Origin of the sequence: Arthrobacter sp. UYP6 (assembly GCF_040547315.1) — a bacterium.
Classification (GTDB): Bacteria; Actinomycetota; Actinomycetes; order Actinomycetales; family Micrococcaceae; genus Arthrobacter_B.
Genome location: NZ_JBEPPM010000001.1, coordinates 169210 through 226880 on the forward strand (window position 1 = coordinate 169210; position 57671 = coordinate 226880).

51 protein-coding genes and 3 tRNA genes (2 of these 54 only partly in view) are annotated in these 57671 nt (G+C 65.7%); 19 read left to right on the top strand and 35 right to left on the bottom strand.

Translation table 11 applies throughout. The features are described 5' to 3' along the window. The 9 genes from ABIB35_RS00870 to ABIB35_RS00910 form a co-directional block, all read left to right on the top strand. Positions 1-1317 carry the 3' portion of an RNA degradosome polyphosphate kinase gene (locus tag ABIB35_RS00870; RefSeq protein WP_354178103.1) on the top strand. Its footprint begins 909 nt before the window's first position, so only the last 1317 of its 2226 coding nucleotides appear in the window; the start codon falls outside the window, past its left edge; the stop codon is at positions 1315-1317. A 5-nt stretch (positions 1318-1322) separates the two neighbouring features. Next, complete coding sequence (locus ABIB35_RS00875) at positions 1323-2384, top strand: NUDIX hydrolase (protein ID WP_354178104.1); 1062 nt, start codon at positions 1323-1325, stop codon at positions 2382-2384. 256 nt (positions 2385-2640) lie between these two features. After that, positions 2641-3168, top strand: coding sequence for a ferritin (locus tag ABIB35_RS00880; RefSeq protein WP_354178106.1), 528 nt, complete (start codon positions 2641-2643; stop codon positions 3166-3168). Between the two features lie 86 nt (positions 3169-3254). Continuing rightward, on the top strand, positions 3255-4997 hold the full coding sequence (locus ABIB35_RS00885) for a hypothetical protein (protein WP_354178107.1): 1743 nt from the start codon (positions 3255-3257) through the stop codon (positions 4995-4997). Continuing rightward, on the top strand, positions 4994-5425 hold the full coding sequence (locus tag ABIB35_RS00890) for a GntR family transcriptional regulator (protein WP_354178108.1): 432 nt from the start codon (positions 4994-4996) through the stop codon (positions 5423-5425). Before ABIB35_RS00885 ends, ABIB35_RS00890 begins: the two co-directional genes overlap by 4 nt. A 9-nt stretch (positions 5426-5434) precedes the next feature. Then, positions 5435-6238, top strand: coding sequence for a thymidylate synthase (locus ABIB35_RS00895; RefSeq protein ID WP_354178109.1), 804 nt, complete (start codon positions 5435-5437; stop codon positions 6236-6238). Between the two features lie 11 nt (positions 6239-6249). Beyond that, on the top strand, positions 6250-6948 hold the full coding sequence (locus ABIB35_RS00900) for a dihydrofolate reductase (RefSeq protein WP_354178110.1): 699 nt from the start codon (positions 6250-6252) through the stop codon (positions 6946-6948). Between the two features lie 9 nt (positions 6949-6957). Beyond that, positions 6958-8097: an aspartate-semialdehyde dehydrogenase gene (gene asd, locus ABIB35_RS00905; RefSeq protein ID WP_354178111.1), complete on the top strand. Its 1140-nt coding sequence runs from the start codon at positions 6958-6960 to the stop codon at positions 8095-8097. A 101-nt stretch (positions 8098-8198) separates the two neighbouring features. Next, on the top strand, positions 8199-8633 hold the full coding sequence (locus ABIB35_RS00910; protein WP_354178112.1) for a hypothetical protein: 435 nt from the start codon (positions 8199-8201) through the stop codon (positions 8631-8633). Here the strand turns inward: ABIB35_RS00910 and ABIB35_RS00915 are convergent, their stop codons facing one another. The 12 genes from ABIB35_RS00915 to ABIB35_RS00970 form a co-directional block, all read right to left on the bottom strand. Then, positions 8634-9707: a UDP-N-acetylmuramate dehydrogenase gene (locus ABIB35_RS00915; RefSeq protein WP_354178370.1), complete on the bottom strand. Its 1074-nt coding sequence runs from the start codon at positions 9705-9707 to the stop codon at positions 8634-8636. A 5-nt stretch (positions 9708-9712) separates the two neighbouring features. Then, positions 9713-10144, bottom strand: coding sequence for a MaoC family dehydratase (locus ABIB35_RS00920; protein ID WP_354178113.1), 432 nt, complete (start codon positions 10142-10144; stop codon positions 9713-9715). Positions 10145-10148: 4 nt separating this feature from the next. Further along, positions 10149-10598 (bottom strand): FAS1-like dehydratase domain-containing protein, encoded by a 450-nt coding sequence (locus ABIB35_RS00925; RefSeq protein WP_354178114.1) that lies wholly within the window; start codon positions 10596-10598, stop codon positions 10149-10151. After that, positions 10595-10825 (bottom strand): hypothetical protein, encoded by a 231-nt coding sequence (locus ABIB35_RS00930; RefSeq protein ID WP_354178115.1) that lies wholly within the window; start codon positions 10823-10825, stop codon positions 10595-10597. Before ABIB35_RS00930 ends, ABIB35_RS00925 begins: the two co-directional genes overlap by 4 nt. Positions 10826-10896: 71 nt before the next feature. After that, positions 10897-11826 carry a DUF2797 domain-containing protein gene (locus tag ABIB35_RS00935; RefSeq protein ID WP_354178116.1) on the bottom strand — a complete coding sequence of 310 codons (930 nt, stop codon included), beginning with the start codon at positions 11824-11826 and terminating at the stop codon, positions 10897-10899. Positions 11827-11988: 162 nt separating this feature from the next. Further along, positions 11989-12555 (bottom strand): type 1 glutamine amidotransferase domain-containing protein, encoded by a 567-nt coding sequence (locus ABIB35_RS00940; protein ID WP_354178117.1) that lies wholly within the window; start codon positions 12553-12555, stop codon positions 11989-11991. A gap of 124 nt (positions 12556-12679) precedes the next feature. Then, entirely contained in the window at positions 12680-13516 is an 837-nt protein-coding gene (locus ABIB35_RS00945; RefSeq protein WP_354178119.1) for a MinD/ParA family ATP-binding protein, read from the bottom strand. A gap of 132 nt (positions 13517-13648) precedes the next feature. Continuing rightward, on the bottom strand, positions 13649-14029 hold the full coding sequence (locus tag ABIB35_RS00950) for a hypothetical protein (protein ID WP_354178121.1): 381 nt from the start codon (positions 14027-14029) through the stop codon (positions 13649-13651). Between the two features lie 192 nt (positions 14030-14221). After that, positions 14222-15505 carry a M20 family metallo-hydrolase gene (locus ABIB35_RS00955; RefSeq protein WP_354178122.1) on the bottom strand — a complete coding sequence of 428 codons (1284 nt, stop codon included), beginning with the start codon at positions 15503-15505 and terminating at the stop codon, positions 14222-14224. Further along, positions 15502-17202 carry an amidohydrolase gene (locus ABIB35_RS00960; RefSeq protein WP_354178123.1) on the bottom strand — a complete coding sequence of 567 codons (1701 nt, stop codon included), beginning with the start codon at positions 17200-17202 and terminating at the stop codon, positions 15502-15504. Before ABIB35_RS00960 ends, ABIB35_RS00955 begins: the two co-directional genes overlap by 4 nt. Next, positions 17199-18902, bottom strand: a complete 1704-nt coding sequence (locus ABIB35_RS00965) for a thiamine pyrophosphate-dependent enzyme (RefSeq protein WP_354178125.1) — start codon at positions 18900-18902, stop codon at positions 17199-17201. Before ABIB35_RS00965 ends, ABIB35_RS00960 begins: the two co-directional genes overlap by 4 nt. A 21-nt stretch (positions 18903-18923) precedes the next feature. Beyond that, positions 18924-20246 carry an MFS transporter gene (locus tag ABIB35_RS00970; RefSeq protein ID WP_354178127.1) on the bottom strand — a complete coding sequence of 441 codons (1323 nt, stop codon included), beginning with the start codon at positions 20244-20246 and terminating at the stop codon, positions 18924-18926. A 159-nt stretch (positions 20247-20405) separates the two neighbouring features. On the opposite strand from ABIB35_RS00970, the gene ABIB35_RS00975 reads away from it, so the two are divergent. Further along, positions 20406-21584, top strand: coding sequence for a helix-turn-helix domain-containing protein (locus tag ABIB35_RS00975; RefSeq protein ID WP_354178129.1), 1179 nt, complete (start codon positions 20406-20408; stop codon positions 21582-21584). Between the two features lie 36 nt (positions 21585-21620). Here the strand turns inward: ABIB35_RS00975 and ABIB35_RS00980 are convergent, their stop codons facing one another. The 4 genes from ABIB35_RS00980 to ABIB35_RS00995 form a co-directional block, all read right to left on the bottom strand. Beyond that, positions 21621-23072: an APC family permease gene (locus tag ABIB35_RS00980; RefSeq protein WP_354178131.1), complete on the bottom strand. Its 1452-nt coding sequence runs from the start codon at positions 23070-23072 to the stop codon at positions 21621-21623. Positions 23073-23138: 66 nt separating this feature from the next. After that, positions 23139-24626 carry an aldehyde dehydrogenase family protein gene (locus ABIB35_RS00985; RefSeq protein ID WP_354178132.1) on the bottom strand — a complete coding sequence of 496 codons (1488 nt, stop codon included), beginning with the start codon at positions 24624-24626 and terminating at the stop codon, positions 23139-23141. Positions 24627-24671: 45 nt separating this feature from the next. Beyond that, on the bottom strand, positions 24672-25868 hold the full coding sequence (locus tag ABIB35_RS00990) for an acyl-CoA dehydrogenase family protein (RefSeq protein WP_354178134.1): 1197 nt from the start codon (positions 25866-25868) through the stop codon (positions 24672-24674). A gap of 81 nt (positions 25869-25949) precedes the next feature. Next, positions 25950-27347 (bottom strand): aminotransferase class III-fold pyridoxal phosphate-dependent enzyme, encoded by a 1398-nt coding sequence (locus ABIB35_RS00995; RefSeq protein WP_354178136.1) that lies wholly within the window; start codon positions 27345-27347, stop codon positions 25950-25952. An 81-nt stretch (positions 27348-27428) separates the two neighbouring features. On the opposite strand from ABIB35_RS00995, the gene ABIB35_RS01000 reads away from it, so the two are divergent. Continuing rightward, positions 27429-28934 (top strand): PucR family transcriptional regulator ligand-binding domain-containing protein, encoded by a 1506-nt coding sequence (locus ABIB35_RS01000; RefSeq protein ID WP_354178137.1) that lies wholly within the window; start codon positions 27429-27431, stop codon positions 28932-28934. On the opposite strand, the gene ABIB35_RS01005 is transcribed toward ABIB35_RS01000, so the two are convergent. The 3 genes from ABIB35_RS01005 to ABIB35_RS01015 all read right to left on the bottom strand — a co-directional run bounded on the left by ABIB35_RS01005 (position 28922) and on the right by ABIB35_RS01015 (position 30618). Then, entirely contained in the window at positions 28922-30142 is a 1221-nt protein-coding gene (locus ABIB35_RS01005; RefSeq protein WP_354178138.1) for a CaiB/BaiF CoA transferase family protein, read from the bottom strand. The genes ABIB35_RS01000 and ABIB35_RS01005 overlap by 13 nt on opposite strands. Positions 30143-30389: 247 nt before the next feature. After that, a tRNA-Met gene (locus ABIB35_RS01010) sits at positions 30390-30466 on the bottom strand. Between the two features lie 80 nt (positions 30467-30546). Further along, a tRNA-Thr gene (locus ABIB35_RS01015) sits at positions 30547-30618 on the bottom strand. A 199-nt stretch (positions 30619-30817) separates the two neighbouring features. Between ABIB35_RS01015 and ABIB35_RS01020 the strand changes: the two genes are divergently transcribed. After that, on the top strand, positions 30818-32191 hold the full coding sequence (locus ABIB35_RS01020) for a protein kinase domain-containing protein (protein ID WP_354178139.1): 1374 nt from the start codon (positions 30818-30820) through the stop codon (positions 32189-32191). A gap of 118 nt (positions 32192-32309) precedes the next feature. On the opposite strand, the gene ABIB35_RS01025 is transcribed toward ABIB35_RS01020, so the two are convergent. Together ABIB35_RS01025 and ABIB35_RS01030 are read right to left on the bottom strand one after the other, a co-directional pair. After that, positions 32310-34214 carry a DEAD/DEAH box helicase gene (locus ABIB35_RS01025; protein ID WP_354178140.1) on the bottom strand — a complete coding sequence of 635 codons (1905 nt, stop codon included), beginning with the start codon at positions 34212-34214 and terminating at the stop codon, positions 32310-32312. A gap of 340 nt (positions 34215-34554) precedes the next feature. Then, positions 34555-35235 (bottom strand): MOSC domain-containing protein, encoded by a 681-nt coding sequence (locus ABIB35_RS01030; RefSeq protein ID WP_354178141.1) that lies wholly within the window; start codon positions 35233-35235, stop codon positions 34555-34557. Positions 35236-35838: 603 nt separating this feature from the next. Here ABIB35_RS01030 and ABIB35_RS01035 point away from each other — a divergent pair. After that, positions 35839-36516, top strand: coding sequence for an endonuclease domain-containing protein (locus ABIB35_RS01035; protein WP_354178142.1), 678 nt, complete (start codon positions 35839-35841; stop codon positions 36514-36516). 592 nt (positions 36517-37108) lie between these two features. On the opposite strand, the gene ABIB35_RS01040 is transcribed toward ABIB35_RS01035, so the two are convergent. After that, complete coding sequence (locus ABIB35_RS01040; protein WP_354178143.1) at positions 37109-38407, bottom strand: glycosyltransferase 87 family protein; 1299 nt, start codon at positions 38405-38407, stop codon at positions 37109-37111. Between the two features lie 128 nt (positions 38408-38535). On the opposite strand from ABIB35_RS01040, the gene ABIB35_RS01045 reads away from it, so the two are divergent. Both ABIB35_RS01045 and ABIB35_RS01050 read left to right on the top strand, forming a co-directional pair. Beyond that, the gene (locus ABIB35_RS01045) at positions 38536-39717 is read left to right on the top strand and encodes an amidohydrolase (protein WP_354178144.1); all 1182 of its coding nucleotides are present in this window, start codon (positions 38536-38538) and stop codon (positions 39715-39717) included. Next, positions 39714-40151, top strand: coding sequence for a hypothetical protein (locus tag ABIB35_RS01050; protein WP_354178145.1), 438 nt, complete (start codon positions 39714-39716; stop codon positions 40149-40151). Before ABIB35_RS01045 ends, ABIB35_RS01050 begins: the two co-directional genes overlap by 4 nt. 12 nt (positions 40152-40163) lie before the next feature. On the opposite strand, the gene ABIB35_RS01055 is transcribed toward ABIB35_RS01050, so the two are convergent. Together ABIB35_RS01055 and ABIB35_RS01060 are read right to left on the bottom strand one after the other, a co-directional pair. Continuing rightward, positions 40164-41339, bottom strand: a complete 1176-nt coding sequence (locus ABIB35_RS01055) for a cystathionine gamma-synthase (RefSeq protein ID WP_354178372.1) — start codon at positions 41337-41339, stop codon at positions 40164-40166. Between the two features lie 5 nt (positions 41340-41344). Then, positions 41345-42724, bottom strand: coding sequence for a cystathionine beta-synthase (locus ABIB35_RS01060; RefSeq protein ID WP_354178146.1), 1380 nt, complete (start codon positions 42722-42724; stop codon positions 41345-41347). A 115-nt stretch (positions 42725-42839) separates the two neighbouring features. Between ABIB35_RS01060 and ABIB35_RS01065 the strand changes: the two genes are divergently transcribed. After that, a complete protein-coding gene (locus ABIB35_RS01065; RefSeq protein ID WP_354178148.1) occupies positions 42840-43853 on the top strand; it encodes a DNA-3-methyladenine glycosylase family protein in 1014 nt (337 codons plus the stop codon). 275 nt (positions 43854-44128) lie between these two features. Here the strand turns inward: ABIB35_RS01065 and ABIB35_RS01070 are convergent, their stop codons facing one another. The 5 genes from ABIB35_RS01070 to ABIB35_RS01090 all read right to left on the bottom strand — a co-directional run bounded on the left by ABIB35_RS01070 (position 44129) and on the right by ABIB35_RS01090 (position 48614). Further along, positions 44129-45730, bottom strand: coding sequence for an ammonium transporter (locus tag ABIB35_RS01070; protein WP_354178149.1), 1602 nt, complete (start codon positions 45728-45730; stop codon positions 44129-44131). Positions 45731-46019: 289 nt separating this feature from the next. Beyond that, a complete protein-coding gene (gene fdhA / locus ABIB35_RS01075) occupies positions 46020-47237 on the bottom strand; it encodes a formaldehyde dehydrogenase, glutathione-independent (protein ID WP_354178150.1) in 1218 nt (405 codons plus the stop codon). A gap of 274 nt (positions 47238-47511) precedes the next feature. Beyond that, positions 47512-47910: a thioredoxin gene (gene trxA / locus ABIB35_RS01080; protein WP_354178151.1), complete on the bottom strand. Its 399-nt coding sequence runs from the start codon at positions 47908-47910 to the stop codon at positions 47512-47514. Between the two features lie 128 nt (positions 47911-48038). Further along, positions 48039-48120: transfer RNA gene (locus tag ABIB35_RS01085), tRNA-Tyr, on the bottom strand. Between the two features lie 137 nt (positions 48121-48257). Beyond that, positions 48258-48614 carry a hypothetical protein gene (locus tag ABIB35_RS01090; protein WP_354178152.1) on the bottom strand — a complete coding sequence of 119 codons (357 nt, stop codon included), beginning with the start codon at positions 48612-48614 and terminating at the stop codon, positions 48258-48260. 128 nt (positions 48615-48742) lie between these two features. On the opposite strand from ABIB35_RS01090, the gene ABIB35_RS01095 reads away from it, so the two are divergent. After that, positions 48743-49234, top strand: a complete 492-nt coding sequence (locus tag ABIB35_RS01095) for a YajQ family cyclic di-GMP-binding protein (protein WP_229964823.1) — start codon at positions 48743-48745, stop codon at positions 49232-49234. Between the two features lie 166 nt (positions 49235-49400). On the opposite strand, the gene ABIB35_RS01100 is transcribed toward ABIB35_RS01095, so the two are convergent. From ABIB35_RS01100 to ABIB35_RS01125, 6 genes are all read right to left on the bottom strand, one after another. Further along, positions 49401-50990 (bottom strand): MFS transporter, encoded by a 1590-nt coding sequence (locus tag ABIB35_RS01100; RefSeq protein WP_354178373.1) that lies wholly within the window; start codon positions 50988-50990, stop codon positions 49401-49403. Positions 50991-51295: 305 nt separating this feature from the next. Further along, positions 51296-51970 carry a histidine phosphatase family protein gene (locus ABIB35_RS01105; protein ID WP_354178154.1) on the bottom strand — a complete coding sequence of 225 codons (675 nt, stop codon included), beginning with the start codon at positions 51968-51970 and terminating at the stop codon, positions 51296-51298. A gap of 95 nt (positions 51971-52065) precedes the next feature. Then, on the bottom strand, positions 52066-52938 hold the full coding sequence (htpX, locus tag ABIB35_RS01110; RefSeq protein ID WP_354178156.1) for a zinc metalloprotease HtpX: 873 nt from the start codon (positions 52936-52938) through the stop codon (positions 52066-52068). A 147-nt stretch (positions 52939-53085) separates the two neighbouring features. After that, positions 53086-54357, bottom strand: a complete 1272-nt coding sequence (locus ABIB35_RS01115) for an MFS transporter (RefSeq protein ID WP_354178158.1) — start codon at positions 54355-54357, stop codon at positions 53086-53088. A gap of 9 nt (positions 54358-54366) precedes the next feature. Beyond that, a complete protein-coding gene (locus ABIB35_RS01120) occupies positions 54367-55098 on the bottom strand; it encodes an esterase/lipase family protein (protein ID WP_354178160.1) in 732 nt (243 codons plus the stop codon). Further along, positions 55095-55850, bottom strand: a complete 756-nt coding sequence (locus ABIB35_RS01125) for an alpha/beta fold hydrolase (protein ID WP_354178162.1) — start codon at positions 55848-55850, stop codon at positions 55095-55097. Before ABIB35_RS01125 ends, ABIB35_RS01120 begins: the two co-directional genes overlap by 4 nt. Positions 55851-55951: 101 nt before the next feature. On the opposite strand from ABIB35_RS01125, the gene ABIB35_RS01130 reads away from it, so the two are divergent. Further along, positions 55952-56401 carry a Fur family transcriptional regulator gene (locus tag ABIB35_RS01130; protein ID WP_354178164.1) on the top strand — a complete coding sequence of 150 codons (450 nt, stop codon included), beginning with the start codon at positions 55952-55954 and terminating at the stop codon, positions 56399-56401. Between the two features lie 33 nt (positions 56402-56434). Then, a protein-coding gene (locus ABIB35_RS01135; RefSeq protein ID WP_354178166.1) for a catalase crosses the window boundary here: on the top strand, positions 56435-57671 show its 5' portion. 254 nt of this gene lie beyond the right edge of the window; the window shows 1237 of its 1491 coding nt (coding positions 1-1237); the start codon lies at positions 56435-56437; its stop codon lies beyond the right edge, outside the window.

Here is a 57671-nt window from a genome sequence, read left to right on the forward strand (position 1 = left end):
CCGCCCGTCCGGCTGGAAGTCACCACCGACATCAACCCCAGCATCCGCGAACTGCTGGTGCGTGAACTGGGAGTGGAAGAGGACGAGGTGTACGCGCTGCCCGCGCCGCTGGACCTCCGCGGGCTGGCCGGCATCAGCCGGATTGACCGTGCCGACCTGCACTATCCCAAGCAGGTGCCGCACACCAGCCTGCATCTGAAGGAATCCGAAACCTCCAAGCCCGCCGATGTGTTCGCTGCCATGCGCCGCCGCGACATCCTGCTGCACCACCCGTATGACTCCTTCTCCACCTCGGTGCAGGCCTTCCTGGAGCAGGCCGCCGCGGATCCTCGGGTCCAGGCCATTAAGCAGACCCTGTACCGGACCTCCGGCGACTCCCCCATTGTTGATGCGCTCATTGACGCCGCTGAGTCCGGCAAGCAGGTGCTGGCCCTGGTGGAAATCAAGGCCCGCTTCGACGAGCAGGCCAACATTTCCTGGGCCAGGAAGCTGGAGCAGGCCGGCGTGCACGTGGTCTACGGGATCGTGGGCCTGAAAACCCACTGCAAGCTCTCACTGGTGGTCCGTCAGGAAGTGGACGGGCTGCGGCGTTACTGCCACATCGGCACCGGCAACTATCACCCGCGCACCGCACGCTACTACGAAGACCTGGGCCTGCTGACCTCCAATGAACAGGTTGGTGAAGACCTCACCAAGCTCTTCAACCAGCTCTCCGGCTACGCACCAAAATCCACGTTCAAGCGCCTGCTCGTGGCTCCCAGGTCCGTTCGATCCGGCCTTATTGACCGTATTGAGCGGGAGATCGCCAATAAAAAAGCCGGCTTGGCTGCCCGGGTGATCATCAAGGTCAACTCGATGGTGGACGAGGCGATTATCGATTCCCTTTACCGCGCCTCGCAGGCCGGGGTCCAGGTGGACGTGATTGTGCGCGGCATCTGTTCCGTGCGCCCGGGCGTCCCCGGACTGAGCGAGAACATTACGGTCCGTTCCATCCTGGGCAGGTTCCTGGAACACTCCCGCGTGTTTGCCTTCGCCAACGCCGGTGACCCGGTAGTGTTCATCGGCTCCGCGGACATGATGCACCGCAACCTGGACCGCCGGGTGGAGGCCCTGGTTCAGCTGGCCTCCCGTGAGGATATCGCCGACCTCGTCTCCCTCATGGACCGCTACATGGATCCGGCCACGGCGAGCTGGCACCTGGAGAAGGACGGCATCTGGACCCGGCACCACAAGAATGAGGAGGGCGACCCGCTGCTGGATGTTCAGTCCTGGCTCCTCGCCTCCCGGTCCCGCCAGCGTGCCGCTGTTCGCCGCTGATCCTCATGTCCACCGAACCGAAAACGTCCATGGGTGAACGCATCACATCCCCCCAAGCCCGAGGCCGGGAAAACGGCAGCGGGGCCCAGGACCGCGGCCACACTGCAGCCGAGGTCACGCAGACGGACGAGGACGCTGTCGGCGAAGACATCAAGGTGGTGGCCGCAGGTGCGCTGTGCTGGCGCATCCGAAACGGCGTCCTCGAAGTCCTGATGATCCATCGTCCACGCTATCGGGACTGGTCTTGGCCCAAGGGCAAGCTCGACGCCGGCGAGACCACTCCCGAATGTGCCGTCCGTGAGGTCCAGGAAGAAGCCGGGATACAGATCAGGCTGGGCATTCCGCTCCCGGCCACGGTGTATCCGGTGGCCTCCGGCATGAAGATTGTCCACTATTGGGCCGCCCGCATTCAGGACGGCAAACCCCACCCGGATGGCAAGGAAGTGGACGGAGTCCGCTGGTGCACCCCTCAGGAGGCCCACGCCGAACTGTCGAATCCCTCGGACCGGCTGCCCCTGCATGCCCTTGAAGAAGCGCATGCCGAGGGCAGGCTGCGGACCTGGCCGCTGATTATCGTGCGGCATGCCAAGGCGAAGCCGCGCTCGTCCTGGACACGCGCCGAGGGAGACCGTCCTCTGGCAGCAACCGGCCTGCGTCAGGCACAGGCCGTGTCGCGGCTGCTGACCGCTTGGCTTCCGGACCGGGTGGTATCCAGTCCGTGGGTCCGCTGTGTGCAGACGGTGCGCCCCTATCTGAAGATGCGGACCGTGAAGTTCAAAACAGTGGATGCCATCACCGAGCACAGCGCCAAGCGGAAGCCCGGCAAGGCCCGCAACGCCGTGGAAGCACTGTTCGACAAGTCCAAGCCCGTGGCACTGTGCACCCACCGACCCGTTTTGCCGCTGACGTTCGAGGTGCTGACACGCCATATGCCGGCCGGTCTGTCTGCAGGCCTGCCGGCCAAAGATCCCTTCCTGGCCCCGGGCGAAGCAATAATCTGCCAGGTCAGCTCAGCCGAGGAAGGACGCATTGTGTCCCTGGAACGGTTTCGGGCCTTCGACGACTAAGCGAGTGTCGCGATCGTGCGTTATTGCCGCACCGAGTGCCGTGCTAATGCGGGAAACCCGCGCTCAGAGCGGCACGTTGTCGACACTCGACCGGTCAAAACGGCACCTTCGCGACACTCGACCAGGGAAAGACCGGGGAAAGGGGCACGTTCCTGACACCCGGAGCGCCACGAGCAGTCCCTCCCCGTCCCCAGGCGCAGGACAGCTAAGCCTAACCGTGCTTTTTTCGCCCGGGGACCCGGCCTAGGGTGGGGCCATGACCACTTTCACAGAACTCCTCGAAGCCCAGATCGGCCATGAATTCAACGCCTCACAGCAGTACGTTGCAATGGCTGTGTTTTTTGACGGTGAAGACCTCCCCCAGCTGGCGCGCCACTTCTATGCCCAGTCGGTTGAGGAACGCAACCACGCCATGATGCTGGTGCAGTACATGCTGGACCGGGACATGCCGGTCCGGATCCCGGGTGTGGGCGCCGTGCGCAATGATTTCTCCACTGTGGTGGAGCCCATCGCGCTGGCTTTGGAGCAGGAAAAGCAGGTCACCCGGCAGATTGAGGCACTCTTCGCCGCTGCACGCACTGAGGGCGATGCCCTGGGCGAGCAGTTCATGCTGTGGTTCCTCAAGGAACAGGTGGAGGAAGTGGCTTCCATGTCCACGCTGCTCACCGTGGCCAAGCGCGCCGACAACCTCTTTGACCTGGAGAATTTCATGGCGCGGGAACAGGTTGGCGACGGCGGCGAGCACGACGCCGGTGCTCCCGAAGCTGCCGGCGGCGCGCTCTAGCCGCAGGTAGTTCCCACAAAACCCTTGACCCCCGAAGTTATGTACCAAATACTCAGTACATTGATACATAGCTTCAGGGGGCTCTCTTGATATCAGCAGTGATCACCGCGCTGAGCAACCTCGTTTTTTGGGCAGTGATCCTGACGATCATGGTCCTTTCGGTGCGACCGACGCCTGGCGCAGACCCCCTCACGGTCACCCAAGCTGCTGAAAAGTACGGCCGCAGGATCGGGATTGTTGCCCTCGGAACAGCGCTCTGGCTCGCCAGCGCCCTTCGGCCGGCCTTGATGGAGGCGGGCGGGGACCTCTGGTGGAACGGCAGTTTCAGTGCCTCCGGAGTGCTCCTGCAGCTTGGTGCGCCGACGGTATTCGCACTGTCGATCCTCGCCGTCGGCGAGCTGACGTGGCCCCGCCCGCGTGGTTCCGTCCGCACAGCCGTCCTGACCCACCGCGGCCTTCATTCCCTTGTTCAGCGGTACATGTTCAGCGTTGCCCTGGCTTTCCTTCTTCTGGATTTGGCCATTCTTGGCACCGTTCTGGGACTCCCGCCCGCCGGTTCACGGATCCGGGATTTCACGGTGGGCTGGCTGCCCTGGCTTCTACTGACAGTCGGCGCCACGGTTGGCATTCTCAAGCTCGTCGCAGTCCGACCGATGGTCCCCGGCACCACCCAGGAAGCGGATGCCGCACTGAGGCAGGCTTCTGCCCACCGGGTGCTGCGTGTGGCCGCCGGAATATTCATCACCCTCAGCGCCTCCGGGGGCGCTTTCCTTGCCGCCTATCCGCCCCAGCCCAACGCCGGCACCGCAGCGTCCGTAATGAAAAGCGTCGCGCTCGCGGGCTTCTACCTGGGCACACTCTCCCTGTTGAAGCGGGCACCCCGGGTGCCGCTTCCAGGCCACGACGGCGCTTCCACCGCCTCCCTGACGATCATCACCACGCGTCCGGCAACGGGTCCGTCCTCTCCGTTGGCGATCAGGTCTCTGGCCTCCAGCCTGCGGCTGGGCATCGCAGGATCAGCGGCCGCGGCTACGGCGGGCGTGGCCGTCCTGCTGGGTTTGGGGTGGAGTGCTTCCGGGCCCGTCCTGGCAGTTGCCGCGGCAGCCGCGACGTTCCTGCTGCTGGTCCTACTCACGGAACAGGTGACCGCGAGGCGAACTGCAGCACATCGTGCCACACCCCACCGTGCCGGGGTTCCACCCACTCCGGCCGACATGGCTTTCATCCGTCCTCCGCGCTGGCTGACCCGGACGGCTGCCGGTGCGGCGGTCCTCACGGTCCTGATCAACGCAGCAGCCGCCCTGCTCGGACCGTCAATGGATGCTGCGGCGCAGAAGTACACCGCATTTCCGGACACAGGTATCCTGCCGCAGCGGGTTCCCTTCTTCGACCTGCACTTTGCCCTGACTGCCGCCCTGCTGGTGCTCCTGCTACCGCTGCTCGCCACGTTCGTCTCACGCCGGGCCCTGCACCGTCCGTCCTTCCCCGCGCCGGACCGGGCTGTAGACCTGAGGCTGCGGCGAGTCGCTGCCTTCCGCGTGGAGCGCACCGTTGCGGCTACCTGTTTGGCCGCCGTCGGCCTGACCCTCCAGCACCTTTCGTCCGGCCGTTTCCCGACGTCTCAGACGGGACCCGTTCCGGATCCCCCGCTGGACTGGGCCGGGACGCTGGTCCAGCAAGCCGGCGCCAACGCCTGGCTGTGGCTCGCAGCTGCCCTGGTCATTGCTCTGCGAAGCTTTGGGCCGTCCCATTTTCCGGACGAGTCTCCGGACAAGGTCCGCACCGCAGAGCGGTCAGACGCTCCCCACGGGCCGACCGCACAGCGATGAGTGCCCGCATCACCGTAGACCTGAAGTCTCCGATACCACCGTATGAGCAGATCCGCGAACAGGTCAGCGCGCTGGCCGCCCACGGCGTTCTTTCCCCCGGGGACCGGCTGCCGACCATCCGCATGCTTGCCTCGGACCTCGGTGTCGCACCGGGAACCGTTGCCCGTGCCTATAAGGAGCTGGAGTCCGCCGGTATTGTCACGGCAATGCGCCGGCGCGGCACGGTGATTACGGCGCGGGCGCACCGCCCCACCCCTACCGGCGCCGTCCTGCCCGCCGTGCCGCCCGCTGTCGCCGCCGCCGTCGCACGCCTGGTGCAGGCGGCCCGATCAGCAGGCCTGGACCAGCAGTCGCTGCTGTACCTCGTGACGGAGGCCTCGGCGGAAGAACCGGGAGTTGGAGCAGTAGCCGGGGAACCAAAGAACTAGACTGGAGCCGTGACTATTCCTACCCCGTACGAAGATCTGCTCCGCGACGTGATGGCCCACGGAACGCAGAAATCCGACCGCACCGGCACCGGAACCCGCAGTGTCTTTGGCCGCCAGATGCGCTTTGACCTCAGCGAGTCCTTTCCGTTGATCACCACTAAACGGGTGCACTTCAAGTCGGTGGCCCTGGAACTGCTGTGGTTCCTGCGCGGGGATTCCAACGTGCGCTGGCTGCAGGAACGCGGCGTCAGCATCTGGAATGAATGGGCGGACGACGACGGCGAGCTGGGCCCGGTCTACGGCGTTCAGTGGCGCTCCTGGCCGGCCCCGGACGGCGGTCAGATCGACCAGATCGCCAAGGTGATCGAGAGTATCCGGACCAATCCGGACTCCCGCCGGCATATTGTCACGGCCTGGAATCCGGCCGAAGTGGACAACATGGCGCTGCCGCCCTGCCACGCCATGTTCCAGTTCTACGTGGCCGACGGAAAACTGTCCTGCCAGCTGTATCAGCGCTCCGCTGATCTGTTCCTCGGCGTACCCTTCAACATTGCCTCCTACGCGCTGCTCACGCTCATGGTGGCCCAGCAGACGGGGCTGGAGCCGGGAGAATTCGTCTGGACCGGCGGTGACGTCCACATTTATGACAACCATGTGGACCAGGTCCGCGAACAGCTCAGCCGGGCCCCCTATCCGTATCCGCAGCTGCGGCTGGCCCGGAAACCGGCCTCGATCTTCGACTACGCCTTTGAGGATTTTGAGGTCATGGACTACCGCCACCACCCCGGCATCAAAGCTCCGATCGCAGTCTGAGAGGCATCCCCTTGAGTGAATCCACCGACGGCGTCCGCTACTTTCCCACGGGCACTGACCACAGCGCCGATACTGCCGCCGACGGCCTGGACCTGGACGCGGCGCTGAACGCCGCCAACCCGGCCGGTGTACCGCAGCCGCTGGTGGGCATGATCTGGGCGCAGACCCTGGACGGCGTCATCGGCCGGGACGGGGGCATGCCGTGGCACCTGCCCGAAGACCTGGCACATTTCAAGAACACCACCGCCGGCCACCCGGTCATCATGGGCCGGCGCACCTGGGAGTCCTTTCCCGCCGCCTACCGGCCGCTGCCGGGCCGCACCAACATTGTGGTGAGCTCCAGCGAAACGCTGGCAGCGGAGCTCTCCCCGGCCGGTGCCGTCGTCGTTCCCTCGCTGGAGCAGGCATTGGAGACCGCACGGCAGAGCCCGGGCGGCAGCGACCAGATCTGGATTGTGGGCGGTGCGCAGCTGTACGAGGCCGCCGCGCCGCTGGCGGATGCCGCGGTGGTAACCGTCATCGATGCCAGCACCGAGGGCGATACCTATGCACCGCATCTTGGCGCGGACTGGGCGTTCAGCGCAGTCAGCCCCGCCGAGGGCTGGAACACGGCGGCGAACGGCACCTCCTACCGGATTGCCCTCTGGACCCGGGTGCGGGACGCGGAGAGCGGCGTCACCAATCACCACGGCGGCGCGGCCCTGCCCTAAACTGGGACCATGACTTCAGCAGCTACCCCTGTACCCACCGCGGGCTTCATCGGTTGGCGGGGCATGGTCGGTTCCGTCCTCATGCAGCGCATGCAGGATGAGGGCGACTTTGACCTGATCAACCCTGTGTTCTTCTCCACCTCCAACGCCGGAGGCGCTGCGCCGTCCTTCGCCGCGGGCGCCGGAGAACTCCAGAACGCCTACGACATTGAGACGCTGGCCAAGCTGCCGATTATCGTTACGGCGCAGGGCGGCGGTTATACCTCCGAGGTCTACCCCAAACTGCGCGACGCCGGGTGGAACGGCCTGTGGATCGACGCCGCCTCCACACTGCGGATGGACTCGGACTCGATCATTGTCCTGGACCCGGTGAACCGTGACGTCATCGACGCCGGGCTGGCACACGGAGTAAAGAACTTCGTGGGCGGCAACTGCACAGTCTCCTGCATGCTCATGGGCCTGGGCGGACTCTTCCGCAACGGTTTGGTGGAGTGGGGCACCTCCATGACCTATCAGGCGGCCTCCGGCGGCGGTGCCCGGCACATGCGCGAACTGCTCAACCAGTTTGGCTCGCTGAACTCTGTGGTGGCGGACCGCCTTGCCGATCCTTCCTCCGCCATCCTGGACATCGATCGTGCGGTGCTGGCCCAGCAGAAGAACCCGGCCATGGACTCCTCGCAGTTCGGGGTGCCGTTGGCCGGTTCGGTGATCCCCTGGATCGACGCAGATCTGGGCAACGGGCAGTCCAAAGAAGAGTGGAAGGCCGGCGCCGAAACCAACAAGATCCTGGGCCGGGACACCGCCGGACGGATTCCGTTTGACGGGTTGTGCGTGCGTATCGGGGCCATGCGCTCCCACTCACAGGCACTGACCCTCAAACTCACCGAAGACCTTTCGGTGGCGGAGATTGAGCGCATCATCGACGCCGACAACGAGTGGGCCAAGGTGGTTCCCAACACCAAAGAAGCGTCCATGGCGGAGCTCACCCCCGTGGCCGTCAGCGGCACCCTGGACATCCCGGTGGGCCGGATCCGGAAACTGGAGATGGGCCCGGAATACATCAGTGCTTTCACCATTGGCGACCAGCTGCTCTGGGGTGCGGCCGAACCGCTGCGGCGCATGCTGCGGATCGCTACGGGCAACCTGTAAATCCTGGCAACACCCGTGCCGTCCAGCGGATCCGTTCCTTCCGGAACGGATCCGCTTTTGCATTCGCTTGGACTGTCAGTGGCAGGTGGGAGGCTGCGGATATGGACAAGTTCACCGTGGAAGAGATTCTCCGCACCTTCTTCACCCTCAGCGCCGAGGGCAAACAAACCGCCACCGCAGCTCGGTACGGCAGAATCCTGGCACAGCTGCGGCAGTACCTGGAAACGGACGGCTGGATGTACCTGACGCCGGACCGTGCCGCCCTGCTGGATCTGGAACGGGCCTTTGACCCGGAGAACGCCTTTGTGCGGCTCTTCAACGCCGAGGACCTGCTCTATACGCTGCACGGCTTTCTGGGACCGCAATGGCTGCTGCCGGGGCTGCAGGACCGCCGTACCCAGGTGAGCCTGACGTCCCGGTTGGTGCAGTGGCTGTGCAGCCGGTCCCTGGTGGACCGGTCCTGGCACAGCTGCCAGGTGGAAGAAGTCCTGACCGCTGCGGAAATCATGCGCCGGAACCGCGGCGGGAGGTCCTAATTACAGCGTGCAGTTGATCAGCAGCGGCTCGGGGTGCAGCCGGATACCAAACGCATCCTCCACTCCGTCGGCCACCGCACGGGCTACGGCCAAGAGGTCTTCGGTGCTGGCGTTGCCGCGGTTGGTGACCGCCAGCGTGTGCTTGGTGGACAGGGACGCCCGGCCGCCGGCCAGCTCGGTCCCCTGGCCGGTCTGCGGCAGGCCGAAGCCCTTGGGGAAGCCTGACCGGTCAATCAGCCAGGCGGCGCTGAGCTTGACCATGCCAGGCTGCGCCACCGGGTAGCGCGGCGCCTCGAGCGGCAAATGCGCGGCCTCCTGCTCGGAGACCACCGGATTCGTGAAGAAGGAGCCTGTGCTCCAGGTATCGGGGTCGGCGGGATCAAGCACCATGCCCTTGCCGGCGCGCAGCCGCAGCACCTCGCGGCGCACGTCATTGGCCGCGGCACGCTCCCCCACCTCCACGCCCAGGGCGCGGGCCAGCTCGGCGTAGCGCACGGGGGCGCTTTCCATGCCCCGGGTCAGGCCAAAGTCTACGGTCAGGACCACGTAGCGCGGCGAACCGTTCAGGGTGCTGCGTTTGAGCACGGAGTCCCGGTAGCCGAACTGCAGGTCTTCATTAGTGAAGTCCACAACGGTGCGGGTTTCCCGGTCCCAGGCGCGGACGCCGGTAATGCTGTGCGAAACATCCGCGCCGTAGGCACCCACATTCTGCACGGGCGTTGCCCCGGCCAAACCCGGAATGCCGGAGAGCGCTTCCAGTCCGGAGCAGCCCTCGCGCAGCGTCTGGGCCACCAGCTCATCCCAGGGATGGCCAGCCTGGGCCCGGACGATGACGGTGCCCTTGTGCTCGGAGAACTCCAGCCCACGGGTGGCAATGTGGACCACGGCTCCGTCAAAACCGGCGTCGGAAATCAGCAGGTTGGAGCCGCCGCCCACAATCAGCAGCGTTTCCCTGGCTTCGTCGGCGGCGCGGACGGCACCGATCAGCTCGTCTTCGGTTTCAGCGTTGATGTAGCGGCGGGCCGGGCCGCCAACCCGGGAGGTGGTCAGGGACGCCAGGGATAAAGAAGTCAGGGCGCTCACCAGATCCGTACAACCGCCTGTGCCTTGACCAGGACCTTTTGGCCGTTGAACGTCACGGTGAGGTCCACGCGGGCGGTGGAATTGTCGGCGTCGAGCGCACCGATCACTCCGGTGACCTCCACGACGGCGCCCGCTTCCCCGTCCAGGTCCTGAACCGGAACCGGCCGGGTAAAGCGGGTCTGGTAGTCCAGGACGGCACCCGGATCGCCAATCCAGTCCGTCACCAGCTGCACGGCCGCGCCCATGGTGAACATGCCGTGGGCAATGACCCCGGGCAGGTCCACGCTGCGGGCGAAGCGTTCGTTCCAGTGGATGGGGTTGAAGTCTCCGGAGGCTCCGGCGTAGCGCACCAGGTCGGCACGGGAAATCTCCAGCGAGGCCGTTCCGATTTCCTGTCCGGTGGCGAGTTCGCTCAATGCAATCGACACGGCGTTACTGCCCTTCTCCGCGGACGAGGATGGATGACACGGCGGTGGCGACCTTTTCGCCCTCCGTGGTGGAAATTTCCGAGCGGGTGGTCAGCAGGGCGCCGTCGCCCATGGCACGGACCGAGTCCACATAAAGCTCCGCGATCAGCTCGTCGCCGGCCACGATCGGCCGGTGATGGGTGAAGCGCTGGTCCGCGTGGACCACGCGGGTGAAGTCGATGCCGGCCTCCGGGTCGGCGATGAGCTGCGCGTCAGCGCGCTGGGCCACGATGACGGCGAAGGTGGGCGGAGCCACCAGGTCCGCGTAGCCCAGGCGTTCGGCTTCCGCCACGTCATAGTGGGCGGCATGACCTGCCTTAACGGCACGGGCAAACTCGCGGATCTTCTCGCGGCCTACCTGGTAGGGCTCGCTGGCGGGGTAGCTGCGGCCCTGCAGCTCGGGGTTGATGCTCATTTGGTTCCCTTCATCCGACGCCGGGCGTCCCTGGCTCGAACCACCATACCGCCGAGGTGCAGGCACATGCCCACCACGATCACGGGGGCGGCAATGTACATCAACAGCGGAGAATCACTGATGGCGCCGAACACGACCATCAGCACTCCCGCACCGGAGACCACCAGCGCGGAGACCACCAGCTTGCGGTACAGGGCGGAACCGGTCTCCCACGGGGTGTTTAGCATGCCCCCAGAATACAGGGGCGGCACCTCCGGCCGCGAAACGGGGGCGGGCGCGGGGCGCGGTACCGGAATACCTAAAAGAGCGCTGACTGCAGAGCCGGGAGTTGGCTTCGGTAGGAACCCAGGTCCAGGCGCCGGCCCTTGAGCCGGGCCAGATCGGCGAGGAACGGCGTATCGGAGCCTTCCACCATGACCAGTGCCGCTGCTCCCACCATGGCCTGAATCAGGAGTCCGTGTTCTCCGGCGCCCGGATCCAGCGGATAGGGAACCGCCGCGGCCGCCCCCAGCACCGTCCGGGCCTGGTCCGGGCGCTGCCAGGTCTCCTCCACCACAACGAACCCGCCGATTCCCGCTCCGGAGATCAGCCCGCGGACCGATGCGGCGTGCGCGGAGTTGGTGCCGTCCAGGACGTCCTCGGCCAGCGGCTGCGCCAGCGCTGCGGTTTTTGTGCCCGATCTCACGGCCTGCACCAATCCTGCCTCAGCGGTGATCAGGTCTTCGAGGATGCGCACCACCCGCCCGTCGTCGGCCCGGGCCACGTAGCTGGCGGCCACCGCACCCTGTTCCACCAGGCGCAGGCGTTTACGCCCGTCGGCCGCCGTGCCCACTTTGGTGGTTCCGTCGGCAAAGGTGGCGACGTAGAGCCAGTGCGGCTGGGCCAGGTAAAGCTTGAGGCCCGGCGGCGCGATACCCGACCGGTGCACGTTATGCACCAGCCGCCAGTCATCGCGGGCGAAGCAGGGACCGCACTGATAGCCGCGTTCGGCGGCGGAGTGCACCGGACAGGGTGTCGAAATCCGGGTGTGCCGGTCCTGCACCTTCACCGAGCCCAGGCAGTGCCGCAGCGCGCCGCCCTCGCCGGCAAGCACCTGATAGCCCAGGAGGGTGCCGGCGTCGAGCCTGATGCTCAGGGGCACGCCGCCGGGAGGCCGCAGCGCAAGGTGCGGGCCGTCGTCGTCCCAGGAAACCCCTGCGCACAGGAACCGGCCGGCAGCAGTGGTCACGAGCGGATCTCCAGGGACGGGAACAAACAACGGGGCATTTTCAGCAGGGTTTAACGCAAAGGGGATGGGGAGACGCTTTCGCATTTCCCCATCCCATTATCCCGCCCTGAGCTGCAGGGCAGGGCGCTTAGCGCCGCGTGTCCCCAACATCCGGGGGCCTGGTCAGGCGTGCTGTCCTGCGTGCTCGCCCTCGGCGATTTCCTCCACCACTTTGTCGTTGAAGGCCGGCAGGTCTGAGGGGTTGCGGCTGGTGACCAGTCCCTGGTCCACCACCACTTCTTCGTCGCTCCAGTTGGCGCCGGCGTTCTTCAGATCCGTTGCCAGCGACGGGTAGGACGTCATGTCCCTGCCGTTGACGACGCCCGCTTCGATCAAGAGCCACGGGGCGTGGCAGATGGCCGCCACCGGCTTGTGTGCCGCGAAGAAGGCCTTGGCGAAGGCCTGGGCATCCTTGTCCACGCGCAGGAAGTCCGCGTTGACCACGCCGCCGGGAAGCACCAGGGCATCGAAGTCACTGGCGTTGGCGTCGGCCACGGCCAGGTCAACGGTGAAGGTCTCACCCTTGTCCACGCCGTCGAAACCCTGAACGGTGCCGGTGGACAGCGAGACCAGCGTGGGCACGCCCCCGGCGTCCTTCACAGCGTTCCAGGGACTGGTGAGTTCCACCTGTTCCACACCGTCGGTGAGGAGAAAAGCGACCTTCTTGCCGGAAATATCATGATTGGACATGTTGCCTCCGTTTCACAGAATTCTGAGGGCGGTATTCCGCCCGGAGCCTGTTGGTTCCGTTGCTCCTACCCTAGAAAAAACCGGGGACAATAAGCAAGCTGACTAATTGTTACCGGCGGATTCATCAGGGAGCGGACAGACCCTCGGCAACCGCAGCGGCGGCAGCCAGCCAGGCCCGCTGGGTGGCAGGACGCAGCGAGCCATAGCGGATCTGCCCCTTGCGCAGGGCCGCATCGTAGGGAATGGTCACCGTGGCCCGGGCCAGCGGCTCAAAGCCGCGTGCCACCGTCTGCACCTGAGTCTCGGTGCCGTTGCGGTCGGACTGGCTGACAATGACGACGGCGTTCGCCGCAAGGTGGGCAAACATGCCCCCGCGCTCCTGCAGCGCTTCGAGCAGCAGCGCCCCTGCCTCGGCATGTTCCTCCACCGTGGTGGTGGCGATGACCAGCTGGTCCGTGTGGTGGATCATCCGAAGCCAGCGCTCGGCGCTTTCATCGTTGCCCGAGTCCACGAGGTTGAGCCGAAAGTACTTCGAGGCAACCTCGTGGAGGGCATCAAAGTCCGCCATCGTGATTTTCTGCTCGGAGGCCAGGACGTCGGGCTTCGAGCGCAGGACATCGAACTTGTCCTCGGTCTGGTGGTGCACAAACCGGGCCAGCAGCGCTGACTGGGCCGACGGCGAGAGCAGGCTTCCGGTGTTCGGCAGCAGGTCCATGACGGTGGACTCATGCGGGCCCTGCTCGGTGCGCCAGCCCAGAGTGCCACGGGTTTCGTTGTTATCCCATGCCAGGACCGGGCCGCCGCCGTTGCGGGCGAACACGGCGGCGAGCATCACCGTGGTGGGTGTCTTGTTGGCGCCACCCTTACCGTTGACCACGGAAATGGTCCGAGGGCCCGGCCAATGCTGGCTGACGGCGCGGACATCGCGGCGTTCGGCCAGTTCCGCCCCGGACGGATTCATTCTGATGCCGAGGCTGCCCAACAGGCCGCGGAAACCGCGGGTCGCCGGGATGCGGGCCGTTTGGGTGTCCAGGAAGGAGGCACGGCGCTTGGCGGTGGCGCGGGTCTCCGGCTCGCCCGCGATGACGTTCTGCTACCAGTCGGGTGCTTCGCGGGTTTCGGCGGCTTCCAAGAGGGCGGCGTCGTCCACCGCAGTTGCGGCAGCCGTGCAGTCGTCACCCGCCCGGGATGTCGTCGTCGTCGTTATTGCCTCCCAGCTGTTCTCCGCGAAAGCTGCCGGAGGCTGGGACGGCGGGACCGGGGCTGACATAGCAGCGGAAACCACCGCTGACCGGCCTGTTGTTACCGCGTCCCATCGGTCCGGTTCGGAGCCGATACGACCCTCGGTGCCGCGCCGGCTCCGCCGCGTCATCCGCTGCCCCGCCTCCGCGTCCCGATCAGTCGGTTCGGAGTCTATCCACTCCTGGGCAGCGGGGTATTCGGGGCTTGGCTCGCGCATATCTTCGTCTTTCATTCCGGGCAGTGCAGTGGGCTGGGCGGAGGGTGCAGCAGGCAAACATGCGGCGGCTGCAGCCCCTGCCTGCGCTCCCCCCGGCGACGGTACGGCCTTTCCACCCTACCGAATGCCCCGGCGCCGCACAGAACCGGGGGCCTGCACAGCCGCTGCCGGCTTGCCCTCGAAACCGCCGGTGCCGCCGCCTGAGCGCTACTGACCGGCCACAAAACCGCCCGCCGCGACCCGCCCCAGCAGTTCGGTCAGCAGATCAACTCCGGCCAGCATGTCCTCGTCGCAGGTGAGCTCCTTTTCATTGTGGGAAATACCCTCAACGCTGGGCACAAAAAGCATGATGGTGGGCACCAGATCCTTCAGATTGGTGGAGTCATGCCCGGCCAGGGTGCGGACCGTTCCATACGGCAGACCCAGCGCCCGGGCACAGTCGGCAGCGAGCGCCATGCCGGCCTGATCATAGGCCTTGGCTCCCCACACATGCTGGGCTCCCTGTTCGATCCGCACTGAGGCGGATCCTTCAATGGCGGCAATCCGGCGGTGCAGTTCGGCGTCCGCTGCGGCCAACACTTCGGCGTCGGTGCTGCGCAGATCCACCAGCAGCTGGACCCGGCTGGCCACCACCACCGGTGAGTTCGGATAGACCGTAAATTCACCGCAGGACGTAATCACGGCATGCTCCTCCGTGCTGAAACCGTCCGCAATCTCCCGGGCTGCCACCACTAAGGCGCTGGCGCCCAGCAGGGCATCATGCCGATCGGCAATTACGGTGGCACCGGTGTGTGCCTGCTCCCCGTGCACAGTGAACTCGTACTTGTTGGCGCCCCAGGTCGACTCAACCAGGCCGATCGTCAGCCCGGCGTCTTCCAGTGAGCGCCCCTGCTCGATGTGAATTTCCAGATAGGCCGCCAGGTCCAGCGAGAAGTCTCCGATGGTACCGATGCTCTCCAGCGCTTCGCGCACCGAGGTGCCGGAGGGATCGGTAGTGGCCAGGACCTGCTCGGCCGGCAGCTTGCCGGTGAATACGGCGCTGCCCATCATTGACGGCTTGAAGCGGCAGCCTTCCTCGTTGAACCAATTCACCACGGCGATGTTGAACATCGGCGCGCCTGAGCCGGCAGCGAGCCCCTGCTGCAGGCGGATGGCCGCGTGTGCTCCGGCGAGGACACCGTACGCGCCGTCGTACCGCCCGCCCAGGGGCTGGGAGTCCAGATGTGAACCCACCGCGATGTACGGCGCCCCCGGCACCAGCTCCAGCAAGGCAAACTGGTTGCCCACTGCGTCATAGCGCACCTCGAAGCCGTGGCCTTCAGCGAGGCCGCGGAACCAGTTCCGGGTTTGGCCGTCAGCGGGGGTGCCGGCCTGGCGGTCGACTCCTCCCCCTGCGGTGGCTCCGAAGGTACTCATGGAACGGAAATCCGCGAGGAAAGCCTCGGCGTCGCCGCCGCGCAGGGATGCCGGCTGGGGTGCGGTGGTGGTCATCGTGTAGCTCCTGTTGTTGGGGCGGCGGATACGGCGTCCGTGGATAGTCCGCCATCAAGTCGGTTGTAAGTGAATTCGCCGCCCACAAGGGTGGCGAGCACCTTGAGGGAAGAGATGTCGGGTGCGACGAGCGGTGACCCGGAGAGTACGGCGAAGTCCGCGAGCTTTCCGCGGCTCAGAGTGCCTTTGTCCCGGAGTGTGCCGGTAGCCTGCGCTGCCCACTCGGTGTAGGTGCGCAGCGCTTCCTCGGCCGTCAGGCCTTCTGCGGCACCACCCAGGATTTTTCCCTTTTCGGTTTTCCGGTCCACGCTGGACTGCAGGGCGCGTAGGACGTTGTTGTCCGCCACGGGAAGGTCCGAGCTGCCCGCAACCAGGATGCCGGCGTCGACCAGCGACCGTCCCCGGTACAACCAGCCCTCACGCTCCGGGCCGACCATGGCGGCGAACTGGTCCCCTAGGGGTCCGATAAACGCTGCCTGCGGAGTGACGGCAATACCGGCGGCCGCCACGGCGGCGAGTTGGTCCGGGCGGGCGATGCCGAAGTGCTCAATCCGGTTGGGCAGGGCATTGCGGCCGTAGCGGTCCTGGCAGGAAATGATGATTTCCGTGGCCAGGTCAATGGCCGCGTCACCGATGGCATGCAAGGCGATGGGCCACCCTGCCCGGTAAGCTGCGTCGACGCGCTCACGGTAAACGGCCGGATCATCGAGCAGGTATCCAGTGTTGTGCGGATGTCCGCAGTAGTCCTCGGTGACCGCCGCCGTCGCGCCCAGCAGCGACCCGTCCATGAAGACCTTCACCGGCCCCAGGGATACCCAGTCGTCGCCGAACCCGGCCACGGCGCCCAGATCCAGGCCGCGGCCGATGCCGGTGCCGTGCATGTCCTCTTCATGGCCCTGCAACGGATGTAGGGAATCCAGGGCGGGCATCAGCTGGGCCCGGGCATGCAGCCTTCCGGTGCCTGCGGCGCGCTGATAGGCCGCCACCTCCACCGGGCTGTGGCCAATCCAACCGCCGCCCACACCGGCCTCGGTGAAGCTGGTGATGCCCACGGCTGCGTAGCGGGCGGTCGCGGCATCCAGAGCGTCCACGATCCGGGTCACCGGATACGGCAGCAGCAGCTGCTGCAGGAGCTGTTGGGCTGCTTCCTCCACAATTCCGGTGGGCGATCCGTCCTCTCCGCGGCAGACGACGCCTCCGGTCGGGTCAACGAATCCGGGCTTAAAGACGCCGGCCAGCTGCAGCGTGACAGTGTTGGTGATGGAAAGATGCCCGGAGACGTGGCGCAGGTACAGCGGGTGGTCACCGGTGATCCGATCCAGCCGGTCGATGTCGGGAAACGCTCCCCCATGGTGCTTGTGGTTGAATCCCGTGCCGTTAATCCAGGCGCCCGGTGAGTCGGCGAGCCGCCGCACTTCGGCTTCGAGCAGCGTGTACAACTCATCGAGACCGCGTGCCTGCCCCACGTCGACCGCGCCCAATCCCAGGCCCCACCAGGTGGTGTGACAGTGTGCATCGATGAAGCCGGGTACCACGGTAGCGCCACCCAGGGCGATGGTCCGCTCGGCTGTACATCCCTCCAGCTCCTCATCAAAACCGGCAATTCGCCCATTGAGCACCCCCACGGAGCCGGCGCCGGGCCGGCCCTCGTCCAAGGTGAGGAAGTTCCCGCCGTGCAGGATGACGTCCAGTTTCATCGGATGCCTTCCAACGCCGCCGGCACCGGTTCGGCATCGGTTTCCCGGCCGGCAGCTGCGGCGGCCGCCTGTGTGAGGGCATTCGCGGTGTCCGGCGCCATGGTGGCCGGGTCCGTTACCAGATGCAGCAGCGCCAGGCGCCCGCTGTTCAGGGCCCGCTCCAGCGCCGGGCCGAAGCCGGCAGTTTCCTCCACCCGCTCGCCGTGCCCGCCGAAGCTGCGGATCCATCCGGCGAAGTCCGGGTTGGCCAGCGCGGTGCCGGAGGGCCGCTGCGGGTAGTGCCTGCGCTGGTGGGCAATGATGGTGCCGTAACCGCCGTTATCCACCACAATCACCAGTGGGGCCGCACCCTGTGCAGCGGCGACGGCCAGTTCCTGCGCGTTCATGAAGAAGTCCCCGTCTCCGCAGATCGCCACCACCGGGCGGTCCGGATGGAGCAGCGCTGCCGCCACGGCCGCTGGAACGGCCAGGCCCATGGCCCCGTTGCGCGGACCCACCAGGGATCCTGCGCCATGGTGGCTGAGGTAGCGGGCACCCCAAATGGTGGCATTGCCGGCTCCGTAGGTCAGGATCCGGTCATCCGGCAACCGGTCCTCCAACTGGCCAAACGCCAGCCCCAGATCGACGCCGGAACCGCCGTCCGGTAGCGGCACGGCAAATCGGAGCTGATCAGCTGCCAGTGCTTCCATCCAGGTTCCGTCCCGGTGTCCCCGAGCCGCCGCAGCTTCGGGCAGCGCCGCGGTGAAGACAGCGGGGGACGCGGCCAGATGCAGGTCGATGCGGCCGGCATGGCCCGTGGCCTCCGGATCGGAAAGCACCAGGATGGTTGCTGCAGCGGCGCCCCGAGTGTAACCGTCGCTGAGGACGTCGGTGCGGGCGCATCCGATAAAGACCAGCAGGTCCGCCTCGTCCAGCCGCGCCGCCAGAGTATCCGCCCGACCGTAGCCCAGCCACCCGGACCACGCCGGCGAGGTGTGCGGCACGGCGTCGTAGGCCCGGAAATCCGCCGCCACCGGAATCCGTGCCGCTGCTGCCCACGCTGCCAGCCGCTCGCCGTCGTCCGCGCTCCAGCCGTCCCCGCCAACGATCAGCAGGGGACGCTCGGCAGCTGCCAGCCGACCGGCCAGCTCTACGATGTCCTCGGGTGCGGGCTGCGCCGACGCCGGAGTCCGCGGCGGAACAGTTCCGGTGCCCGCCGAACGCACCAAAACATCCTCGGGCAGGCCGATGACCACCGGTCCGGGCCGGCCGGAGACCGCCAGGTGCATGGCCTCGGCTACCGTGTCGGCGGCGCGGCGTTCGTCGTCGAGCACCATCACGCGTTTGGCGGTGGTGGAGAACCAGCCCTCGAGGCTGAACTCCTGGAAGGCGCCGCGGCCGCGGTCCGCGATGGGGATGAGACCCACAAAGAGCACCAGCGGCGTGGCGTCCTGCCAGGCCGTATGCACCGCGATCATGGCGTTGGCGGCCCCCGGGCCGCGGGTCACCATCGCCACGCCGGGGAGGCCCGTCAGCCGGGATTCAGCCAGGGCCATGAATCCGGCCCCGCCTTCCTGGCGGCAGACCACCGTGCGGATGGGTGAATCGTGCAGCCCGTCCAGAACATCCAGGAAGCTCTCCCCCGGGACGGTGTAGACGCGGTTCACGCCGTGCTCTTCGAGCTGGCGAACGATCAGGTGGCCTGCTGACAGCGGTGCCATGGAGAACTCTTTTCGTCGAAACTAGTGCTTGAAACCGGGCAGGTCCACGCTCATCCGGGGTACCAAAACTCCCGCGGCGGCCGTGAACAGGCTCAGAATGACCAGCAGGAGCGCGGCGGGCCACCAGTGGTCGGAGGCTGCGGCCACCATGGCGGTCGCCAGCAGCGGCAGGAAGCCCGAGACCATTCCGGCGGTGTTCTGTGCGAAGCCAACCCCGGTGTATCGGGTGCGGGCCGGGAACAGCCCGGTCAGGACGGTGCCGTTGGCAGCGTAGGGCAGGGACAGAGTAGCCACCGCCAGCGTCATGCCCACCACCACCAGGACGGGACTGCCGTGGGTAATCAGCAGGAAAGCAGGGACGGCCGCCACGGCGGAGCCCAAACCGCCGTAAACGAGGACGCGGCTGGCACCGAAACGTTCGCCCAGCCGTCCACCCAGGATCAGGACCGGGATTTCCACGACGGCGGCGATCATGCCTCCGAGCAGCATCAGCTGCGAGGAGTATCCCAGGATGGAGACGCCGTAATAGACCACGAAGGCCGTCACGAGGTAAAAGCCGCCGACTCCGAGCAGTGCCGCTGCCATGCCCACGATGATGTGCTTCCAGGATTCCACGAGCGTGGTGCGGATCGGAGTCTTTTCGACCTGGCCGTGTTCGAGCAGCTCAGCGAAGACCGGTGACTCGTCCAGGCGGCTGCGGATGTACAGCGCAATGAACAGCATGGGGATGGCGGCCAGGAACGGAATCCGCCAGCCAAAGTCATCAAAGCTCTCCTTGGAGAAGAAGACCGTCGCCAGGAAGAATCCACCCGACGAGAGGATGGTGCCGATCGGCGAACCGATCTGCGGCAGTGCGGCATAGCGGGCCCGGCGGGCCAGCGGTGCGTTCTCCACCACAATGGTCATGGCCCCGGACCATTCTCCGCCTACGAAGAGGCCCTGGGCCACGCGCAGGAGCACCAGCAGCACCGGGGCGGCGATGCCAATCGCAGCATACGTCGGCAGCATGCCGATCAGTCCGGTGATCACACCGATGCCCACGATCGTGATCATCAGTGTCTTGCGGCGGCCGATCCGGTCCCCCATCGCGCCGAAGAACATGCCGCCCAGCGGGCGGGCCAGCAGCCCGACGCCGAAAGTGGCGAAGGAAGCCAGCGCCGCCGCCGTGGCATTCTCGTTTGCGAAGTACTGGACGTTGAAGACCAGTGCGGCGGCGGCGCTGAAGAGGAAGAAGTCGTACCACTCCATGGCGGTGCCGATCAGGGCGCCGATGGAAACCTTCATGGCCTCCTTATCGGAAATGGCCCGGGTTGCCCCGGCCTCAAGGTTCAGTTGTTCAGTCATGCCTGCCTCCGCAGCTGCTGGTCCAAGCCGTTGAACGGCTGTCCTGGACGGGAACGAAGCACCCAGCATGTCAGGATGCGAAGTGTGACGTGCGCATCAAATTCAGTCGATTCCGACCGTTAGAATGTGCAAAAGCACAAAATAAAGGCGGATAACTTAGTGGCAACTACGCTGAAACATGAATTTAACCCACACGGCTCAGCAGTGCGCTGGAACGCACTGTTGGATGGGCTGAGCGTGGAACGGCTGACCAATCTGTTCCTGGAGCGGGTACTGCAGCTGGATGACTATCATGACGGCGCGCTGCCGGCCAGCGAGATCCGCCGCACGGGCGCGGCATCCTTCGGGGCACTGATCGAAAGCCTCCGCCCTCGGGGAGACAGCGCACGGTTGATGGCGCAGCGACATGACATCGCCCTGGATGTGGGGGTGTCCCGGGCCAGGGCGGAAATCCCGGTGGAGTCTCTGATGACGGCCATCCGGCTGGATTTCACCATCCTGTGGAGTGAACTGATGAAGCTGGCCGATGCTGCGGATGCCGAGCTTCTGGTCCGGCGGGCCGAAACGGTCTGGGAAGTGGTCGATACCTACGCCTCCCAGGCGCAGGCCGCGTACATCTTTGAACGACAGCGCATGGCCCAGGAGGCAACGTCGGTGCGGCAGGGTTATGTTGCTGCCCTTTTCGGTCCGGTCAGCGCACCGCCGGAGATGCTCGCGCGCATCGGCACTGAACTCGGGATCAGCGAGAACGCAAACCTGCTTGTGGCCGCTGCTGCCGCTGACAACGCCGCGGCACTTCATCTGGCCGTGGCAGCGGCTTCGCGGCGCGGGACTGATCTGTTCACCCATCCCCTGCCGGACGGCCTGGTGGCTTTCTGGGTTGCGGACGAACGCAGCGGAAGCGCCGTCCGGGAGGCCACCGGGCAGGTCCGCAGCATCCGGTGCGGCCTAGTGGAACAGGTACACGGGCTGGCCGGTCTGAGGGTGGCCGCCCAGACGGCACGGGCCCTGGCCGCACTGGCCGGCTCCGGAGACCACAGTGCCCTGACCATGCGCAATGCCTGGGCCCGTTTGGCCAGGCACCGGCTGGCGGAGACCGGCGTTCCGATGATTCCCGACGTTGATGCTGCCCTGCAGGAGTGCGGCCCCGTGGAACGGGAGCGGCTGCAGGAAGCGGTCAGCGCGTATCTGGCGACAGGCAGCATTGCCCGGTCCGCGGACCGCCTGTTCTGTCACCGGAACACCCTGATGAACCGGCTGCGCCGCTTCGCCGACCTCACCGGCATCGACGTGATGGTGCCGGAACAGGCCGCCCGCCTGGTGGTGGCATGGTCCTGAGGGGGCCTGCTCCGGTTAGCCCCGCCGCCGCTCCGGTTAGCCCCGCCGCCGCTCCGCGAGACGCTCAAGCAGGTCCTCCTCGGCCCGCTCACCCGGGCGGATGCCGGTGGGAATCCGCAGCAGGAAGACGAACCCCAGCGTCCACCAGAGGCCAAAGAGCAGCCAGGGGACAGAACCCAGTGCGGCGGGCATTCCGGGCAGGTAGAGGGACAGCAGCCCCAGGCACAGCACCACCGCGGAGATGCCAATGAGCTGCCCACCGTTCCCTCGTCCGCCAATGCGCAGCGGCCGCTCCATCTTTGGTTCACGGCGGCGCAGGAGGATAAAGACCAGCGAGACCAGCGCGTAAGCAATCACGATGCTCGGTGAACCGGAGTCCACCAGCCAGCCCAGCATGTTCTGCCCGAAGAACGGGGCCAGGACGGACAGCGCACCGATGAAAAGCAGCGCATTGACCGGAGTGCGGTACTTGGGGTGCAGCTTGCCGAACCACGCCGGCAGCATCCCCGCCCGCGCCATCGAATACATCAGCCGGGAAGCGCCCAGCAGCAGCGAGTTCCAGGACGTCAGGATCCCGGCGATGCCGCCGGCAATCAGAATTTTGGCCATGATGTCGCTGCCGAACAGCTTGCCCATGGCGTCCGCCGTGGCAATGTCGGTTCCGGCCAGTTCCTGGGCGTTCATGGCCGAGGATGTGGTCAGGATTGTGCCCACGTACCAGACCGTGGCCAGCGCTACGGCGATGACCACCAGCCGGCCGATCTGGCGTGCCGGGATGTGGGTTTCCTCGGCGGACTGCGGAATGACGTCAAAGCCAACAAACATGAAGGGAACCACCACCAGCACCGCGAAGAACCCGCCCATCCCGCCGGTGAAGAAGGGTTCCATATTGGCGGTGGATCCGCCGGTGAAGGAGCCGAAGACAAGCATCAGTCCCACGATGAGCAGCAACAGGACCACAAAGGTCTGCGCGACGCCTGCGTGCTTGACGCCCAGGATGTTGACGGCGGTAATAACGACGGCGGCCATGGCGCCCACCAGCGCCCAGGTCAGGTGCACCTGATCCCCGGCAATCTCCCACAGCGGCACGGCGTTGAGATTCGGAAAAAGATAGGTGGCGGTCCGCGGCAGGGCCACGGCTTCGAAGGCCACGATGGTGATGTAGCCGCCGGTGATCCCCCAGGATCCAATGAAGGACCATCTCGGCCCCATTCCGCGCAGCAGGTAGTTGTGTTCACCGCCCGCCTTGGGCATGGCTGCCACCAGCTCGGCGTAGGTCAGGCCGACGACTGCCATGATCAGTCCGCCGGTGACCATGGCCAGGACCGCTCCCATGGTGCCGGCTGAGGCAATCCAGTCCCCGGTCAGCACCACCCAGCCGAAGCCGATCATCGCGCCGAAGCCCAGCGCCAGGACATCCCAGTTACCGAGGACCTTGAGGAGGGACGGTTCTGCATCCCGTGTGGATTTCACTTCTGGACTGGCCATCGATATACCCCTTGCGATTACCTCTGATGGGTGGTGCGGTCAGGTGGAGACTCTGGTGCCGAACTGTTAACCGGCGTTTCCTCCACGCAGGTAAACCGTGGTGGTGTGGGTGAAGAATTCCTTCGCCGAGCCGCCCTGTTCCTTGGGCCCGTACCCCGACTTGCGTGCCCCGCCAAAGGGCACATGCGGATCGGCGCCGGCGGATTCGGAGTTGATGTGCAGGATTCCGACGTCGATGCGCTCCACCGCGTCCAGCACCCGGGTGACGTCCTGGGTGAAGACCGCAGCGCTGAGCCCGAATTCGCTCTGGTTGGCCAGTTCGAAGGCCTGCCCGGCGCCTGCGGCACGGCGCACGCTCAGCACCGGGCCGAAGAACTCTTCCCGCCACGCCGTGTTTGCTGCCCCGGCAGCTGGATCGGCGGGCAGTTCCAACACCGTCGCGGGCAGGAAGAACCCGCCGTCCGGGTCCCTGCTTCCCGGGGCCTTGCCCTGATAGGCCAGCACCGCCCCTTCGGACAGGGCCGTCTCCACTCCGCTGTTGACGCTGTTTGCGGCGGCCGCATTGATCAGCGGTCCCATGTGCACGCCGTCGTCGGTGGGGTCCCCCGTCATCCAGGCGTCAAGGCGGGTTCGGAGCCGGTTCAGGAAATCATCGGCAACCTGCTCGTCCACGACGAGCCGGGAAGTTGCCGTACATTTCTGGCCGGTGGAACGGAAGGCTCCCAGCAGGACCTGTTCGGCCGCAAGGTCCAGGTCCGCGTCGCGGAGCACGATGGCCGCGTTCTTGCCGCCCATCTCCGCCTGCACCGGAACGCCGCGGGCGGCACCGGCTGCGGCCAGCCGGCGCCCGATTCCGGTTGATCCGGTGAAGGTCAGTCCGTCCAGCCGCGGATGCTCCACCAGAGCGCTGCCCAGGGATCCGGGCCCGATGACCAGGTTCAGCACACCCTTGGGCAGTCCGGCTTCCGCCAGGGCCTCGGCAAGCCTCACGGCGAGCAGCGGCACCGTGCTGGCCGGTTTCCACACCACTGCGTTGCCGTATGCCAGTGCGGGAGCGATCTTCCACGCCGGAATGGCGATCGGAAAGTTGAATGGGGTCACCACCCCCACCACGCCCAACGGCTTGCGGACCACCAGGATCCGTTCCCCCCGGCGCGGGGAGGAAAAGACTTCCCCTGCCGGCCGGTCGCCTTCATTGCCGTAGTAGCGCAGGATCTGGGCCGCGCGCAGCACCTCACCCTTCGCCTCGGCGAGCGTCTTCCCTTCCTCCCGTGCCAGCTCCAGGCCCAGATTCTCGTGATCCCGTTCCAGCACGCCGGCTGCACGGATGAGGACGGCGCCGCGTTCATGCAGCGGCGTGCCGGCCCAGGCAGCCCAAGCCCCGGACGCTGCGGCCACGGCCCGGTCCAGGTGTTCGGTGGAGGCCTGCCGGCCCTGTGCCACGGTTTCTCCGGGCCGGGCGGGATTCACGGAAGCAAGGACGGGCCCGCTGCCTTCCTCCCAGGTTCCGTTGATGTAATGCCGCAGCTCGGCTGCGGATGGAAGGTGCGTCAAGGTGACTCCTGGTGGTAGCGGGTTCGGATGCGGGAGGCCGGCGGCTTAGCGGAAAGCGGGAATGCCGGTGAGCTTCTGGCCCAGGATGAGGGTGTGCACCTCGTCGGTGCCCTCATAGGTACGTACCGATTCCAGGTTGTTGGCATGCCGCAGCGGAGAGTAGTCCAGGGTGATTCCGTTGCCTCCGAGGATGGTCCTTGCCTCCCGGGCAATCGCAATGGCTTCCCGCACGTTGTTGAGCTTTCCCACTGAAATCTGGTGGGTCTGCAGGTTGCCTGCATCCTTCAAACGCCCAAGGTGCAGAGCCAGCAGGAAACCCTTGTTGATCTCCAGGGCCATGTCCACCAGCTTCTTCTGGGTGAGCTGGTAGCCCGCCAGTGGCTTATCAAACTGCAGCCGGTCCTTGGAATAGGCCAGGGCTGCCTCAAAGGAATCCCGTGCGGCGCCCATGGAGCCCCAGATGATTCCGTAGCGGGCTTCGTTCAAGCAGGAGAAGGGGCCCCGGAGCCCCTTGGCGCCGGGCAGGACCGCATCCGCGGGCAGGCGCACGTCGGTCAGTTCGATCTCGCACTGGATGGAGGCCCGCATCGAGAGCTTGGGTTCAATCGGCGTGGCGGCAAACCCCGGTGTGTCCGTGGGGACGGTGAAGCCGCGGACGCCGTCGTCGGTCTGTGCCCAGATGACGGCGACGGCGGCAACGTTCGCCAGCCCGATCCACCGTTTGGTGCCGTTGAGCACCCAATCGTCCCCGTCCCGGCGGGCGAAGGTCTTCATGGACGACGGGTCGGATCCCGCGGTTGGTTCCGTAAGCCCAAAGCAGCCGATTAACTCCCCGGCAGCCATGCCCGGCAGCCACCGGGTCTTCTGCTCCTGCGAGCCCCATTTGGAGATGGCGCTCATGGCCAGGGATCCCTGCACTGAGACGAAGGTCCGCAGGCCGGAGTCGCCGGCTTCAAGCTCCGCACCAGCCAGACCGTATTCAACGGCGGTGCCTCCGGCGCAGCCGTAGCCGTGCAGGTGCATGCCGAGCAGGCCCAGCTTGCCCATCTCCGGAACAATCTCCATCGGGAAGTGGGCATCCTCGTACCAGCGGGCGATGTTGGGCCGAATCTGTTCATTGACGAAGCCGCGCACGCGGGAACGCAGCTCCAGTTCTGAGGGTGTGAGCAGGGAATCAAAATCGATAAGATCGGCGGGTTCCAGGGCGGCTTCTCCGGCTTCCTGGGCGGCAAGGCTGGTCATGATGGTCCTTTTCTTCGGTTCGGGCTCTGCGGTGAGCAGCGGGGTGCGGCGTCGGCCGGTGTCCGGCGGCGTCGGCGGATCTCAGGAGCCGCTGAGCGCGGGTGCAGCGGCAGCTGCAGTTTTGCGGATCACGCCGCTCAGGACCCCGAGTCCGTCGCGCAGCAGCTCATCGTTAATGACCAGCGGCGGCAGGAGCCGAATGACGTTTCCGTACGTGCCGCAGGTCAGGGTCAGGACACCTTCGGCGTGGCAGGCTGCGGAGATGGCCTGGGCGAGGTCCGGACGCGGCTTCAGGGTGTCGGGGTCGGCGAGTTCCAGGGCCAGCATGGCCCCCCTTCCGCGGAACTGCACGACGACGCCGATCTCCGCCACGAGTGGTTCCAGCACCTCACGTGCCACCGCCTCAATGGAGCGGGCGTTTGCCAGCAGGGTTCCGTCCTCGAATTCCTCGAAGACAGCCAGTGCGGCCTCACAGGCCAGGGGATTACCGGCGTACGTGCCGCCAAGTCCGCCCGCGTGCACGGCGTTCATGAGCTCGGTCCGCCCCGTGACGGCGGACAGGGGCAGGCCGCCGGCCAGCGCCTTGGCGCTGAGGGTCAGGTCTCCGGCAACGCCCTCGTATTCGCTGGCGTACAGCGTCCCGGTCCGGCCCATGCCGGCTTGGATTTCATCCATGACCAGGACGATTCCGTGGCGGTCGGCGATCGTGCGCAGCCCGGCCAGGAAACCGGGCGCCGGAACAATGAAACCGCCCTCGCCCTGAATCGGCTCAATGACCATTGCGGCGAAGGTTTCCGGGCCGCGTTCCGTAAGCATGTCCTCGACGGCGGCGAGGGCGGCTGCGGCGTCTACGGTCCCGGGCGCACCGCCGTCGGAAGGCCGCAGCGGGTTTGCCGACGGGGCCCGGAACACCTCGACAGGCAGCGGACCGAAATTGAGCCGGTACGGATTCACCTTGGCTGTCATCGCCATGGTGAGCAGGCTGCGCCCGTGATAGGCCTCGTCAAAAACCAGCACGTTTGGCCGGCCCGTTGCCGCGCGGGCAATCTTGACGGCGTTTTCCACTGCTTCAGCGCCGGTGGAAAACAGTGCGGTGCGCTTATCGAAGTCACCGGGGGTGTGTTCATTCAGCCAGCGGCACACCTGCGTGAACGAGTCATATTCGGTGACCATGAAACACGTGTGGGTGAACCGATCCAACTGCGCGGCTACCCGCTGCCGGACCCGGAGGTTGGCGGCGCCCACACTGGTCACCGCAATCCCGGAGGCAAAGTCGATGAAGCGGTTACCGTCCACGTCCTGGAGGATCCCGCCGTCGGCCCGGTCGATGAACACCGGCAGGGTGATACCGAACCCGGCGCTGACATGAGCCACACGCTCCTGGTGCAGCATCCGTGAACGGGGGCCCGGCACCGCGGTTGCCACGTGCCGGGATTGGGGAAGCGGTGCAGCTGGGGTTTCGATAGTCATCTCGGTCATGGGCACACGCTACGGACCCGATGCGACATGCGTCATTGAACATTCCAGCCAATTTAACTCTCTGTACTGGATGATTTGACTATGGTTTCCCTCACTGAACTCAGCGCCGCTTTGGGCTCGCAGCTGGTTTTCCCGTCCGGAAAGCAGCTGACAAACCGGCAACTCACCGGTGTCCATGTCTCCGAGCTCGAGGATCCGACCCCGTATCTGGAGGGCGGAGAACTCCTCCTGACCACCGGCATGCCGGTGGTCAGGAGTGCTGCCGCGGCCGCCGAGTACGTGACACGGCTGCGCCACAAGGGCATCCCGGCCCTGGGCATCGGACTGGGCCCATGGCTGGAGGAGGTGCCGTCCTCGGTGGCCGAGGCGTGTGCAGCCGCCGGGATCGACCTGCTCACGGTTCCGGACGGCGTGCCTTTCCAGAGTGTTTCCCGTGCGTTTTGGCGCTTGTCTGCCCGAAGCAGCCAGGCCGATCTCATGGGCAGCCTGGGAACGCAGACCGCGCTCGCCCAGGCGGCCATGCGCCCGGACGCCACCGCCGCCGTCGTCCGCGGGTTGGCTCAGGCCCTGGGCGGCTGGGCAGCCTACCTGCCCGCCGATCCGGGGCCGGCCACCTACTGGCCGGAGAGCGCCGAGGCCTACATTCCCACCCTGCGCACCGAGACCCTCCGGCTCAACCGGGCAGGGACGCATTCAGCGGCCACGTTCGAGATTCACGGGCAGCCCGTCGTGGAGTATTCGATTGCCGTCAGCGGACGCATCCACGGCTTTCTTGCCGTGGGGCCCGGGCGCACGCTGACGGCAGCGGACCGCCAGGTCATCCTGACCGTGTGCACCCTGCTGGCGCTCAAGGCCCGCCAGCGGGAGGTGGTTTCAGGTGCCACCTCAACGCTGGGGGCTGCGGTCGCCAAGCTTGTCCTGCACGGGCACACCGAGGCCGCCCGTATCCTCGCCGAGGACGTGGGGCTGCAGGACTTGCCCCGCAGGGTGCGGGTGCTGGGCCTTTCCGTCCGAGCCGGCGACAATGCCGAACTGCTGATCCGGGCTGCTTCCTCGCTGAGCCCGGATGCCGGCCTGCCGCCCCTTCCAGCGAACCTGGCCTCCTGCCTGCTGCGCCATGAAGAGGAAGCTGCCCTCTACCTGGTGCTTCCGGAAGAAGGCGTTTCACAGGCGGGGCAGGATCGAATACAGGATGTCAACGACCCCGCGCCGGCCCATCCGCAGCTGGCCGGAGCCCTCAGCGAACCGGTTTCCCTGGGCGAAGTGGCAGCAGTGATGCCGGCCATCCGCCGGGCCCTCCGGCAGGCACGGCCCGGCTCACTGGCGGGTACCGGAAGCGCACCCAATCCCCAGGTCAGTGAGTGGGTGGAGACCCTGGCCGCTTACCGGCGGGCGGATCTGATCGCCACCGTGACCGAGTATCTGCGGCACCGGGGACATTGGGAAAATGCATCCCGCGGTTTGGGCGTGCACCGCAACTCGCTGCGGCACCGGATCAGCATTGCCTGCTCGCTGCTGGGGGTGGACCTGGACGATCCCGATGTTTTCGCGCCGCTGTGGCTGGAGCTGCGGCACTACGAGAGATGATCGGCCGGGTGACTTTCTTTCCGGGCGCTGCGTAGCCAGGAAAGCACGCTCTCGGTGTGTTCTCCCAGCTGTGGCGGTGCCTGGTCCCGCGGCGCCAGCGGCGGCTCCCAGACGGCCGGGTGCCGCAGCTGCTGACCGACCACCGCACCAGAGGAGTCGCGGACGTCAATGGTCGGTTCAAGCCCCAGCGACTGCGCGTAGGCAATGCCGTCGTCGATGCCCGCGACCCGGCCAGCGGGTACACCCACTCGAGTCAGCTGATCCTGCCATTGAGCGGCCGTTGCCGCAGCCAGCAGGCCCTCCAGCAGCGGCACCAGGACCTCCCGGTGCTGAACCCGGGCACTGTTCGTGGCAAAGCGGCCGTCCGCTGCCAACCCGGGTGCCCCCAGCTCTTGGACCAGCCGGCCAAACTGCCCGTCGTTGCCGCAGGCGACGGCGAGCGGCCCGTCACCGCATTGCAGCAGCTGGTAGGGCACGATCGAAGGGTGGGCGTTGCCCATCCGGGCCGGGACCACGCCGGCACCCAGGAAGGCCTGCCCCTGGTTCGCCAAAGCGCCCTGCAGGCTGGAGAGCAGGTTCATCTGTACATGGCTTCCCCGCCCGGTTACACCCCGTGCCTTCAGGGCTGCCAGCACGGCAATGGTGGCGTCCTTCGCCGTCAGCACGTCCACCAGCGCGACGCCGGCCTTGTACGGAGCCCCGTCGGCCTCACCGGTGATGCTCATCAGCCCGCCCAGAGCCTGGACTATGAAGTCATAGCCGGGAATATCCCGTCCGCCGGCGGCGCCGAATCCGGAGATGGAGGCATACACCAGCTTCGGGTTCTCTAGGCTGAGTTCGGCATATCCCAGCCCGAACCTGTCCAGTCCCCCGGGTTTGAAGTTTTCAACCAGCACGTCAGCACGCAATGCCAGTTCCTGAGCCAGCTGCAGATCCTCCGGGTCGCCGAGGTCCAGGCAGACGGATTCCTTGTTCCGGTTCACGGATTCAAAGTAGGTTGCTCCTGTTCCGGACCACGGAGGTCCCCAGCTGCGGGTGTCGTCCCCGCCTCCCGGACGTTCCACCTTCACCACCCGGGCGCCGAGATCCGCCAGCGTCATGGTGCAAAGCGGCCCGGCGAGCACGCGGGAGAAATCCGCCACCAGGATGCCTTCCAACGGCCGCTGCCCACTGGCGCCGGCAGATGCGCCCTCCGATGGTGAACTCAACGTGTACCCCTTTTGGCCCGACGGAATAATCCGTAAAAGATTTCCTGTGTCCGCTGTCACTGCGGCAGACATGTCCACCATAGGCAGAGCCCGGGGCGGGGGCAGGGACATGTTGTCCCTGTCTCGGGATAAACCGCACACGGTGGCGGGGGAAGCGGCAGTGCGGCCGGGCCCCGCCGGGTGGCCATTGCCGGCGGGAAAGTATAATGAGAAAACAAAAAACCCCCGGAAAACCGGGGGTTTTTGCTGGTAGCGGTGGGGAGGCTCGATCTCCCGACCTCACGATTATGAGTCGTGCGCTCTAACCAACTGAGCTACACCGCCACTAAATGAGTAAAGCCCGCGTCCCTAAATTGGCCTCTGTGAAAACAAACAGCCTTAGCAACACGGACCCTCCCATTGAGAGCCCCGACCGGGAATCGATCCCGGGACCTCCATCTTACCAAGATGGCGCTCTACCACTGAGCTATCGGGGCAACGAGTAAATACTTTACCAGTACTTTTGGAGAACGTGAAATCGGCCCAAATCCGCGCGGATAAGGTGATCCAGGCCACTGACCGGGAGCGGTGAACAGAGCCTCCGACCGGCCGGTTTGGCCGTCCGGAAACGCCCCGAAACAGGTAAGAAGCACCCGTGGTGGTCAGTATGCTTAGGGTACGAGAAAGTAGGCATAGGTGACAGCTTCACCGCAGCACCCGGATGGTGCCCTCCTTGGCGGAAGATACCGTCTGGAGAACAAAATCGGTGCCGGATCCATGGGCACCGTCTACCGTGCACGGGACGAGTTCCTGGGCCGGGACGTAGCGGTCAAGGTGGTACGCTCTGCCGCCGCCACCGCTGAGGAACAACGGCAGACCGATGCCGAAGCCAAAATCCTGGCCCGGCTGAGCCACCACAGCCTGGTGACACTGCTGGATGCCGGAACGCATCTCTCCGGTCCCGATTTCCAGCAGGTGTATCTGGTCATGGAACTGGTGGAGGGCGCAGACCTGCGCCGGCGGCTGCAGGACGGTCCGCTGCATCCGCGCCAGGTGGCCCAGCTGGGCTACGACCTATCCCTGGGACTGGACTACATGCACGACGCCGGCGTGGTGCACCGTGACGTCAAACCGGCAAACATCATGCTCTTCGACTACCGCGGGGACGATGCACGGCTGCGTGCCAAACTCACGGACTTTGGCGTGGCGCTGATTGCCCGGGACCCGCAGCCGCACAACGGCACCTTCACCGGGACGGCTGCCTACATGAGTCCGGAGCAGGCCCGCGGCGATGCAGTGGGCCCCGAGTCCGACATCTACTCTCTGGGCCTGGTGCTCCTGCAGTGCCTCACCGGCGTCACCGCCTACCCCGGGCCGGCCCTGGAGAGTGCCGTGGCACGCCTCCTGCGGCCCCCTGCCATTCCCGATGACGCGGAGGTGGGGTTCCGGGTCCTGCTGCGCGCCATGACCGCCCTGGAGCCGCAGGACCGGCCCTCCGCCCACGAAGCGTCCCTGGCTCTGTACGAACTGGCAGTGGCACCCCGTGCCCGGCACCGGATGGCCCAGCCGCTGATTCCGGCCGACGAGGCCGAGCGGCTGGCGGCAGTGCGCCGTTATGACCTGCTGGACACGCCCCCGGACGGTTCCTTCGACCGCATCACGGCCCTGGCGGCACGGCTGTTCTCCGTACCCGTGGCCATTGTGAGCGTGGTGGACACCGACCGGATCTGGTTCAAGTCCCACCATGGAACGGATGTACAGCAGATCGGCCGGGACCCGGGACTGTGCGCCTCGGCCATCCTGCAGGACGATGCGTGGGTGGTCTCCGACGCACGCATTGATCCGCGGACTCTCGCCAATCCCCTGGTGGCCGGTGAGTTTGGGCTGCAGTTCTATGCCGGTGTGCCGCTCCATAGCCGCGACGGGTACAACCTGGGCACCCTGTGCATCCTGGACCGGGAGCCCCGCGAGTTTTCGGACGCTGACGTGCGCACCCTCGAGGATCTGGCCGCCATCGTCATGAATGACCTGGAACTGCGGCTGGAAGGCCGGCACGCGCTCATTTCCTAACCGGGTCCCAACGCGCATAGGGAAGGGCACCTCCGAAAATTCGGAGGTGCCCTTCCCTATGCGTAGAACGTGAGGCCCGCGGCTGCGCTGAACGGCGCAGCCGCGGGAAACTCAGTGCTTAGTCGCGGAAACGCGGTGCACGGGTGCCGGCCGGCTTGAAGCCGCCGCGGTCGCCGTCGCGCTTCTTGAAGCCGCCGCGGTCGCTGCTGCTGCGGTCACCGAAGCTGCGCTCGCCGTCGCGCTTCTTGAAATCCTTCTTGAAGCCGCCGCGGTCGCCACGGTCATTGAAGCCGCCGCTTTCGCGTTCGCGGGCCGGCTTGCGGCCGTTGTCCAGCTCGAGGTGGATCAGCTCGCCGCCGATCCGGGTGCGGGACAGGGCGCGCAGCTGGTCCTGGCTGAGGTCAGCCGGAAGCTCGACGAGCGTGTGGTCGGCGCGGATGTCAATGCCGCCGATCTGCGCGGAGGAGAGTCCGCCTTCGTTGGCGATGGCGCCAACAATGGAGCCGGGCATAACGCGCTGGCGGCGGCCGACGGCGATGCGGTACGTTGCGTTGCCTTCGGTCAGCGGGCGTGTGGGGCCGCGGGAGCCGTTGCCGTCGTTGCGGCCTTCGGAACGCTCGCGCTGGCGGGCCGGAGCCTGCGGAATTTCTTCCATCAGCAGCGGACGGCCGCCCTGGGCCATGACGGCCAGTGCTGCGGCAACTTCCTCGGCGGTGACGTCGTGGTCAGCCAGGTAGTTCGTGACCAGGTCGCGGAAGACCGAGACATCCTCGGATGCCAGGGTTTCGGTGATCTGCTCGGAGAACTTCGCCAGGCGCTTGTTGTTCACAATGTCGATGCTCGGAAGCTGCATGTGCTCTACGGGCTGGCGGGTGGCCTTTTCGATGGCCCGCAGCAGGTACTTCTCACGCGGGGTCATGAAGAGGATCGCGTCGCCGGTGCGTCCTGCGCGGCCGGTGCGGCCGATGCGGTGGACGTAGGACTCGGTGTCGTGCGGAATGTCGTAGTTGATGACATGGCTGATGCGCTCAACGTCAAGACCGCGGGCGGCGACGTCGGTGGCAACCAGGATGTCGATCTTGCCGCTGCGCAGGGCCTCGACGGTGCGCTCGCGCTGCTGCTGCGGGATGTCACCGTTGATTGCTGCTGCCAGGTAGCCGCGGGCCTTGAGCTTGTCAGCCAGGTCCTCGGTGGCCATCTTGGTGCGGACAAAGGCGATAACGCCGTCGTAGTCTTCGCTTTCCAGGATGCGGGTCATCGCGTCCAGCTTGTGCGGGCCCATGACCTGCACGTAGCGCTGGCGGGTGTTCGCACCGGTGGTCGTCTTGGACTTGACCGTGATTTCCGCCGGGTTGTTCAGGTACTTCTTGGCGATCTTGCGGATGGCGCCGGGCATGGTGGCGGAGAACAGTGCCACCTGCTTGTCGGCGGGGGTGGTCGCCAGGATCTGCTCAACGTCTTCGGCGAAGCCCATGCGGAGCATTTCGTCGGCCTCGTCCAGGACCAGGTACTGCAGGTTGGACAGGTCCAGGGAGCCCTTGGAGATGTGGTCGATGACGCGTCCCGGGGTACCCACAACAACCTGTGCGCCGCGGCGCAGGCCGGCCAGCTGAGGGCCGTAAGCGGATCCGCCGTAGACGGGCAGGACGGTGAAGTTGTCCATGTACTTGGCGTAGGAAGCGAAGGCTTCAGCGGACTGGAGAGCCAGTTCGCGGGTCGGTGCCAGCACCAGGATCTGCGTGTCCTTGGTGGCCGGCAGGGCCGCCATCAGGGACAGGGCGGGAACGGCGAACGCGGCAGTCTTGCCGGTACCGGTCTGCGCCAGGCCGACGACGTCGCGGCCTTCAAGGAGGAGGGGGATGGTGGCTGCCTGGATGGGCGACGGCTTTTCGTATCCGACGTCAACCAGGGCCTGCAGCACGCGGGAATCAAGACCGAGGTCGGTGAAGAGAACCTGGTTCTCTTCAGCTTCTTCGGGAGCGGCGTTTGCTACGGTTTCGGTGTTTTCTACAGTGTCAAGCAAAAGAGATAATCCTCATTCATTGGGACCGCGCGGCCATAACGGCCGCAGGACGTAAGTCCGGCGCTATTGCAATCCCATGGCAGGACTTTCCGTCACAGCTGTAGGCCAATTTCACTGGATTGTGACGTGTGGCCGGTGTGACGATTTCTTTGCCGGCGCTCCCAAAGATGAATCTGCCCGCATTCGGAAATGCGAGCCCCAACACAACGTACCTTGCGATTAGAAACCGCAGGAAAATAAGGGAATACCGGAGTGGGGGATGTTTCAAGTGTACGGCATGCCGGGAGCGCGCCGTCCATAGTTGGCGGTGAGCTTGGGCACAGAAGCACCGTCATGGGTCTTATCGGGCCGGTGCAGGCTCCGGAATCCCTGGTGCTTCGCGTGACTTCAGGGTCCGCAGCGCTTTGAGGACTTCCGGCGAAAGCTTCACGGTCCCAGCGTCTGCTGCCCCGTTCAACGCTCGTGCCTGTTCCGTTGTCAGCCCGCGGAACACGTCTCCCGAGGTCACCCCGTGATCGGGCCGGTGAATGACCGTGACCGGGTCGCCGGCGCTGATGCTTCCGTTGCGGATGACGCGCAGGTAGGTTCCCGTACGTCCGGCTTCCGCAAACCGCACCACCCAGCGGGGCTGCTTCATGCGGGCCGCGAAGTTCCGGCACGGCGTGCGCGGGCACGTCACTTCCAGGATGGTCCGCTCCCCGATCTGCCAGCGTTCACCGATCACTGCTTCTGACACTGGAAGTCCGTCAATGCGCAGGTTTTCACCGAAAAGCCCGGGGGAAATGTTCGTGCCCAATTCTGCCGCCCAGTAGTCGGCGTCGACCTGTGAATACGCATAGACCGCCTTTGACTCTCCGCCGTGGTGCTTGCGGCTGGCTTGGACGTCCCCGCTGAGCCCGAGTCCGTGAACCTTCACCGGACCCTCAACAGCGCGCTTGTCGATCGCCGTCACACCGGTGCTGTCAGTGGTGGGCAGCAAGGCGTGGACACGGCACACGGCCAGCAGGGTTCCAGGGGTCATGCCGAACATCCTACGAGTCCCTTTCCTGTTCCGCACGTGGTGAAGCACCGGGACGGCCACGCTGAGCAGCCCTTTCGGCATCCGGTGTCGAGATCCGGCCCCTTCCCCCGCCGAGTGTAGGGAACACGCCGCAAAGAGCGAGTCGGAGCGGCACGTTTCCTACTATCGACGAGCTAGAGCAGCACGACGTCGACACTCGGCCCGGGTGGACAGCCCACCCGTCGCGCCACTGTTCCTACGGATCAACGTTCCTGCACAGTTCAACATTCCGTGTGAAATCTGGTCTGAAATCCACTTGTAGGGACCTTGTCACCGCACAGTCAGAATCCGTGCTGGAACCATCGGTGCATGCGCAACGCCCCCAATCTTCCTCCCTCATTGACCAGACGGTCCTTTGCTCTGCCTGAGTCAGATGCCTGCGGTGTCCCCCGCGGAAGAACCCGAGCCCGTGACCTAAGAACCGTTAGCCGTGGAGTCCGGGTTCCTGTCGGTGTGGAGCAGTCCCTCGTTCAGCTGATTCGCCCGCATCTTGTTCTGCTTCCAGATGCTGTGGTCAGCGATGGAACCGCGGCCCGGCTACACGGCATGCCGCTGCCTCCGTGGATGGAGGCCGAAGATCTACTGCATCTCACCCGGCCAACCGGAAGTGCCGCAACAGACCGAAAAGGAATCCGGGGCCATCGGCGCAGGCTTCAATCTTCAGAGATTACGAGCATTGGCGGGGTCCCGCTGACCGGTGTTGCCCGTACCTGGGTCGATTTGGCCGGCCGCATGGACGTGGACGGCCTGGTCGCAGCGGCAGATTGGATGGTCAGTGAACATCGCCGGGAGTTCGGTGAACCGCGAGTTCCTCAGATCCCCCTGGCTGACCTCAGTTCTTATGTGGAGTCACTTCGAGGTACTCGGTTCCTGCGACGCGTTGAAGAGGCCTTGGAACTGGTAAGGGTTGGGGTTGATTCGCCACCGGAAACGCGGCTAAGACTGATGCTGATGCGGGCGCGGTTGCCGGAGTTCACCGTCAATTGCCGCATAGATTCACCCCGGATTCACCGCGCAGTGTGGGCTGATTTGGGAAGTCGGGAATACCGGGTTTGTGTCGAGTACGAGGGGTTGCACCATCTGACCCCGGAGCAGCAGGCATTGGACAACGAACGCGATGCGCTCACGGCGCTGGCAGGGTGGCGCCAGATCAAGATCAACCGGTTGCAGCTGCGGCAGCCCGATGCCGTGGTACTTGCTCCGATCCGTAAGGCGCTCCGGGACAATGGCTGGCGAAACTGACGCTCGCTCTTCGCCGAACGGTTCATCGCCGGGTTCAGCTCATTCGAGTGACGAGGTCCTGCCGTTAGACGCCCCGAGTGACGGAAAGATGCGCGAAAACCGCCCTGAAACCCGCACTTACCCGACACTCGACGGGCGGGAGCATCACCAACGCGACACTCGATGTGCCTCCGACGCTCGACCGCACTGCATAGCACGGCAGCCTGTTTCTAAACTGGACGGTTCATCGCCGGGTTCAGCTCATTCGAGTGACGAGGTCCTGCCCGTTAGACGCCCCGATTGACGGAAAGATAAGCGAAAACCGCCCTGAAACCCGCACTTACCCGACGCTCGACGGGCGGGAACGGCACCAACGCGACACTCGACGGGCGGGAACAGCACCAACGCGACACTCGACGGGCGGGAACAGCACCAACGCGACACTCGACGGGCGGGAACAGCACCAACGCGACACTCGACGGGCGGGAACGGCACCAACGCGACACTCGATGTGCCTCCAACGCTCGCCCGCCCCTGGATAGAACGGCACCGGCCACAGACCGGAAGTAGGACTGGACGTTCGTCACCGGCTTCACCGGAGCCGCCGGTGGAATTACGGCTGGATGTTCTTCACCGGAGCCGCCGGGATCTGTTCCGAAACGGGCTGCTTCCACCAGCGCTGGGGCCGGCTCTTCCACAGCGCAACCAGCCACCAGGCCATGAGGCCGATACCCCAAAAGACGCCAACACTGGAGGCCATGAGCCACGCGGTGGGCACCTGGGAATCGAGGTCGGGAGAACCCATCAACCAGCCGATGGCCTTCGGTGAGAGCAGGAAAACCACGAAGGACGAGACCAGCAGGGCCATGCCCCAGCGTCGCAGCCCGCTGCCCTTTTCCGTGAGGTCCGCGATGTTCCGCCAGAGCACGGGGATGAAGAGGGCCACCCAAACCCAGTGATGGGACCAGGACACCGGTGAGATCAGCAGCATCAGCAGAGCAGCAGCAGCCAAGCCGGTGAGCCCGTCCCCGCGGTTCCCGGCGAGCCGGATGATCACGGCGGCAGCAGCCACCGTCAGCAGCGAAAGCAGGAGCCACGGCAGGTCCACCGGGAAGTCCGGGCCGGCGAAGTGCAGGATGGCGCCCTTGATGCCCAGGTTGTCCACGTATCCGGCACCGCCGATCCGCGAGGTATCGGGCAGCAGCTCCACCCAATAGGTGCGCGATTCACGGGGGAGGATCAGAAAGCCCAGTCCAAACGTGGCCAGGAAACCAAAGGCCATGTTGCGCAGCCCGCGCCAGTCACCGCGTGCCAGGAAATACAGGCCGAAGACCAGCGGCGTCAGCTTCAGCCCGGCGGCAACGCCGGTGAGCAGGCCGGTGGGCCAGGTCTCGCGCTTGATCAGGAAGTCCGCCATGATCAGCCCGAACAGCGCAATGTTGATCTGGCCAAAGGCCGTGGTTTCGCGCCACGGGCCCAGCAGGACCACAAAGCCGATGCCGGCCAGGGCCAGCGGACGCAGCCGCTCGTCTTTCAGCACCGCCCGAACGCTCGGCTGGCGGAAGGCGTATTTCACGCCCAGCACCGCTGTGGCCGTGGCAATCAGCAGCGAGATGGTGGTGAAGATAACCAGCCCAAGGCTTTGCCCGAAGGGTGCCAGGACCGCAAACACCAGGGCAGCAAACGGCGGATACGTGAAGAGGAGGCTGCTGCCTTCGCGGTAATTCACCTGCTTGGTGTACAGCTCACCTCCGGCGTCCAGCACGCTTTGGCCGCCGGTTAGGTACACACTGAAATCCAGGCCGAACAGGGGCGAAATCACAAAGGCGGCGGTGATCATGACAGCCGCTGCGAGGAGCCCCGCCAGAGTCAGTGCTACCCGGGCCATTCCGGATCGGGTCTTGTGGCCCATGATTCTCCCTGCACTACAGCCTGCCCAAATATTAACGTTCGCAAGTCTACCGGCGGGCCGTGCCTCCGCGGACTGTCCGGCCCACAGGATAGGCTGAGCGCACTGGATCCGCCCCTGGAAGGTTGTTCATGCCCGCACCGGTTTTAGCTCTCATTAACGCCCGCGTCGTACCCGTCACTGCCCCTCCATTCCACGGCACCGTGGTGCTGGAGGGCGGCAGAATCCGTGAGCTGGGTCCGGACGTGCAGGTTCCGGAAGGCGCGCAGGTGATCGACGCCGAGGGCCAGTGGCTGCTGCCAGGTCTGGTGGATGCCCACACCCACCTCGGCGTGCATGAGGAGGGCGAGGGCTGGGCCGGCAACGACACCAACGAAATGACGGATCCGGTCATGGCCGGAGTTCGGGCCATTGACGGCGTCAACCCGCACGATCTGGGCTTCGATGATGCACTGACCGGCGGCGTCACCGCCGTGAACATCAACCCCGGTTCCGGCAACCCCATCGGCGGCCTCGCCGTCGCCCTGCACACGCACGGGCGGTACGTGGAGGAAATGGTCCTCCGCTCCCCCAGCGGGCTGAAATCCGCCCTCGGCGAGAACCCCAAGCGCGTGTACAGCGATAAGAAGCAGACCCCCTCCACCCGGCTGGGCACGGCGCTGGTGATCCGGAAGGCGTTCATGGACGCCCAGAACCACATGGGCAAGAACGACGACGACGACCGCGACCCCCAGCTTGAGGCCCTCGCCATGGTGCTGCGCCGGGAAATTCCGTGGCGTCAGCACGCCCACCGCGCGGACGACATCGGCACCGCCCTGCGGCTGGCCGACGAGTTCGGGTACGACCTCGTTCTGGACCACGGCACCGAGGCCCATCTGCTGGCCGATGTGCTGGCCGAGCGCGGCGTGCCGGTGCTGATCGGCCCCCTGTTCACCACCCGTTCCAAGGTGGAACTGCGCCAGCGCAGCATGGAAAACCCCGGCAAGCTGGCCGCCGCCGGAGTGGAAATTTCCATCATCACCGACCACCCGGTGGTGCCCATCAATTTCCTGATCTACCAGGCTGCTCTGGCCGTGAAGGAGGGCCTGGACCCCGAGACGGCCCTGCGTGCGGTCACCATCAACCCGGCTAAGGTGCTTGGCCTGGACGACCGCATCGGCTCTCTGGAGCCCGGCAAGGACGCCGACGTGGTGCTGTGGAGCGGAGATCCGCTCGACGTGATGGAACGTGCGCTCAAGGTGTGGATCGGCGGCCGGGAGGTCTACCGCTACGACACTGCGACCCGGACGCCCGTGGTGGCCGGCCGCCAGTGACTCGACCCGCCTTCCGCAGGGCCGCACCGCGCAGCCCCCGGGCTCCCCTGCCTACAATCATCCGTGCCGCTTCGGCTGCCTGGCTGGCGGCAGGGGCGCTGGTGGCCCTGGCCGGCATTTCCTTCATCGTCTCCGCCCGGACTCAGCACCGCGACGGCGCCGCGCTCACCGGCCTGGGCCTCGTGGTCCTGGCGGTGTCAGCGGTGATCGCGTTTTACGCCCTGCGGCTGAGAACCGGGAAACGCAGCGGACGCGAAACGCTCACCACGGTGGGCATGATCGTGGGGATTCCGCTGCTGTTCCGCGGCCCCGCACTGGTGGCCGTGGGGGCACTGCTGCTGATGTGCGTGCTGCTGCTGTGGCTGCCGCAGAGCAACCGCTTTTTCCAGGAACGGGATCCGAAGGCCCGCCGGCGCTTTTTCCGCCGGCGGTAACCCCCGGGTGACTTACAGCTGACCCAGCGCCTGGTCCAGATCAGCGATCAGATCCTCAATATCCTCGATGCCCACGGAAAGCCGCAGCAGGTTCTCCGGCACGGCCAGCTCGGTTCCCTTGACGGAGGCATGCGTCATTTCAGACGGGTAGTTCATGAGCGACTCCACCCCGCCCAGGGACTCCGCCAAAGTGAACACGCGGGTGGATTCGGCCACCTTCCGGGCCGCTGCTTCGCCGCCCTTGAAGGACACCGAGACCATCCCGCCGAAGTCCTTCATCTGCGCCTTGGCCAGGTCGTGGCCGGGGTGGTCCTCCAGCCCGGGATAGAGCACGTTTTCCACCGCCGGCTGGTCCTGCAGCCACTTGGCCACGGCCATGGCGTTGGAGGAGTGCCGGTCCATCCGCACTCCCAGGGTCTTCAGCCCGCGGGTGGTCAGCCAGGCTTCCATCGGTGCGGATACCGCGCCCACCGCAAACTGGATGAAGCCGATCTTCTCGGCGGCGGCGTCGTCGTTCAGGATGACCGCGCCGCCCACGGCGTCGGAGTGCCCGCCAATGTACTTGGTGGTGGAATGCACCACAATGTCCGCGCCCAGGGCCAGCGGCTGCTGCAGATACGGCGAAGCGAAGGTGTTATCCACCACCAGCCAGGCACCGGCGTCGTGCGCTGCCTGCGCCACAGCGGCAATGTCGGAAATCTTCATCATGGGGTTGGACGGCGTTTCCAGCCACACCATTTTGGTGTTGCCCGCCGCGATCGCGGCGGTGAGGGCGCCGACGTCGGACATGTCCACCGCAGCGTTGGTGATGCCCCAGGCCGAGAGGACCCTGTTGATCAGCCGGTACGTTCCGCCGTACGCGTCATTGCCCAGCACAATGTGGTCCCCCGGCGCCAGCAGTGCGCGGATGAGGGCATCCTCAGCGGCCAGGCCGGAGCTGAAGGAATACGCGTGCGTGCCGCCTTCCAGCGCGGCCAGCTGGTCCTGCAGGGCGTCGCGGGTGGGGTTGGTGCCGCGGCCGTACTCGTAGCCGTTGCGCAGTCCGCCAATACCGTCCTGCGCGTAGGTGGTGCTCTGGTACAGCGGCGGGATGACCGCTCCGGTGGTGGGATCCGGGGTCTGGCCCGCATGGATGGCGCGGGTGTTGAAGCCTTCGCTCATGGTGTGCTCCTTTACTTCTCGCTGAATGGCCGTTAGACGCTCATGTAGGACAGCAGGTCATGCCGCGTGAGTATTCCCACCGGCGCCCCCTCGGAGGTGACCATGACGGCGTCGTTCTCCTGCAGTTTCTCTTTGGCGGCGGCCACCGAATCCCCGGCGCCGATCAGCGCCAGCCGCGGCCCCATGTGCTCACTGATGCTGTCCGTGGGCTTGGCTTCACCGCGGAACAGCTTCTCCGTCAGCGAGCGCTCGTCGGCGGAGCCCAGGACCTCGCCGATTCGCACCGGCGGCTCCTGGGAGAAGACCGGGATACAGGAGACGCCGTACTCATTGAGGATGTTGATGACGTCCAGGACGCTCTCGTTCGGATGGGTGTGCACCAGCTCCGGCAGCGAGCCGTTCTTGGTGGCCAGGACGTCACGCACGGCGGCCTCCTGCTCCGGACCCTGAAGGAAACCGTAGGAGCGCATCCACTCGTCATTGAAGATCTTGCCCATGTAGCCGCGGCCGCTGTCCGGCAGCAGGACCACAACAACGTCCTCCGGCCCCAGATCGCGGGCCGCGCGCAGCGCCGCCACCACCGCCATACCGGAGGAACCGCCCACCAGCAGGCCTTCTTCGCGGGCCAGCCGGCGGGTCATGGCGAAGGACTCGGCGTCGTTCACGGCAATCACCTCATCCGGTACGGTCGGGTCATAATTGCCCGGCCACATGTCCTCACCCACGCCCTCCACAAAGTAGGGGCGTCCGGTGCCGCCGGAGTACACCGAGCCCTCGGGGTCCGCGGCAATCACCCGCACGGGGCCGGAGGGACGGTCGGCTGAAACTTCCTTGAGATAGCGGCCCGTGCCTGTGATGGTGCCGCCGGTGCCCGCGCCGGCCACGAAGTGGGTCAGCAGGCCGTCGGTGTCTTCCCAGATTTCCGGACCGGTGCTCTCATAGTGGCTGGCCGGCGCTGAGGGGTTGGAGAACTGGTCCGGCTTGTAGGCTCCGGGAATTTCGCGCACCAGGCAGTCAGAGACTCCGTAGTAGGAGTCTGGGCTTTCGGGGGCGACGGCGGTGGGCGTCACCACCACCTCGGCGCCGTAGGCGCGCAGCACGTCGCGTTTCTCCACTCCCACCTTGTCCGGGGTCACGAAGATGCATTTGTAGCCCTTTTGCTGGGCCACCAGGGCCAGGCCGACGCCGGTGTTGCCGGAAGTGGGCTCGATGATGGTGCCGCCGGGCTTCAGTTTGCCCTCCCGCTCGGCCGTCTCAATCATGCGGACCGCAATGCGGTCCTTGATGGATCCGCCCGGGTTCAGGTATTCCAGCTTCACCAGCACGGTGGCAGCGATGCCATCCGTCACGTGGTGAAGCTTCACCAGCGGGGTCTTGCCGATCAGGTCCAGGACTGTGTTGGCATACTTCATGTGCAACACGTTACTTGTTCACCCCGAGCGGTCCAGCTTTCGCCGGAACCCGGCGTAGCAAAAGCCACACCTCCCCCGGAGCGGAGTTGTCGGCGGTGCGTGCGACGATGGAAATATGTTGTTGTCCGTGCCGGCGTCCGTTTCTTTCCAGTCCCGGTCTGCCTCCAGCTCCGGGGCCGCCCCCGGGGACGGGTCCCTCTCTGTCCGCTGGGATTCTGACCGGCCATACCGCCTGGCCCAGTCGCTGGGCATCCTGGCGCACGGTGGAAAAGACCCGTCCGTCCGGATTGGCCCGGGCGTTGTCTGGCTGGCATTTTCGACGCCCCGGGGCGACGCCACCCTTGCCCTCACCGAACAGCCGGCCCCGGCTCCGGGCGCCCGTGTTCTGGCCCGGGCATGGGGCCCGGGGGCGGAGGCAGCCCTGGCCGGAGTGCCGGCCCTGCTCGGGGAGCATGATGACTGGACAACCTTCGACACCCCGGACTTTACTGCCACGCTCCCTGCCGGGGTGGCGGAAACCCGCCGCCGGAACCCCGGTCTCCGCCTGCCTGCCACGGGCCGGATGCTGGACAGCATTGTCCCCGTTGTCCTGGAGCAAAAGGTCACGGCAATGGAGGCCTACTACGCGTGGCGTTATCTGGTGACCAAATACGGCGCCCCTGCGCCGGGGCCGGCACCCGCAGGCCTCACGGTACCGCCGCGCGCGGAAACCTGGCGGCGGATCCCGAGCTGGGAGTGGCACCGTGCGCGGGTGAATTCCCACCGGTCCGGGACCATCCTGCGGGCGTGCGCCGCTGCCTCCGGTCTGGAACGGCTGGCCTCCGCTCCGCTCGGCGCTGACCTGACGGCGCGATTGTGCTCAATCTCCGGGATCGGTCCCTGGAGCGCCGCGGAAATCACCCAGCGCACCCACGGCGCACCCGACTCCGTGTCAGTGGGCGACTACCATCTGGCGGCCTTTGTGGGCGCCGCGCTGACCGGACGCCGGACCGACGACGCCGGCATGCTGGCCCTGCTCCAGCCCTGGCACGGGCACCGGCAGCGGGTGGTGCGGCTATTGGTCCTCAGCGGATTCCGCAAGCAGGCCTACGGTCCCCGGCTGGCACCGGAAGATCACCGGGGCCGCTAAGGCACGGAGGGAAGCACCGGAGGGAAGCACCGAAGCCGTGGTCACTGCGGCGCCCGGGCCCAGCTCTTCCACGATTTCCTGGCGCATCTGCACTTTGCGGATCTTCCCGGACACCGTCATGGGGAAACTGCCCCGCACCTGCACATACCGGGGAATCTTGTAGCGGGCCAGCCGCCCCCGGCAAAGAGGTTTGCTGAGGTCACCGCACGGGCTCCTTTGACTGCGGGGCATTGGCTGCCCTGAACGCTACCAAGACTTTCCCGGCCTGCGAAGGGTTAGTAGGGAGTGATCGCCACCCGGTAGATGGAGGCCGGTTCGGCACCAAATCGCTTGAGCACTGCCACCACGGCTTCCTCGTGGTCGGCATCCACGGCCACTTGCACTCTCAACCGGTCCTCGAAGTCCATCTTCCGCTCTTCGCCGCGGAAGTTCTCCGTCCGAATCCTGCCCGAGTACACCGCTGTGTCCGCCAATTCCAGCGTCCTGGCACCGGCCAGTAACAGGGCGTCGCGGAGGCCGTCGATACGCCCGGTATTGAGGACCGCGCTGATCAGGTAATCCGGGACAGTGGTGCGCCCGTCCGACCCTGCGCCCGTGGGCGGACCCGACTCGGCGCCGCGGCCGCTTGCCGTGGACTTGGAGTTGATGCCACTGAGCGCGTAGCCGGAGGCTCCCTGCTGGACCTGGTCCAGATCATCCTGTTCCGGGCCGGGCTCCCGCAGGCCCATGGTGCGGCTGATAATCGCGGCAATCACCCAGCTCAGGATGAACGAGAACAGCACCACGGAGACCAGCGCAACAATCTGGTGCCAGAGGAGCAGCCCGCCGCCGCCGGCAAAGATGCCGTCTGCGCTGACCCCGTTGACGGAACTGTCGGCAAAGAAGCCCAGCAGAAGGGAGCCGATAACGCCGCCAACAAAGTGCACGGCAATGACGTCCAGGGCGTCGTCATAGTGCAGCAGGTGCTTGAGCCGCACGGCAAAGCAGCAGACACACCCGGCAATCAGCCCGATCAGCAGGGCTGCGCCCGTGCTCACAAAGCCGGCACACGGGGTGATAGTGGCAAGTCCTGCGATAGCGCCGGACGCCGCACCTACCAAGGTGGAATGGCCGCTGCTCAGCCGTTCCACGACCAACCAGGTCAGCATGGCGGCGGCACCGGCAATATGCGTGTTGATCAGCGCCTGCGCCGCGATGTCGTTGGCCTGCAATCCGTCGCCGGCGTTGAACCCAAACCACCCGAACCACAAGATTCCGGCGCCCACGAGCATGAGCGGCAGGTTGTTGGGCGAGGTTTTGGGGTTCGGCCAGCCGCGTCGCCGGCCCACCACCAGGAGCACGGCAATGGCGGCAGCTCCGGCCGAAGCATGCACCACAATCCCGCCGGCCCAGTCCTGTGCGCCCAGCTGCGTGAGCCAGCCCTTGGGATTCCACAACCAGCGCGCCACCTGTGGATAGACGATGATGGACCAGGCCGCAAGGAAAACGGTCCAGCCCGCAAACTTCAGGCGCCCCGCCGTCGCCCCTGTCAGCAGGGCCGGGGTAATCACGGCGAACATCATTTGGTAGGCCACAAAGGCGAGCGCCGGAATGGTCACCCCCGCCGCTACTGTATGAAACTGCGGTGTGTCAACGTCGATCAGGGCAAACGCGTCAAACTCTCCGACCAGCGAATTGCCGTTGTTGCTGAAAGCCAGCGTGTAGCCCACCAGCACCCAGGTCACGGAGATGATGCCCAGTGGGATGATGTTCTGCATCATCATGGTCAGGACATTACGGACTGGAACCATGCCCCCGTAGAAGAGCGCCAGTCCCGGAGTCATGAACAGGACGAGTCCCGCGCAGACCAGGACCCAGGCGGTATCCGCGCCGTTCACGGCAGGCCTCCCTCGGGCAGACATTGCCCTTGCGCTTGTTGACTCTCATTGGTCTTTAGAGCGGCAGACTTGCGAGTGGACATGACATCCCCGTTTCCGGCTCTGCATCAGGTGATATGGAGGTCCGGGAGCCGCAAATACGGCGCGTGGCCCGGAGCATCAAGCGTACGTCCGGGTCCGAAGCCAAGAAAGCAGTCTGCGCCCTACCCGCAGTCGAAGGGCCGAAACCGTTTCCGGTTCCGGCCCTTTTGTATGCGGTCCTGCCGGACGAGCCGGCGGCGCGGCCGAGCTAGGCGCGCACCATCCCGTGCGGATCGATAACGTATTTGCGCGCCACTCCGGAGTCGAAGTCCCGGTAGGACTCCGCGGCCTGGTCCAGGCTGATCGTTGTGGCGTTTACCGCCTTGGCGATCTGGACCTTGTCATGCAGGATGGCCATCATCAGGTCCCGGTTGTACTTCATCACCGGACACTGTCCGGTGGTAAAGGATAGCGACTTGGCCCACCCCGTCCCCAGGCTCAGGGACAGCGAGCCCACCTTGGCAGCCTCGTCCACGCCGCCGGGATCACCCGTGACGTACAGCCCCGGAATTCCCAGGGCACCGCCGGCCGCCGTGATGTCCATCAGGGAGTTCAGCACCGTTGCCGGTGCCTCCGTGGCCGAGCCATGGCCGTGACCGCGGGCTTCGAAGCCCACTGCGTCCACCGCGCAGTCCACCTCGGGAACCCCGAGGAGCTGCTCAATCTGGTCCTTGGGATCACCCTTAGACACATCCACCGTCTCGCAGCCGAAGCTGCGGGCCTGCGCCAGGCGTTCCTCATTCAAGTCACCAACAATGACGACGGCGGCGCCCAGCAGCTGCGCTCCGGCGGCAGCAGCAAGCCCCACCGGCCCCGCACCGGCAATGTAGACGGTGGATCCCACCCGCACCCCGGCGGTTATGGCGCCGTGGTAGCCCGTGGGAAAAATGTCCGACAGCATCGTCAGGTCCAGGATCTTCTCCATCGCCTGATCCTTGTCCGGGAAGCGAAGCAGGTTCCAGTCCGCATACGGCACCAGCACATATTCGGCCTGGCCACCCACCCAGCCACCCATGTCCACGTACCCGTAGGCACTGCCGGGACGGTCCGGATTAACATTCAGGCAGATTCCGGTCTTACGTTCCTTGCAGTTCTTGCAGCGTCCGCAGGAAATGTTGAAGGGCACCGAAACCAGGTCTCCCACGGAATGGAATTCCACGCCCGGCCCGATTTCAACGATCTCTCCGGTGATCTCATGCCCCAGGATCAGATTGGGCGGGGCAGTGGTGCGCCCGCGGACCATGTGCTGGTCGGACCCGCAGATGTTGGATGTCACAACCTTGAGGATGGCGCCGTGGGGCACCTTGCGCCCTATGTTGGCAGGGTTGACTCCGGGTCCGTCCCGAAGTTCAAACGTTGGATAGTCGATGTCCTGCACTTCCACGACACCGGGTTCAATATAGGCAACTCCGCGGTTTCCGCTCATGGTATTTGGCCTCACCTTATCGTCATTGACATGGGCCCCGGGCAGCACCCTCCCGCACCGTGGTGCTGCGTCAGGTGCTGGAGCGGTGACTGCCGCGGGATGCCTCGACCCTAGTCGGTGGCGACGGCTCAGGAACAGAGTAAACGGGATCCGGTTTGGTGCCGGCAACCCGTGGTGCTGCCCAGGGGGTACTGCCAAAACTACTGCGGAGGCTCCCTCAGGGAACCTCCGCAGTACTAAAGCTGGTTTGAGCAGGTGAAGCGAAGCGCAGGTGCTAGTTGGCCTGCCCGTCAGAGCCTGCTGTTGCCTGCCCGCTTTCCTGTGCCGCGATCTGCTCGTGGACTGCCTTCATGTCCAGTCCCTTGACCGCGTCCACCAGTTCACTGAACTGTGAGGCGTTGAGAGCTCCGGGCTGGGAAAAGACCAGGACCTTTTCGCGGAAAGCCATCAGCGTGGGGATGGAGGTGATACCCGCAGCGGCGGCCAGCCCCTGCTCTTTCTCGGTGTCCACCTTCGCGAAGGTGATGTCGTCATGCTTCTGGGACACGGCGTCGTACACCGGCGCGAACTGCTTGCACGGGCCGCACCAGTCCGCCCAGAAGTCCACGAACACAATGTCGTTTTCCTCAATGGTCTCGGGGAACGTTGCCTCGGTGATGTCGATAGTTGCCATCCTCCAACGCTATCCGGCGTGTGTGAAGATGTCTCTAGCTGTTCGCTCAGCGGTGAAGGCGCCCATGTCAGGGCAAGAAAAAACCCGCCCTCACCAGTTTCCTGGTGGAGCGGGTTCTTTCCGTTCGGTGGCAGATACTGGATTCGAACCAGTGAAGGCGTTGCCAGCTGATTTACAGTCAGCCCCCTTTGGCCGCTCGGGTAATCTGCCGAACATCTTCGCGATCAAACATCTTCGCGTAAGACCGCCGCAAGCGACTGCGGCCTAAACAACTTTACAGAACTTTTGCCCAAGATACGAATCGGGCCCGGGGAAACAGTCTCTGGCACGCTCCCGGGCCCGCCCGGCTAGAGTCCGCGGGCGATCCGGGACTGCATCTGCGCATAGAAACCGTCAGCCTGTTGCTGGGTCACCGAGCCCCAGGCAACAGCATTCGCCAGGTCCTCCCGGATGCCCAGCAGCCGCCCTGCAGCGGTGTCCCGGGCTTCGGCGTCGCTGCCGCCGGTGTCCAGTGCCGCCTGACCTGTTCCTTCCAGCGGCGCCAGGAAAGACCGGAGTTCCGTGGCTTGGGCCGGGGCTGCGGCTACCCCCACACCTGTGATGGAGACCGCGGCCAGGACTGATCCTGCCGCGGCGGTGCGCAGTTTGCTCAGGTGGGAACGTCGTTGGCGGGATTCTGCCGGAGGGTTTGCTGTTTCACTCACCCTCATACTGTCGCGCCTCAAGATGGGTCCAGTCCCGACATTGCCTGAGCGCAACCTGTGAGGGCTGCCTCAGAAGCCGTGAGCTACTAGGCTGGGTGCAGGAGAAAAAACTACTGCAAGGAGCACCCGTGGCCAGCGAGTCATCATTTGATGTTGTGAGCAAGATCGATAAACAAGAAGTCGCCAACGCCCTCAACCAGGCACAGAAGGAACTCTCCCAGCGCTACGACTTCAAAGGAGTCGGCGCCGAGGTGGACTTCAGCGGGGAGAACATCCTCATGAAGGCCAACTCGGAGGAGCGCGTCCTCGCCGTTTTGGACGTTCTGCAGTCCAAGCTGGTCAGGCGCGGAATTTCCCTGAAGTCCCTGGACGCCGGCGAGCCGTTCGCCTCCGGCAAGGAATACCGGATTGAGGCCTCCATGAAGGAAGGCATCGCCCAGGACCAGGCGAAGAAGATCAACAAGATCATCCGTGACGAGGGCCCCAAGGGCGTTAACTCCCGGATCCAGGGCGACGAGCTGCGCGTGACGTCCAAGTCACGCGACGACCTGCAGGCCACCATGGCGCTGCTCAAGGGTGCGGATGTGGACGTGGACCTGCAGTTCATCAACTTCCGCTAGGAACCCTGCATAACGTCTAATCAGAGGCGCGAATTAGCGGGCCTCAGTCCGCAGGGAATCCGCAGGACCATCGAGGACCGCAGCCATCAGACCATCGGCGGCGGTCCTCGTCTTGTGCTCAGTGCGCGGCCAAAGGTGGCTGCACTTCCGGCGGTCGCGGGCAGCGTCATGGGCCATCGGACGGTGCGGTCGATGCGGCCGCCACTACCGGCTTTCCCGGGATCCGCTGCGTGAAGAAAAGCGCCGCGCAGGCAATCAGCGCGAGTATCGCCAAGGCCGCGTGCAGGCCGTCAATCCTGGCCACCTCGTTCTCGTCGAGGGCCGCCTGCGTCACCTCCTGTGAGGCGCCGGCGGCCTCCATCGCAGATTGGAGATCGGCATTTGAGAGGAAGGGTGCGCCCCCGGCCAGCTCGACGCTCGCCTGTTCCTTCACCGCCTCCGGCACAGTGGGATTCTGTTGGACGCCGGAGATGAAGGACGCACCCAGCACGGCGATGAGGACGGAGCCGGCGAGTGCTGTGCCGAGTGAGGCCCCGAGGTTCGTGGCTGTGTTCTGCAGGCCTCCCACCTCGGGGCTCTTTTCGTCGGGCACCGCGGATACGGTCACGGCTCCGAGCTGGGAGGCGAGGGATCCTATGCCGAGGCCGGTCAGCAGGAGCGGGAGGGAGACGACGGCGGCGTTGGCATCAAGATCGATCCCGGCCAGCAGCCCCATGATGCCGGCAAGGATCAGGAGCAGCCCTGCCCGGGCCACGCGGCGCGGTGAGGCGTGGGGCAGCACCTTCGGGATACCCGCCGCGGTGAGGAGCAAACCAACGGATAGCGGAAGGATCCGCACGCCGGTTTCCAGGGCGGAGAGGCCGAGCACTACGGACAGGAACAGCGGGACAATGAAGAAGATGCCAGCCTGCAGAAGGTACTGGAAAAAGAAGGTTGTGAGCCCCCCGGTCAGCTGGTGATTGCCGAACAATGCCGTCTCGACCAGCGGTTCCCTGCCCGCCCGCTCAAGGTGTGTCTGCCAGCGAAAGAAAATCCAAAGGATAAAACTGCCCGCGATGATGAGCCAGATAGTCGGCGACAGACTAAGCCACGACGGGCCACCCGGCTTGGGCGCCACCCATCCCCACTCGGACGAGCGGAGCACCCCGTAAATGCCCAGAGCAAGACCCGAGGCTGAAAGGACAGCACCAGTAAAATCCAGCCGCGGCTGCCGCGACACCGGCTCGTCCTGAACGCGCCGCGACATGAACAGGATGCCAACAATAATGACAACCTCCCCAACAAAGACGTACCGCCAGGAGGCGTACGTGGTCACCAAACCGCCGATGAGCGGACCGACGGCAACGGCCATGGCGCCCGCCGCGGCGACGAGACCGTAGGCCTTCGGGCGGTCCGGACGCGCAAAGTTACTGGCCACAAGCCCCACGATGGCAGGCATGATCAATGCGGCGCCGATGCCTTCGAGGAAGGACCAGCCGAGGGTGAGGACAAGGAGGTTCGGAGCAAATGCCGTCGTGAGGGAACCCGCGCCGTAGACGATACAGCCGATGGAGAAGGCACGGCGTCGGCCGACAATGCTTCCAATCTTGCCGCCGACGATCATCAGGCAAGCCATCACCAGCGTGTACAGGGTAATGGCCGTCTGAATGCCGGTGATCGTGGTGCCAACGTCGTCGGCTACCGTGGCGATCGAAACGTTCATCACTGAACTGTCGAGAGTCATGACGAACTGACCCGTCGCCAGCGTCAAGAGCACGAACCCGCCAGTCGCCGCCGTTGTTGTGGTTGCGCCGTTCGTCGTCATGAGCACCCCTGTGCCGTTTCTCGAAAGCCAAATCTGTCCCGGCGAACAAGGCCTATCTCACCGCTGTGACCGGGTCGCGTCAAGACAAGTGCGCACGGTCAGGGCATCGGCGGCGGAAACTCGCCGCAGAACTACCGGCACAGGCCCCGCCAATAAGTGGCTAGGTTCATCAACTACCGCCAGGCCCGCGTCCGAACAGGGAATTTTCGTGGGCCCGGTATCTGTACTAAGGATGGTTGCCTGCAGGCGCAGGCCCCCTAGAGCAACACATCCTCGCCCGCGGGGCCGTCTTCGCCGTAGTCGCGCAGCGCCCGGCCGCCCACCGCCTCGCCCATCCAGGTGAGGAGATTCCAGGCGCCGTGTGTGCCGCCGTCGGCAACCGATTCCATCACGGCCATGCCGGTGTTGCTGAGCGCGTTATCCACGATGAAGTCCGGCCCCACGTTTCCCGCCCGGGCGGTGCACCAGGCACGGATCATGGCGCCGTGGCTGATAACCACGGGGGTTTTCAGGCCGGCCGCACGCAGCTCATCGATCACGGCATCGAACCGTTCAAACGTTTCCTTGCCGTCCGGACCGCCGGGCATGTTGATCCCAAGGTCTCCCTTGACCCAGCTGTAGACGGTCTTGAGGTAGGCGATGATGGCCTCGCGGTCGTTGCGCATCTCCAGGCTGCCCGCGGAAATCTCGCGCAGGCCCGGACGCACTTCCACCGGCAGGCCCAGCGCTGCGGCCAGCGGGTCGGCTGTGAGCTGCGTGCGCACCAGGTTGGAGGCGAAGATGCCGTCGATCGGTTCTCCGGACAATGCCTCGGGCAGTGCCGCCGCTTGGGCCAGACCCAGATCCGTCAGCCCCGGCCCGGGTACGCCCGTGTCAAGGTAATGGTCAACGTTGGACGGAGTCTGTCCGTGGCGGATGAGGATGAGACGCATGCGCCGAGCCTACCTTTCGTTCACCGGCCGATGCAGCTTAGCCGGCGGATCAGGGCCAGCCGGCCAAGATCCCGGCCGGTCAGGATCCCGGCCGGTCAGGATCCCAGCGGACGTCCGGCCATGTTCTCCAGCCGCCGGATACGGTCGGCCATGGGCGGGTGGGTGGCCAGCAGGCCGCGGACACCGTTGCGGAACGGATTGGCGATCATCAAGTGGGAGGTGTTGACCAGCTTCTGGTCATTGTTCGGCAGCGGCGCGCGCTGAGTGCCGGACTCCAGCTTGCGCAGGGCGGAGGCGAGCGCCAGCGGATCGTCGGTGAGCTTGGCGCCGTCTTCGTCGGCGTCGTACTCCCGTGTCCGGCCAATTGCCATCTGGATCAGCGAAGCGGCCAACGGAGCCAGGATGGCCATGGCGATCGTGGCCAGCGGATTGGAGTTGCGGCGGTCTCCCCCGCCGAAGAAGAGCAGGAACTGTCCCAGCGAGGTAATCACGCCGGCGATGGCGGCAGCCACGGAGGACGTGAGGATGTCACGGTTGTAGACGTGCATGAGCTCGTGGCCCAGGACCCCGCGCAGCTCACGCTCGTTGAGTAGCGCCAGGATTCCCTGGGTGCAGCAGACCGCCGCATGGGCGGGATTGCGGCCGGTGGCGAAGGCGTTGGGTGCCATGGTGGGCGAAATGTAGAGCTTGGGCATGGGTTCCCCGGCGCGGGCGGAGAGCTCGCGGACAATCCGGTACATTTCCGGCGCCTGCGCCTCAGTCACGGGAACTGCGCGCATGGCACGGATGGCCAGTTTGTCGCTGTTCCAGTAGCTGTAGGCGGTGGTGGCGAGCCCAATAAACAGGAAAATCCAGATGAACGAGGAGTTTCCGGTGCCGCTGGAGAGCAGGCCGCCGATGCCTAGCAGCACGGCGAAGAGCACCCCGAACAATGCGGCAGTCTTCAGACCGTTAAAATGTTGGTGCACGTGGTGATCCTTCCTGAGCGGACCCGTGCGGGCACAGCACAGTGCGCCGAGGATCCGCTAAACGTCAGTGTATCCACCGATATCAACGCTCCACAGAGCCGGAGTGTTCCATGGGGCCCGGCGCAGCAATACAGTGCGTGAGCGCCGTCACGGCTCCGGATGCGCTGCGTCATATCGGGCGAAGCGTGGCTGCCGCTTGGCAAGGACAGCCACCAGCACCACGCAAAGAAGCCCGCCGATGACCGCCGCCCACCCCTCCCCCAGGAACGAGGCGTCGACGCCGGCCACCAGGTCGCCCAGCCGCGGTCCGCCTGCCACCACCACCACAAACACGCCCTGCAGCCGCCCGCGCATGGCGTCAGGAGTCGCAGACTGCAGGATAGTGGAGCGGAAGACACCGCTGACAGAGTCTGCAATCCCGGCACACGCCATGGCGACGGCAGCCGGAATCAGCCAAACGGTGGGCTCGGCGCCGTCGTTGTGCCCGGCCATGACCACCACCACTCCAAAGGCGGACACGGACAGCCCCCAGGCCACCACGGACCAGAGAACCGCCAGGCCCTGACGGCGGACCGCACCCAGGGGTCCGGAGAAGAGCCCGGCAAGGAAAGCTCCGACGGCGGTGGCCGCCAGCAGGACACCCACCGTGGTGGCTCCCCCGCCCAGCAGAACGGCGCCGATTGCCGGCAGCAGGGCGCGGGGCTGCGCCATGACCATGGCGGCCAGGTCCACCAGGAAGGTCATGCGGATGTTCGGCCGGGTGGCCAGGAAACGGAATCCTTCCAGCACCGATTTCAGGCCTGCCTTCTGCACCTCGCCCACGGGTGGCATCGGGTCCAGCCGGTACAACGCCCACATGGCCGCGCTGAAGGTGACGACGTCGATCGTGTAGGTCCAGCCGTAACCCACCCGGGCCACCAGGACACCGGCCATCAGCGGGCCGATGGTCATGGCCAGGCCGAAGGTGATCATGCTGAGGGCATTCGCTGCCGGCAGCAGCTCCGGCCGGACCAGACGCGGAATGATGGCACTTCGGGCGGGCTGGTTCAGGCCGGCGGCCCCGGCATTCACCGCCACCAGCGCATAGAGCAGCCAGATATTGCCCAGGCCGGCCCACGCCTGCGCGGCAATGCCGATCGTAGAGGCCCACAGCAGCAGCGAGGAAAACAGGGCCACCTTGCGACGGTCGTAGGCGTCCACCACGGATCCTCCGTACAGTCCGGCCACGACCAGCGGTACCAGTCCCACCAGCCCAAGCAGCCCTACGTAGAAGGTGGACTCCGTCAGCGAATAGACCTCCAGGCTTACCGCCACCAGGGTCAGTTGCGTTCCAATGGCGGAGAGCGCTGTTCCGGTCCACAGCCGGCGGAAATCCGGGCTTTCGCGCAGCGGGGTCAGGTCAACGAGGAGTCTGGGCACCAGAGCAGTCTAGACCGGGGGCTGCGGCGCCCTGACCGGGGCATCCGGGTCCAGTTCCCGTTTCAGCACTTCCAGCAGCCGCGGATCGCCGATCGGCCGGAAATGGCCCAGGGTTTCCAGCTGGATGTTCCGCGCCCCGGGCAGCCGGCTGCCCCCGGGAATGTGCGGGTCAAAACGGCTGTAGACCGAGGTGATGCGGGCGTTGACATCGTTGCTCTGCTGTAAACGCCGCAGCAGTTTATTCCGGGGCGAGAAAGCACGGATGGACGGCACCAGAAAAAAGCTCGCGTACACCGACCCGGAAAACGGTGTATTGACGGCCACCATCCGCTCCACGCGCCGGCTGCCTTCGGGCAGCAGCATCAGCGCCTTTCCGATCAGCCCGCCCTTGCTGTGTGCCACCACCACGGCGCCGGACAGGCCCTGGTCCACCAGGTACTGCTGGACCAGGCCCGCCATGCGGTCGATCCTGCCGCGGTTATATCCCAGCGGCGCCACCGTGTGCACCGGATGCCCCTGGGCGGAGAGCATCTCCGCCAGCGGACGCAGGAACTGCCAGTTTTCATATACCCCGGGAATGAGGATGACCGGGGGTCTGCGGGTTCCGGCGGCCGGGGCCAGATAGCCGGAGGGATCCTTGCGGAACAGGAAGCCGTTGACCTGCCAATACCCCACATAGGCGTAGTCGGCTGCCCAGGCGCGGGCGTAGGCGATCCGGTGGAACAGACTCTTCCGGTTCACTGCTTGAGCGCCGCTTCCCGCAGCAGCGCGGCCGTTTGCGCCGGTTCGGTGAACATGCACACATGCGGCTGCCCGGGCAGTTCCACGGCAACGGCACCGGGCCGGGCGACGGCCAGTTCCCGCAGCCAGCCGGCGGGAACAATCGGGTCCCGCGCTCCGCGCACCAGCGTTACCGGCACCTGGACCTTGCCGATCCGCTCCTCCAGCTTGTGCCCCACCATCTTGGGCAGGGTCCGCAGGTACCAGAGCGGTCCGGCGCGGAGGTAGTCGGTGAACACGATCCAGTTGACGGCAGCCGGCTCCCGGAGGCAGTCCTGCGCCAGCCGCAGGCCCTGTAGGAGCGCATGGCGTTCCCCGCGGTTGATGGTGGGCGAGAGCAGCACCACGGAGGTGACTTGTTCCGGCGCGTACAGGGCCATCTCCGTGACCACCTGGCAGCCCATCGAGTGGCCCACCCACTGTGCAGGGCCAATCCCCGCGGCCGCCAGCGCCTCACAGTTAATCCGGGCGAAGTCCGCCATCTCCAGGGACCGGTCCGGTGTGGCCGCAGAGCCAAAGCCCGGCATTTCCAGCGTGTGCACGGTGGCGGTCTGTGCCAGTTCCTCCACCAGCCGGGCGAAGTAGCGTCCGGAAGCTCCAATACCGTGCACCAGCACCACGCGGTCCGCACCGCCGCCGTAGGTGCGGATGTCGACGTCGTACTCTCCAACCCGCACGCGCTGATGGACCGGCTGCGTGGTGATGCCTGCCACGTAAATTCCCCCGTTGCTTATCTGCCCTAGTGTCCGAACCCAGACTAGTGTGTCGCTGCGCCTTATTATGAATTATTCATAATAAGTGGTTAGCTGGGGGCATGACATCGACAGCAGCCTCCGCCGAGACCACCGCACGGTGGTCCGAAGAGCTGCGTGCCCACGGCCGTCGGGTCACCAAGCAGCGGCTGGCGGTCCTCACCGCCGTCGAACAGTTCCCGCATGCGGTGGCCGACGACGTCGCCGCGTCAGTACGCGGGGACCTTCCGGACATCAGCCTTCAGTCGGTCTACGTGGTCCTGGCGGACCTGACCGAGACCGGGCTGCTGCGGAAAATTGAGCCGCCGCACTCCCCGGCCCGGTACGAGACCCGCGTGGATGACAACCATCACCACGCCATCTGCACCGGCTGCGGCCGGATCGAGGACGTGGACTGCGCCGTGGGGCATGCACCCTGCCTGACGCCGGAGAACACCCATGGCATGACCATCCAGATTGCGGATGTGCTCTACCGCGGGCTCTGCGCTGACTGCGCCGCACAAGCTTCCTGACAACACCTGCATCACCTGAAAGAAAGAGAGAGTATGTCGAATTTCACCACCACCCAGACCGGCACACCGGTTGGCAGCGATGCCAACTCGCTGAGCGCCGGAGCCAACGGAGCCATTGCGCTGCACGACCGTTACCTGGTCGAGAAGCTGGCCCAGTTCAACCGCGAGCGCATCCCGGAGCGCATTGTGCATGCCAAGGGCGGCGGCGCGTTCGGTGAATTCGTTGTCACTGAAGATGTCTCCAAGTACACGCGTGCCGCTGTCTTCCAGCCGGGCACCGTGACGGATACCGTTCAGCGGTTCTCCTCCGTGGCCGGCGAGCAGGGCTCCCCCGACACCTGGCGCGACGTCCGCGGCTTCGCGATGCGTTTCTACACGTCCGAGGGCAACTACGACATCGTCGGCAACAACACCCCGGTGTTCTTCATCCGCGACGGCATCAAGTTCCCGGACTTCATCCACTCGCAGAAGCGCCTCCCGGGCTCCGGTCTGCGCGACGCTGACATGCAGTGGGACTTCTGGACCAACTCCCCCGAGTCCGCACACCAGGTCACGTACCTGATGGGTGACCGCGGCATCCCCACGTCATGGCGCGAAATGCCCGGCTTCGGCTCGCACACCTACCAGTGGATCAACGCCGCCGGCGAGCGCTTCTGGGTGAAGTACCACTTCACGTCCAACCAGGGGAACCACGAAATCAACGGTGCCGAGGCAGAGAAGATTGCCGGCGCCGACGCCGACTACTACCGCCGCGACCTGTACGAGAACATTGCCGCCGGCAACTTCCCGTCCTGGGACCTGCACGTGCAGGTCATGCCGTACGAAGATGCCAAGACGTACCGGTTCAACCCGTTCGATCTGACCAAGGTCTGGCCGCATGCGGACTACCCGCTGATCAAGGTGGGTACCCACACCCTGAACCGCAACCCGGAGAACTTCTTCGCGCAGATCGAACAGGTTGCCCTGTCCCCCGCGAACCTGGTCCCCGGCATTGACGCCAGCCCGGACAAGATGCTGATGGCCCGCATCTTCTCCTACCCGGATGCTCAGCGTTACCGCATCGGTGCCAACTACAACCAGCTGCCGGTGAACGCACCCCAGGCTCCGGTGAACAACTACTCGCAGGACGGCGCCCAGCGCCACTTCTTCAACTCCCCCGAAACCCCGGTCTATGCGCCCAACACCCTGGGCGGCCCCGTAGCCGATGCCGCACGTGCCGGCGAGGGTTCCTGGGAGAGCGACGGCTCGCTGGTTCGCGCCGCCGCTACCC

Bases quoted from the DNA above. Each gene is read 5' to 3' on its own strand.
- ABIB35_RS01105 (WP_354178154.1), bottom strand. From the start codon at position 51,970: ATGCGTCTCATCCTCATCCGCCACGGACAGACTCCGTCCAACGTTGAC.
- ABIB35_RS01130 (WP_354178164.1), top strand. From the start codon at position 55,952: ATGACATCGACAGCAGCCTCCGCCGAGACCACCGCACGGTGGTCCGAA.
- ABIB35_RS00970 (WP_354178127.1), bottom strand. From the start codon at position 20,246: ATGACTGAACAACTGAACCTTGAGGCCGGGGCAACCCGGGCCATTTCC.
- asd (WP_354178111.1), top strand. From the start codon at position 6,958: ATGACTTCAGCAGCTACCCCTGTACCCACCGCGGGCTTCATCGGTTGG.
- ABIB35_RS01065 (WP_354178148.1), top strand. From the start codon at position 42,840: ATGTTGTTGTCCGTGCCGGCGTCCGTTTCTTTCCAGTCCCGGTCTGCC.
- ABIB35_RS00955 (WP_354178122.1), bottom strand. From the start codon at position 15,505: ATGACCACCACCGCACCCCAGCCGGCATCCCTGCGCGGCGGCGACGCC.
- ABIB35_RS00940 (WP_354178117.1), bottom strand. From the start codon at position 12,555: ATGTCCAATCATGATATTTCCGGCAAGAAGGTCGCTTTTCTCCTCACC.
- ABIB35_RS00930 (WP_354178115.1), bottom strand. From the start codon at position 10,825: ATGCTAAACACCCCGTGGGAGACCGGTTCCGCCCTGTACCGCAAGCTG.
- ABIB35_RS00875 (WP_354178104.1), top strand. From the start codon at position 1,323: ATGTCCACCGAACCGAAAACGTCCATGGGTGAACGCATCACATCCCCC.
- ABIB35_RS00995 (WP_354178136.1), bottom strand. From the start codon at position 27,347: ATGACCGAGATGACTATCGAAACCCCAGCTGCACCGCTTCCCCAATCC.
- ABIB35_RS00890 (WP_354178108.1), top strand. From the start codon at position 4,994: ATGAGTGCCCGCATCACCGTAGACCTGAAGTCTCCGATACCACCGTAT.
- ABIB35_RS00990 (WP_354178134.1), bottom strand. From the start codon at position 25,868: ATGACCAGCCTTGCCGCCCAGGAAGCCGGAGAAGCCGCCCTGGAACCC.
- ABIB35_RS01040 (WP_354178143.1), bottom strand. From the start codon at position 38,407: ATGGGCCACAAGACCCGATCCGGAATGGCCCGGGTAGCACTGACTCTG.
- ABIB35_RS01045 (WP_354178144.1), top strand. From the start codon at position 38,536: ATGCCCGCACCGGTTTTAGCTCTCATTAACGCCCGCGTCGTACCCGTC.
- ABIB35_RS00925 (WP_354178114.1), bottom strand. From the start codon at position 10,598: ATGAGCATCAACCCCGAGCTGCAGGGCCGCAGCTACCCCGCCAGCGAG.
- ABIB35_RS01030 (WP_354178141.1), bottom strand. From the start codon at position 35,235: ATGACCCCTGGAACCCTGCTGGCCGTGTGCCGTGTCCACGCCTTGCTG.
- fdhA (WP_354178150.1), bottom strand. From the start codon at position 47,237: ATGAGCGGAAACCGCGGAGTTGCCTATATTGAACCCGGTGTCGTGGAA.
- ABIB35_RS01035 (WP_354178142.1), top strand. From the start codon at position 35,839: ATGGAGGCCGAAGATCTACTGCATCTCACCCGGCCAACCGGAAGTGCC.
- ABIB35_RS00910 (WP_354178112.1), top strand. From the start codon at position 8,199: ATGGACAAGTTCACCGTGGAAGAGATTCTCCGCACCTTCTTCACCCTC.
- ABIB35_RS01000 (WP_354178137.1), top strand. From the start codon at position 27,429: ATGGTTTCCCTCACTGAACTCAGCGCCGCTTTGGGCTCGCAGCTGGTT.
- ABIB35_RS00950 (WP_354178121.1), bottom strand. From the start codon at position 14,029: ATGAAAGACGAAGATATGCGCGAGCCAAGCCCCGAATACCCCGCTGCC.
- trxA (WP_354178151.1), bottom strand. From the start codon at position 47,910: ATGGCAACTATCGACATCACCGAGGCAACGTTCCCCGAGACCATTGAG.
- ABIB35_RS00965 (WP_354178125.1), bottom strand. From the start codon at position 18,902: ATGGCACCGCTGTCAGCAGGCCACCTGATCGTTCGCCAGCTCGAAGAG.
- ABIB35_RS01060 (WP_354178146.1), bottom strand. From the start codon at position 42,724: ATGAAGTATGCCAACACAGTCCTGGACCTGATCGGCAAGACCCCGCTG.
- ABIB35_RS00960 (WP_354178123.1), bottom strand. From the start codon at position 17,202: ATGAAACTGGACGTCATCCTGCACGGCGGGAACTTCCTCACCTTGGAC.
- ABIB35_RS00980 (WP_354178131.1), bottom strand. From the start codon at position 23,072: ATGGCCAGTCCAGAAGTGAAATCCACACGGGATGCAGAACCGTCCCTC.
- ABIB35_RS00880 (WP_354178106.1), top strand. From the start codon at position 2,641: ATGACCACTTTCACAGAACTCCTCGAAGCCCAGATCGGCCATGAATTC.
- ABIB35_RS00945 (WP_354178119.1), bottom strand. From the start codon at position 13,516: ATGAATCCGTCCGGGGCGGAACTGGCCGAACGCCGCGATGTCCGCGCC.